The sequence below is a fragment of the Agrobacterium vitis genome (assembly GCF_013426735.1).
GTDB classification, from domain to species: Bacteria; Pseudomonadota; Alphaproteobacteria; order Rhizobiales; family Rhizobiaceae; genus Allorhizobium; species Allorhizobium vitis_D.
Map to the genome: position 1 here is coordinate 970,172 of NZ_AP023272.1, position 57,671 is coordinate 1,027,842.

Sequence of the window (57,671 nt, forward strand, 5' to 3'; positions counted from 1 at the left end):
CTGATCTCCAATCTCGTTTCGGGACAGTTCGATTTTGTGCTCGGGCGGATTCCGGTCGGGGTCGATGCCCGTCAATTCCATATTCGTCATGCCCGCACCGAGGAAGTGGACCTGATCGTCCACCAGAGCCACCCCCTGGCCAATGCGGCGGATCTGCGCATGACCGACCTGCTGCACTTTCCCTGGGTGATGCAGGGGCCGGGCGCGCCGGTGCGCCAGGCCGTTGAAAACGCCTTCATCGATGCGGGAACCACGCTGCCGGTGGATGTCGTCAACACCACCTCGCTGCTGGTGATGATTGCGATGATTGCCGCCTCCAATGCGATCACGCCGCTGTCACGGGAAGTGTCCGACCTGCTCTGTCGGCAGACGACCGGGGCGGGGCTGTGCTGCCTGAAGATCCGCAGACCGATTATCGTTTTGCCCTATCATTTGATCAGTATGAAAAACCGCCATATGTCAACGCTCGCCGCCCGCCTTCAGGATCTCGTCCTTCAGGAATTCATCACGCGCTGAGGCCTTGTGCTTTTCTGGTATCCGGTTGCCTGTGAGGAGGGTCGTTTTGGAGCAGCTCTCACGTTTGCACGGGTGGCGGTTGTACACAGGCCGGCCAAACACTGGTGGTTTTGCCAGTTTGTCGGCAAAGCCGTGTTTATCGATAGTCGAACGTACCGAAAGCGTTAACAAAGGCTTGTTTTGCAATCGCGACCTCCCTTAAATGCCGCAGGCATGAGGTCATCATGTCACGGGGACGGGGGTGCGCGGAGGCGATAAGCTGATGCGGTTCCCTCGTATCGAGGGTCAGGAGGTTTCCATGAGTTTGACAATAGGCTCACCAAAAGAATTATATGCTGGCGAAGCGCGCGTTGCGATGACGCCTGACAGCGCGCAACAATTGCAGAAACTTGGGTATGCATGCCTGATCGAGACGGGTGCTGGCAAGGCGGCGGGTTTTTCCGATGATGCCTACCGCAAGGCTGGCGTCACGGTCGCCGATAGCGCACAGGCGCTGTACGCGCAGGCGGATGTGATTGCCAAGGTTCGTCCGCCGGAATCCTCTGAGGTGGAAAAGCTCGCGCCAGGCAAAACCCTGATCTCCTTCTTTTATCCCGCGCAGAATGCCGCGCTTCTGGAAGAAGCCAAGACCAAGGGCGCCAACGTCATCGCCATGGATATGGTGCCGCGCATCTCGCGCGCGCAGAAAATGGACGCGCTGTCTTCCATGGCCAATATCGCCGGTTATCGCGCCGTGATCGAGGCGGGCAATAACTTTGGCCGTTTCTTCACCGGTCAGGTCACGGCTGCGGGCAAGGTTCCTCCTGCCAAGGTGCTGATCATCGGTGCCGGCGTCGCCGGTCTTGCCGCGATTGGTACGGCCACCTCGCTGGGCGCGATTGTCTATGCGTTCGACGTTCGCCCTGAAGTGGCCGAGCAGATCGAGAGCATGGGCGCGCAGTTCGTCTATCTCGAATTCGAAGCCAGCCAGGATGGGGCCGCGACCGGTGGTTATGCCGCGCCGTCCTCGCCGGAATTCCGCGAAAAGCAATTGGCGAAATTCCGCGAACTGGCTCCCGATATCGATATCGTCATCACCACGGCGCTGATCCCCGGTCGGGATGCGCCAAAGCTGTGGCTGGTCGATATGGTGGCTTCCATGAAGCCCGGCTCTGTCATTATCGATCTGGCGGCTGAACGCGGCGGCAATTGCGATCTGACGGTGGCCGACCAGCGGGTGGTGTCCGACAATGGCGTTATTGTCATCGGTTATACCGATTTCCCAAGCCGGATGGCGGCGCAGTCCTCGACGCTTTATTCCACCAATATCCGCCATATGATGACGGATCTGACACCGGCCAAGGATGGCAAGCTCGTCCATAACATGGAAGACGACGTTATCAGGGGCGCGACCGTGACCTTTGAAGGCGCGATCACCTATCCGCCACCGCCGCCCAAGGTGCAGGCGATTGCCGCCGCCAAGCCGAAGGAGAAGGTCAAGGAACTGACCCATGATGAAAAGCGGGCCAAGGAAGCTGCCGAGTTCAAGGCGCAGACTGCCAATCAGGTCAAGCTGCTGGCGATTGGCACGGCGGTGATGCTGTTGGTGGGTGCCTTTGCCCCCGTCAGCTTCATGAGCCATTTCATTGTGTTCGTTCTGGCCTGCTTCATTGGTTTCCAGGTGATCTGGGGTGTCAGCCATTCGCTGCACACGCCGCTGATGGCCCTGACCAATGCGATTTCCGGCATCGTTATTCTGGGTGCATTGCTCCAGATCGGCTCCGGCAATTGGTTGGTGGTGACGCTGGCTGCACTGTCCGTGCTGATTGCGACGATCAATATCGTCGGCGGCTTCCTTGTGACACGGCGTATGCTCGCCATGTTCCAGAAGTCCTGAGGGGGAAGACGTTATCATGGCTATTGGTATTGTTTCTGCGGCTTATATTGCAGCCGCTGTATTGTTTATCCTCTCGCTGGGTGGGCTTTCGGGCCAGGAAAGCGCCAAACGGGCCGTGTGGTACGGCATTGTCGGCATGGGCCTTGCAGTCATCGCCACCGTTTTCGGCCCCGGCATTGGCCATTGGTTCATCATTGTACTGATGATCGCTGGTGGCTCTGTGCTTGGCTATTACGTGGCAAACCGCGTGCAGATGACGGAAATGCCGCAGCTTGTGGCGGCACTTCATAGCTTTGTCGGTTTGGCCGCCGTGTTTATCGGCTATAACACCCATCTGGAAGAAGCCCATGTTGCCCGGCTGGACGAGACGGCGCGGGCCGCACTCACCGGCTTTGCCGCTATTCTCGCCCATAAACTGCCGGTGGAACTGTCGATCATGAAGGTCGAGGTGTTCCTCGGCGTGTTCATCGGTGCAGTCACCTTCACTGGCTCGGTCATTGCTTTCGGCAAGCTGGCTGGCAAGATCGATGGCAAGGCCAAGCAATTGCCCGGCGGGCATATGCTCAACGCCGGTGCCGCCGCTCTGTCCTTCCTGCTGTTGATTGCCTATTTCTACGGCGCTGGTGCCTGGGCGCTGGTGCTGATGACCCTGTTGGCCTTCTTCATCGGCTATCACATGATTATGGGGATTGGCGGTGCCGATATGCCGGTGGTGGTCTCGATGCTGAACAGCTATTCCGGCTGGGCTGCTGCGGCTATCGGCTTTACGCTCGGCAATGACCTGCTGATCGTGACCGGTGCGCTGGTTGGCTCGTCAGGCGCGATCCTGTCTTACATCATGTGCAAAGCGATGAACCGGTCCTTCATCTCGGTTATCCTCGGCGGTTTCGGCACCACCACCGGTCCGGCTATGGAAATTGAGGGCGAACAGATCGCTATTGATGCGGAAGGCGTGGCCAATGCGCTGAACGAGGCTGAAAGCGTGATCATCGTGCCGGGCTACGGCATGGCGGTGGCTCAAGCCCAGCAGGCGGTATCGGAACTCACCCGCAAACTGCGTGACGCTGGCAAAAACGTGCGTTTTGCCATTCATCCGGTGGCAGGCCGTTTGCCCGGCCATATGAACGTGTTGTTGGCCGAAGCCAAGGTGCCCTATGACATCGTCATGGAAATGGACGAAATCAACGACGATTTCCCAAGCACCGACGTCGTTATCGTCATCGGCTCCAACGACATCGTCAACCCGGCAGCCGAAGAAGATCCCAACAGTCCGATCGCCGGCATGCCTGTCTTGCAGGTGTGGAAAGCCAAGCAGGTGTTCGTGTCCAAACGCGGTCAGGGCACCGGCTATTCCGGCATCGAGAACCCGCTATTTTATAAGGAAAATACGCGGATGTTCTATGGCGACGCCAAGAAGTCGATCACTGAATTGCTGCCGATGATTAAGTAAGATTTGACAGGTTTGAGAGATGGAAAGCCGGGTGGAAACACCCGGCTTTTTGAATCCTCACATCACCGCCCCAACCTGCCAAGGCACAAATTCGTTATCCCCCAGCCCCAAAATCTCCGACTTGGTCTTCTGCCCCGACGCCGAGGCCAGCACGAGATCGAGAATCTCCCGGCCTTTCTGCTCCAGCGAAATCCCGGCGCTGATGATGTCGCCGCAGTTGAGGTCCATGTCGTCGGGCATGTCCTCGAACAATTTGCTGTTGGTGGCGAGCTTGATGGTGGGGGTGGGCTTGGAGCCGAAGGCGGAACCGCGCCCGGTGGTGAACACCAGCATTTGCGCGCCGCCAGCGATCTGGCCGGTGGCGGAGACCGGGTCGTAGCCGGGGGTGTCCATGAAGACGAAGCCGGGGGTTTCGATCCGTTCTGCGTAGTTCAACACGTCGGTCAGTGGCGTGCTGCCGGCTTTGGCGGAAGCGCCCAGCGATTTTTCCAGAATGGTGGTCAGCCCGCCCAGTTTGTTGCCGGGGCTGGGGTTGTTGTCCATCGAGCCCCGGTTCATTTTTGTATAGTCTTCCCACCAGCGAATGCGGGCGATCAGCTTCTCGCCGATTTCGCTTGATGCGGCGCGGCGCAACAGCAATTGTTCGGCACCGTAGATCTCAGGTGTTTCCGAGAGAACCACTGTGCCGCCCAGGCCGACCAGCAGGTCGGAGGCGATGCCGAGCGCCGGATTGGCGGTGATGCCGGAAAACCCATCCGAGCCGCCGCATTGCAGCGCCAGTTTTAGCTCCGAGGCCGGGATCGGCTGGCGCTTGATGGCATTGACCACGGGCAGGATGGATTTGATGTGGTCGATCAGATGCGCGATGGTCGCGGCGGTGCCGCCACTCTCCTGGATCGTCAGGCCAAAGAACCGGCTGTCGTCATTGCCACCATAAAGCATTTTCATCCGGGCAAGCTGCATGACTTCACAACCCAGACCGACAAAAACCGCAGCGCCGACATTGGGATGGGTGGCATAGCCCCATAGCACCCGTTGCAGAATATCCGCCCCTTCGCCGCCTGCATCCATGCCGCAGCCGGTGCCATGCGCAAAGGCGGCGACCCCGTCGATATTAGGGTAATCGTCGAGAATGCCGGAGCGGTTGATGGCATCGGCAGCGCGCCGGATGACGGTGGCGGAACAGTTGACGGTGGCGCAGATGGCGATGAAATTGCGCGTTCCCGTCTGTCCATTCGCCCGGCGATAGCCCATGAATCTCTCAGGATTAACAGTAGGAATGGCGGCCAGCGCCTTCTGGTAATCGGCCCCCACGTCATACTGCTGGTCGTGAGCGCCGAAGGAACAGTTGTCGGTATGCACATGCTCACCGGCCCGGATCGGGCGGCTGGCATAGCCGATCACCTGGCCGAACTTGATGATATTGCCTCCCTTCGCCATATCCTGCCGGGCAATCTTGTGGCCACGCGCCACCGGATGATCAAGGCTCACGCCAAACCCAAGCGGCTGCGTGCCTGCCGGGGCGGGATTGGTCAGGATGGCGACGGTGTCATCCGGGTGCAGCAACACTGTGCCTGTCCTTGGGGCTTCAGCCATAATGCACATGTCCGTGAGAGAGGGCGCGAATGACCCCGCGCAGTTCCGCCAGTCCGCGCAGACGCCCGACCAGCGGATAGCCGGGATGGGTGCCACGGCTGACATCGTCAAGCAATTCGTGGCCATGATCCGGCCGGAAGGGAATGTCGAAATCGGCGCGACCGTCTGCCTTGCGGCGGCGCTCTTCGGCAATCAGCACGGCGATCAGCGTCACCATATCGGTATCGCCATCGAGATGCGCGGCCTCCTGGAAGGAACCATCCGGCTCTTTGGCCACATTGCGCAGATGGGCAAAATGGATGCGCTCGGCAAAGCGGGCGGCAATGGCAGGCACATCGTTTTTCGGATTGGCCCCCAGCGAGCCCGCGCACAGCGTTAAGCCGTTGGCAAGGGCCGGTTGCTGTTCCATGATCCAGGCAATGTCGTCTTCGCAGGAGACGATGCGCGGCAGGCCGAGAATATCACGCGGTGGATCGTCGGGATGCACGCAAAACCGCATGCCAAGCTCTTCCGCCGTCGGGATGACCTCGGCCAGGAAGCGGGCATAGTTGGCGCGGATCTCATCGCGGCTGATGCCATGATAGCGCTTTAGCGCCTCACGCAACCCACGGATATCGTAGCGGTCGAAGGCACCGGGCAGACCGGACATGATGCTGTTCAACAGGTTTTGCCGCAGGCCTCTGGAGGCGTCGAACCAGGCCTTGGCGGCCTCGCGCACCTCTGGCGAATAGTCATTTTCAGCACCGTCGCGCTCCAGCATGTGGATTTCGAAGGCGGCCATATGCGGCTCGGAAAATCGCAGGGCTGTGCCACCGCGTGTCACTGGCGCATCCAGCTGAGTACGGGTCCAGTCGAGCAATGGCATGAAATTATAGCAGATCGTATAGATACCGGCATCGGCCAGGTTCTTCATCGATTGGCGGTAATTGGCAAACAGCCTTTCAAGATCACCTTCGCCGCGCTTGATATCCTCATGGATCGGCAGGCTTTCCACCACATTCCAGGTCAGGCCTAAGCCGCTATCGGCGATCTCGTCGCGGCGGGCGGCAATGGCATCGCTGCCCCAGACCTCGCCATAGGGTATTTCGTGCAGCGCGTTGACGATGCCGGAGGCACCCGTCTGGGCGACCTCGGTCAGGGTAATGCGGTCGAAGGGGCCGTACCAGCGCCAGCTCTCTTTCATCGGCTCAAATCCTCTATCGTCTGTCGCGCGCCCTTGGTCACAAGGCTTTGATAAGCTGTCGTCAGCGCATTGCGGAAAGTTGGGTTATCGGCCAGCGGTGCAGGGAAAATCTCGCGCACCGACAACAGCGCCGCTACCTTGTCGGCAGGCTCGGCAGCACCATCGCTCAGGCTTTTCAATCGTCCGGCCAACGGGTCGCGCACATCGATGGTGTCGCCCTTTTCATCGATACCGCCAACATAGCGCATCCAGGCGGCAACGGCCAAAGCCAGTCCCGTGATCGGCCGGTTGGCCGCGAGGTTCTCCGTCAGAGTGCCGAGAATTCGCTGCGGCAGCTTCTGTGATCCGTCCATGGCAATCTGCCAGGTGCGGTGGCGGATGGCGGGATTGGCGTAACGGTCAAACAGCGCAGCTGTATAATCGCCAAGGCTGATACCGGGTGGGGCTTTCAGGCCGGGGGTGATTTCTGTGTCCCACAGCATTTTGCAGAACCGGGCAAAGACCGGATCGGCCACCGTCTGGGCAATGGTTTCGTGACCGGCGAGATAGCCGAGATAGGCAAGCGACGAATGGGTGCCGTTCAGGCAACGCAGCTTCATATGCTCGAAGGGCGTCACATCCTCGACCAACTCGACGCCGACGGCCCCGAGATCCGGTCTTGCGCCATCAACGAAATGGTCTTCCACCACCCATTGTCGGAAGGGCTCGTGCATGACGGGGGAAAGATCCAGCACGCCGGTGATCTGCGCCAGCCGGTCGATATCCTCCGGCTTGGTAGCAGGCACGATCCGATCCACCATGGTCGAGGGAAAGGCACCTTCACTGGCAATCCAGCCTTGAAGATCGGCTGAGATCAGCCCGGCGAGTTCCAGCACGACGCCCCGCACCACCTTGCCGTTTTCCGGCAGGTTGTCGCAGCATAGCACCGTGAAGGGACGCAGGCCCGCCGCATGGCGCTTTTCCAACGCCCGCACCAGAAAGCCGAGGGCGGAGAGGGGAGCTTCGGGATGGGTCAGATCATGCTGGATGTCGGGATGGCCTTGGTTCAGCTTGCCGGTGGAGGGTTCGTGGCAATAGCCTTTTTCCGTTACCGTCAGGCTGACGATCTTGACAGCCGGATCGCTCATCGCGTCGATGACGGCTCTCGGGTTTTCCCGTGCGACCAGCACATCGTTGATCACGCCGATGACATTCGGCGTTTCGCCGTTTGGTCCAAGCTCAACGGCGGTATAGGCGAAATCCTGGGGGGCGAGCGCGTCGCGCTGGTCGGGCCGCATCAGGCTGACGCCGATAATGCCCCAGTCCCCGCCGGATTTCTCCATGGCCTGTTCGATATAGATCGCCCCATGGGCGCGGTAGAACGCGCCAAGCCCGAGATGGACGATACCCGTCTGCGGTCTGGTGCTATCGGGGCGGCGCAGCCGTTGCGGATTGGCGGATATATCAGCGGGCAAGCCAGCCTCCATCGACATTGAGAATGGCGCCATGGATATATTTGGCCGCCCTTGAGGAAAGAAACACCGCAGCCCCGCCAATGTCTTCGGCCTCGCCCCAGCGACCAGCCGGAATGCGCTCCAGGATTGCCTTGTTGCGGGCCGCGTCATTGCGCAGCGCCTCGGTATTGTTCGTTTCGATATAGCCGGGGGCAATGGCGTTGACATTGATGTCTTTTGCCGCCCACTCGTTGGCGAGCAGCTTGGTCAGCCCGGCGACACCGCTTTTCGACGCCGTATAGGATGGCACGCGTATACCGCCCTGGAAGGACAGCATCGAGGCAATATTGACGATCTTGCCGCCTGCGTCGCGGGCAAACAAGGCCTTGGCGAAGGCCTGGCAGAGGAAGAATACCGCCTTCAGGTTGACGTCCATTACCGCGTCCCAATCGGCCTCGGTGAAATCCACCGCATCGGCGCGGCGGATGATACCGGCATTGTTGACGAGAATATCGACCGGGCCGAGATCCTCGAAAATGCCGCTGCCCGCCATCGGGTCGGAGAGGTCGAGGGTGAGGCCGGAGGCCTTGCCGCCAGCATTGGTGATCTGCTCGACAGTTTCCGTCACCGGCGAACGGCCCGCACAAATCACGCTGGCGCCAGCCCCGGCAAGCGACAGGGCAATGGCCTGGCCAATGCCGGTATTGGCGCCTGTCACCAGCGCTGTCTTGCCCGAAAGAGAGAACAGATCGCTCACTTCAGCGTCTCCATCGAGACCACTTCGACATCCTTGTAATCGACATTGTCACCGGCCATCGCCCAGATGAAAGTGTAATTGGCGGTACCTGCACCCGAATGGATCGACCAAGGCGGCGAAATCGCGCCTTCCTCGTTTTTCAACACGAGGTGCCGGGTCTCGTCCGGCTCGCCCATCATATGGAAAGCGCGCTGGCCTTCCGGCAGGTCGAAATACAGATAGGCTTCCATGCGCCGGTCATGGACATGGGCGGGCATGGTGTTCCAGACGGAGCCGGGGGCAAGCTTGGTCATGCCGACCACCAGCTGGCAGGCCTTCATCACATCAGGATGCACGAACTGGTAGATGGTGCGCTCGTTGGAGGTCGCCTGCGAGCCAAGCGTCACATTGGCGGCTTCCTCAATCTTGATGAGGCGCGAGGGATAGGTGTGGTGGGCCGGGGCTGAGAGAATGTAGAACCGGCCAGCGCCTGAAAAGGTGATCTTGCCCGCGCCCATGCCGAGATAGAGCATGTCGCCCTTGCCCATTTCATAGGTGGCATCCGCCTCGACCGTGCCTGTGCCGCCGATGTTGACGACGACAAGTTCGCGCCGGTCGAGAATGGAGGCGGTGCCGCATTCCTTCACATGGTCCAGCACCAGTGAAGCACCTTCAGGCACTGCACCACCGACGATCATCCGGTCGTAATGGGTATAAATCAGCCGGATTTCACCATCCGCAAAAATACCGCCGACATGGAAATGCTTGCGCAGGGCCGTGGTGTCGAAGCTTTTGGCGGTCTGCGGGTCGATGGCGTGGCGGGTTTCAACGGTCAGCATGGCTTAACTCCTCAAATATCAAAGAAAATCGTCACGCCGGGGCGTGAATGTGTCGATCAGCACACCGGGCTCGATGGCCCGGCAGCCGTGAAAGGCAAGGGAGGGAATAACGAAACTGTCGCCCGGACCGACCGTGAACGTCTCGTCGCCGATGGAAAATTCGAACCGGCCGGACTGAACATAGGTGGATTGCACATGTGGATGATGGTGGCGCAGGCCCTCCGCACCCTTGGCGAAGGCGAATTTCACCACCATCAGTTCTGGGCTGTCGGAGAGAATCTGGCGGGTCACCCCGTGGCCGGTTTCGACCACCGGAAAGGTCCTGACGAAGTCTGTATCCATGACTGGCTTCTCCTCCATCGAGGCTGTCTGGTTCAGTCTGACGCCATACTACACGACGCAAAGGTCTTGCGGCTTTGCCGCCTCCTCATCCGGCTGCCGCTACCTTCTTCCCGATGAGGAGAAAAGACTTGCGGCGGCGTCCAGCGCTTTCTCTGGTGCTGTAAAGAGCGAGTAAAGCCCTTTTCCGACATCAGAATAAGGCTGAGTGCTATCGCCTTGGCCTCTTCTCCCCAGCGGGGAGAAGTCCCCGGCAGGGGGATGAGGGGGGCGAAGCCCATGAGTCCTTTGGGCGTGTACTGTGTTCTGAATCAGGCAACCTCTCGCTTTCCTTTGTTTTCGTTTGTCTTTTCGGGAAAATCAGTATCCGCTTTTCCCTGAAAAACGCCAGGACCCGCTGCTCCTCAGCTAGAGCCGATAGGCCTTTTTCGCCAGTCCGTAGGCGAGATCGCCTGCAAGTTCTTGGGCTTCGTCCTCCTCCAGACGGCCAGTCAGCATCAGTTCGGCTAGATAGGCGCAATCCACCCGCCTTGCCACATCATGGCGGGCCGGGATGGAGCAGAAGGCGCGGGTATCATCGTTGAAGCCGACGGTATTGTAGAAACCGGCGGTCTCGGTCGTTGTCTCGCGGAAGCGGCGCATACCATCAGGACTGTCGAAGAACCACCAGGCGGGGCCGAGCTTCAGGGCCGGATAGGCACCTGCCAGCGGTGCCAGTTCGCGCGAATAGCTGGTTTCGTCCAGCGTGAAGAGAATGACCGTCAGGTCCTTCTCCATACCGACTGCATCCAGCAGGGGTTTAAGCGCCCGGACGTAATCGGTGCGGGTCGGGATATCGAAGCCCTTGTCGCGGCCATGTTTCGCCATGATGCCAGCGGAATGGTTGCGGTAGGAACCGGGATGGATTTGCAGCACCAACCCGTCTTCCAGGCTCATCCGGGCCATTTCCGTCAGCATGTGGCCTCGGAAGGCATCAGCCTCATCTGGGGTAATCCGCCCGGTCAGCGCCTTGTCGAACAGCGCCTTGGCCTGATCCTGCGGCAGGTCCTCGGTGCGGGCCGTGGGATGGCCGTGGTCGGAACTGGTGGCACCGTAGGTTTTGAAGAAGGCGCGGCGGTTGCGATGCGCCTCCAGATAGCCGCTCCAGTTGGTGGCATCGACGCCAGCCAATTGCCCGAACCGCTCGATATTGGTGGCAAAGCCTTCAAACTGCGGATCGACCACCGGGTCAGGCCGGTAGGCGGTGACGACGCGGCCATTCCAGCCGGAGGCGCGGATCGTCTCATGCCATTTCAGCTCGTCCAGCGGGCTTTCCGTGGTGGCGATCACTTCGATATTGAAGCGCTCGAACAGGGCGCGGGGGCGAAACTCCGGTTTCGTCAGGCAATCGGCGATATGGTCATAGGTCTGGTCCGCCGTCTGCGCCGACAGCCGGGTCGTGAGGCCGAACACATCCTCAAAAGCATGGTCCAGCCACATGCGGCTGGGCGTGGCGCGAAACAGGTGGAAGTTTTCGGCAAACAGCCGCCAGATCTTGCGGCCATCAGTTTCTGTCATGCCGCCATCGACACGCGGCACGCCAAGCGCCGTGAGGTCGATGCCCTGGGAATAGAGCATGCGAAACACATAATGGTCCGGCACCACGAACAGCTGGGCCGGATCGGGAAAAGCTTCATTTTCCGCAAACCAGCGGGGGTCAGTGTGGCCATGCGGGCTGACGATGGGCAGGTCGCGGACCGTTTCATAAAGCGTGCGCGCCAGCGTGCGTGCTGTGGGGTCAAGGGGAAAAAGCCTATCTGGATGAAGCAATGCCGTGGTCTCCGCGTGCGCCCCGTAATTCTAATAGAGCATAATATCGCAAGCCGATTTCGGTCCGGCGTATTATGGCTTAAAACAACTGCCGCCCCTTGCGTTGGCCATCGTCTTTTGATCGATGGCCTGGGCAGTGACAGTGGTGGCGAAACGCAATTGCATTCCGCTGCCAATCTAATATGTTAGTATGCAAATTGTGTCAATGCGGTCTGGGGTATGATCCCCGGGACTTGGTCGGTCTGGGTTCGTCGTTGGGCGAAGACGTAATGGAGTGACGATGGCGGTGGTAATCGGAGGGTGGGATGATTGATACGGTCAATGTGCGCACGCTGGATGTTCAGCGGCAACCTTCGGTCACCGAGCAGGTCTTCGAGCTGTTATACCGGCAGGTGGTTGAACTGGAGCTGCCGCCCGGGGCAAAATTGTCGGAAGTGGATGTTGCCAAGCAGATGGGCGTGTCTCGCCAACCGGTGCGCGACGCCTTCTATCGCCTGTCCCAGCAGGGCTTCCTGATGATCCGCCCGCAACGGGCAACTGTGGTGACGCATATTTCCGAACGCGGGGTCTTGCAGGCCCGCTTCATCCGCACGGCACTGGAAATGGAAACCGTGCGGGCCGCCGCCGAGCGGTTGAGCGACGAGCAGATCGCGGCGCTTGACGACCTGGTACAGCGGCAGATCAAAGCCATGGACGCTGGCAACAAGATGCTGTTTCACGAGTTGGACGACGAGTTTCATCGGCAGATCTGTAAGATGTCGGGCCATGACTTCGCCTGGGCGCTGATCCGCGACAGCAAGGCGCATATGGACCGAATCCGTTATCTCAGCCTTGCTTTCGGTGCGCAAAGCGCCATTGACGACCATATCGAGATCATGGCCGCGTTGAAGGCACGCGATGGCGACCGGGCGGCAGCCAACATGCGGGTTCATCTGTCCCGCATCCTGTCGATCATCAGCCGGATCAGGGAAACCCAAGGCCAGTATTTCGCGACCGAATGAGGATGGCAGGATAAGATGAGCAATAGACGGATCTTGACCATCGGCGAATGCATGGTGGAAATGGCGCCCCGCGAAGATGGTGCCTATCAACGCAATTTCGCCGGCGATACATTCAACACGGCCTGGTATCTGCGCCGTCTTCTGGGTGCAGACGAAGGGGTGGATTATTGCTCGGCCATCGGTGTCGATGCTATTTCGCAAGCCATGCTCGCCTTCATGCAAGCGGCGGGAATAGGCACCGGGCATTTACGCCGTCTGGAGGATGCGACGGTCGGGCTTTATATGATTGAGCTTGTCAATGGCGAGCGCAGTTTCAGCTATTGGCGCGGCCAATCCGCCGCCAAGCGTCTGGCAGACGACCGTGCGTTTCTTTTAGAGGCCGTACGGGGCCGCGATCTCATTCTGTTTTCCGGCATTACCCTTGCCATCCTGTCCCCGGCGGGCCGTCAGCAATTGCTGGAGGTTCTGGCGCAGGCCCGCGATGCTGGCAGCCTGATCGCTTTCGATCCTAATATGCGCGCCCGGCTTTGGCCGGATCGTGATAGCATGTGCAATGCGGTGTCGCAGGCGGCCAAGGTTGCCGACATCGTCCTGCCGTCCTTTGACGAGGATGGGCCGAATTTCGACGATGTCACACCTGATGCCACGATTATCCGATACCGAAAAGCAGGTGCGGTAACCGTGGTGGTCAAGAATGGCGCGGGCCGTGTGCATGCCTTTGACGCAGCAGAAGGGCCAGTGACATTCGATCCCGTGCCGGTCGCCGATCTCGTCGATACGACAGCAGCTGGCGATAGTTTCAATGCCGGCTTCCTGTCGGCCCGCCTTTCGGGTGTCGCGATGGCTGAGGCATTGGCGCAAGGGGCTGCCGTTTCCGCTCAGGTGATCCGTAAGCGAGGCGCCTTGGTGAAGATCGAAAATATCCCCTGAAAACATTTCCTCAAAACACCCTTGGCCGACGAACGTGCGAAAAGCCGTGTCCGAAAACCAATGCCGCAAGAATGCTCGCTTCTTTGTGTTGTGATGTAAATTATTTTCGCTTGAACCGTTGCAGCTTTTGATTCTACTCTGCGCCTAAAACAGAGATTGGCAATATTTCCCTTTTTTGTCATAGGCTTGTGGCTTTTGTCAAAAAGGAATGGCCGTCGCAATGCGTCAAAAGGTGAGTGTTCATGCAATTGGTTTTCGACGGGCATAATGATGTCCTCCTGCGTTTGTGGAGGGCTCATGCAGCGGGCGTCGATCCGGTGCGGCAATTCATCGATGGTACACGGGAAGGTCATATCGATGCGCCACGCGCCCGCCGTGGCGGGCTTGGTGGCGGTCTCTGCGCGATTTATATTCCCTCCGACGGTGAGTTCGTGCTGACCGAGCCGGATGACAAGGGCCATTACAATACCCCTGTTGATAAGCCCCTGGCGCGCGCATCTTCACTCGACATTGCGTTGCAGATGGCCGCGATTGCGCTGCGGCTTGAGCGGGCTGGCGGCTGGGGGCTGTGCCGCTCAACGGCGGATATTCGCGCTGCCATGGCCGACGGCACCTTTGCCGCCGTGCTGCATATGGAAGGCTGCGAGGCCATCGATGCCGATCTGGCCGCCCTTGAAGTGTTTTACCAGGCGGGCCTGCGCACGCTCGGCCCGGTCTGGAGCCGCCCGAATATTTTCGGGCATGGCGTTCCCTTTGCCTTCCCGATGTCGCCGGATACCGGTCCGGGTCTGACGACACTCGGTTTTGAGCTGGTAAAAGCTTGCGACCGGCTGGGCATTGCCCTCGACCTTGCCCATATCACCGAAAAGGGCTTCTGGGACGTGGCGAAAACCTCCGACAAACCGCTGATCGCCAGCCATTCCAATGCGCACGCGCTGACACCGGTGGCCCGCAACCTGACGGATCGGCAGATGGACGCGATCCGCGAGCGCAAGGGCATCGCTGGTCTCAACTACGCCGTGACCATGCTGCGCGCTGATGCCCGCGATTTTGCCGAGACCCCGCTGTCAGACATGGTGCGCCATATCGACTATATGGTGGAGCGCATGGGTATCGATTGCGTCGGCCTCGGCTCCGATTTCGACGGTTGCACGGTGCCCGGTGCAATCGGCGATGCCAGTGGGAACCAGAGGTTGCTTGAAGCGTTGCAATCGGCTGGATACGGTGATGCAGATATTGCTAAGATTGCCCGTGAAAACTGGCTGCGGGTGCTTGGGACGGCCTGGGGCGAGTAATTCCGGCATCTGTTGGCGATCATTGACTTTAAAAAAGGGGACGGGACCATGACCATGACATTGACACGCCGCAGGCTGATGACGACGGCCAGTGCTGTTCTGGCGCTGGGCGTTACGGGCGTGCCGCGCGCTTTTGCCGCTACGCCGAAAGATACCCTGGTCGAGGCCTGGGCATTTGACGATATCATTACAATGGACCCGGGCGAGGCTTTCGAAATCTCCGCCGCCGAAGTCACCGGCAATACTTATGATACGCTGGTAAAGCTGAATATTGCCGATACCTCGACCGTGGCGCCCGGCATTGCGGAAAGCTGGAGTGCGTCTGAAGACGGCCTGACCTATACGTTCAAGATCAAGTCCGGCATCAAATTCGCCTCCGGCAACCCGATCACCGCGGAAGACGTGGCCTATTCTTTTGAACGGGCCGTCAAGCTCAACAAAAACCCGGCCTTCATCCTCCAGCAATTCGGCCTGAGTGGTGACAATGTCGCGGAAAATGCCAAGGCAGTCGATGCCGCGACCTTCCAGTTCAAGGTGGACAAGCCTTATGCGACCAGCTTCGTGCTGAACTGCCTGACCGCAACCGTCGGTGCCATCGTTGACAAGAAACTGGTGCAGAGCCATGCGGCAGCCGTGACGGTTTCCAAGGATTATCCTTATGATACCGATTTCGGCAACGGCTGGTTGAAGACCAACTACGCCGGCTCCGGTCCTTTCAAGCTGCGCGAATGGCGTGCCAATGAATTGGTCGTGATGGAGCGTAATGACAATTATTATGGTGAAAAGGCCAAGCTGAAGCGGGTCATCTACCGCTTCCTGAAGGAAAGCTCCGGCCAACGTCTGGCGCTGGAATCCGGTGACGTCGATGTGGCGCGTAATCTGTCGCCGACGGACTTTACCGCGATTGCCAATGCGAAAAATATCAAGACAAATTCTGCCCAGAAGGGAACGGTCTATTATCTCGGTCTCAACCAGAAGAACCAGTATCTCTCCAAGCCGGAAGTGCGCCAGGCCATCAAATATCTTGTCGATTACGATGCTATCGGCGCAACCCTCATCAAGGGTGTCGGCACCGTGCATGAATCCTTCCTGCCCAAGGGCATTCTGGGTTCCATCGATGATCAGCCCTACAAGTTGAATGTTGCGAAAGCCAAGGAATTGCTGGAAAAGGCAGGCCTCAAGGATGGCTTCAAAGTCACCATGGATGTGCGCTCCATCGAGCCGATGACCAGCATTGCCCAATCCATGCAGCAGACCTTCGCACAGGCGGGCATCACGCTGGAACTCATCCAGGGCGATGGTAAGCAGACGCTGACCAAATACCGCGCCCGCAACCATGACATCTATATCGGGGATTGGGGTGCTGATTATTGGGACCCGCATTCCAATGCCGAAACCTTTACCAGCAATCCTGACAATTCCGACACGCCAAAATCCAAGACACTCGCCTGGCGCAATGCCTGGGATGTGCCTGAGTTGACCAAGGAAACCAGCGAAGCGCTGTTGGAGCGGGACACGCCGAAGCGCAAGGCGATGTATGAAGACTTGCAGCGAAAGGTTCTGGCTGATGGTCCGTTTGTGATCATCTATCAAAAAACGGAAATTGCCGGCTATAGGGCCAATGTTCAAAATTATAAGCTTGGCCCCACCTTCGACAGCAACCTCAAAAACTTGATTTCCAAGGATTGATCAGGAGCAGGGCTCTTGGCTCTCACCACAACACAAGCATCTGCCGGTCGCAGGCGCGACCGGCAGTTAAGAGGTTTCAAGGCAGTTGCGGGATTTTTCGTGACTGTTGCGACGACTTATCTCGGTCTTCTGGCGGTCACGTTCTTCATTGGTCGGGTGATCCCGATTGATCCGGTTCTTGCTGTCCTGGGAGACCGTGCGCCGCAGGCGGTTGTCGAACAGACGCGCCGGGCAATGGGGCTGGATCAACCGCTCTATTACCAGTTCTTCGTCTATATAAAACAAGTGCTCTCGGGCGATTTTGGCACATCGGTTCTGACAACCAATCCGGTTATGACCGATATCGGCCGGTTTTTTCCGGCAACTGTTGAACTTGCCACGGTCGGCACGATCATCGGCGCGGTGATTGGCCTTCCCTTAGGCGTTCTGGCCGCTGTCAAGCGCGGCAGCCTTGCGGACCAGATTGTCCGGGTCATCGGTTTGATCGGCTATTCCGTGCCAATCTTCTGGCTCGGCCTTTTGGCGCTGCTGTTTTTCTATGCCAAGCTGCAATGGGTGGCCTATCCCGGGCGGATGGATGTGGTCTATGAATATGACCTGATACCCGTCACTGGCTTTTACCTGTTGGATGCCGCCATGGCGGGCCAATGGGAGATCCTCTGGGATCTGTTTCGCCATATCATCCTGCCCGGCGCACTGCTCGGCTATTTCTCACTTGCCTATATCAGCCGAATGACCCGCTCTTTCATGCTCAACGAACTGTCGCAGGAATATATCGTTGCGGCTCGCGCCAAGGGCCTGTCCGAAAGCCGGATCATCTGGTTCCACGCCTTGCGCAATGCCGCTGTGCCGCTGTTGACGGTGATTGCTCTGTCCTATGCAGGCCTGTTGGAAGGCTCGGTGCTAACAGAGACGATCTTCTCATGGCCGGGCATCGGTCTTTACATCACCAATTCGCTGCAAAATGCCGATATGAATGCGGTGCTGGGCGGAACCATCATTATCGGTTCGGTGTTCATCGCCATCAACATCCTGTCGGATCTCCTTTACAAGACCCTTGACCCGAGGACGCGCAGCCGATGATGACGCCCTCAGATAATATGTCCCTTCGTGAGTGGCTGCTGTCGGACCGGCCCCAATCGCGCCGGCAGGCCCGGCTTGGCCGCGCCTATGTGATCTGGCGGCAATTTTCCGCCAATCGGCTCGCGCTGCTGGGGCTTGGCATCATTATCGCGCTCATTCTGGTTGCTGCTTTTGCCAATCTGCTCGCCACCCACAATCCGGTGCAGGGCGATCTTGCCAATGCAAGGTTAATGGCGCCCGGTACCGGTGGTTTCTGGCTCGGCAGCGACGACCAGGGACGCGACATCTATTCCCGGCTGATCTACGGGTCGCGGCTGACATTGATGGTGGTGGTGCTGGTCGCAATCATTGCCGCACCCATCGGTCTGTTGGTCGGCACGGTGGCCGGTTATGCGGGCGGCTGGGTCGATGCGGTGCTGATGCGGTTGACCGATATTTTCCTGGCCTTTCCGAAGCTCGTTCTGGCTCTGGCGCTGGTCGCAGCCCTCGGCCCCGGCATCGAAAACGCCATTCTGGCCATCGCCGTCACCTCCTGGCCGCCTTATGCGCGCATCGCCCGGGCCGAAACGCTGACGGTTCGCAATTCCGATTATATCTCTGCCGTCAAGCTGATGGGGGCTTCGCCCTTTCGCATCGTCTTGCGCCATATCATGCCGCTCTGTCTGTCTTCGTTGATTGTCCGTGTCACGCTGGATATGGCGGGCATTATCCTGACGGCTGCCGGTCTCGGTTTCCTGGGCCTGGGCGCCCAGCCGCCCCTGCCGGAATGGGGGGCGATGATTGCCGATGGCCGTCGCTTCATTCTCGATCAATGGTGGGTTGCCGCCATGCCGGGCTTCGCCATCCTGATTGTCAGCCTCGGCTTCAACCTGTTGGGTGATGGCCTGCGCGATGCGCTGGACCCGAAGGAGGCCGGACAATGAGTGCCTTGTTGACGGTGGACAATCTCAAGGTCAGCTTTCCGACCCGCACGGGTCTGGTGGAAGCCGTGCGCGGCGTGTCTTTCACGCTGGGCAAGGAGCGGTTGGGGATCGTTGGCGAATCCGGCTCCGGCAAATCCCAGACCGGGCGGGCGATCATGGGGCTCACCCCCGCCCATGCGCGGATCACCGCCGATCACTTGCATTTCGGCGATACGGATCTGCTGGCGATTTCGACAGCGAAGCGTCGGGCGCTGCGCGGCAAGCGGATGGCGATGATCCTCCAGGACCCGAAATATTCGCTGAACCCTGTCATGCCGATTGGCAAACAGATCGTCGAGACGCTGTTGACCCATGAAAGAATGACGGGAAAGCAAGCCCGGCACAGGGCGCTGGCCATGCTGGAAGCGGTGCAGATCCGCGATCCGGAACGGGTGTTCAAGCTTTATCCGCATGAAGTTTCCGGCGGCATGGGCCAGCGGGTGATGATCGCCATGATGCTGGTCTGCGGGCCGGAACTGCTGATTGCCGATGAGCCGACCTCAGCCCTGGATGTGACGGTGCAGCTGGAAGTGCTCGATATTCTCGATATGTTGGTGCGGGAACGCGGCATGGGGCTGATTTTTGTCAGCCATGATTTGCGGCTGGTCTCCTCCTTCTGCGACCGGGTGCTGGTGATGTATGCGGGTCGGGTTGTCGAGGAACTGAATGCGGCCAACCTGTCCGAGGCGAAACATCCCTATACCCAGGGCCTGCTGAATTGCCTGCCGCGCCTGGAAGGCAACCAGCATCCGCTGCCGGTCTTGCAGCGTCAGGTGGAGTGGGCGCAATGAGCAAGGCCCTGATTGTTGAAGAAATGGGCGTGCGCTTCGACGAATTCCTGGCGCTGGACGGTGTCAGCATCGCCGTTGAACAGGGCGAGAGTTTCGGTCTGGTCGGGGAATCCGGCTCCGGAAAATCAACACTGTTGCGGGCGATTGCCGGGCTGAATGCTTTCGAAAGCGGCGTGCTGACTGTCGATGGCAAAAGCTATACCGGTCAGCAGCGCGACAAGACCTTCTATCGCACCGTGCAGATGGTGTTCCAGGACCCATACGGCTCGCTGCATCCGCGTCAGACTGTGGACCGGCTGCTGCTGGAGCCTTTGGCTGTACATGGATTTTCCGATGTCGATAGCCGGATTGCCCGCGCTCTGGATGAGGTTGGTCTCGGTTCCGGTTTCCGCTTCCGGTTTTCGCACCAGTTGTCCGGCGGCCAGCGCCAGCGCATCGCCATTGCCCGCGCCCTGATCGTCGAGCCGAAAATCCTGCTGCTGGATGAGCCGACCTCGGCGCTCGACGCCTCGATCCAGGCGGAAATCCTCAATCTCCTTGAACAGGCCCGCAAGGATCGCGGCCTGACCTTCCTGATGGTCAGCCACGATCTGGCTGTTATCAGCCATATGTGCGACCGGTTGGCGGTGATGCGCACCGGGCAGGTGGTGGAAGTCATGGATGTCGAAGCGCTACGCCGACGCGATGTGCAGGCGGATTATACACGGCAATTGATGGTGGCGAGTGAGGGGTTTCGGCGCAAAAGCTGACCTTCACCCAACCCGCAGCCCTTCGCGCCAGATCTGCTTGATGAATGGATGGCCGCCATGCTGGCCAATCTGCAAGAGATCGGCGCGTTTGCCTGGCGCGATCTCGCCGCGGTCGTTGAGACCGGCGGCTTCTGCCGGGGTCTTGCTGACCATGCGGATCGCGGCGGGCAGGTCGTAGGCGAGATCCGGATCGGCGGCGATGGCGAAGGGCGCGTCCAGCAAGGCGCGCGGTACATAATCGGAGGCCAGAATATCGCAAAGGCCTTCGAGCAGCAGGTCTCGCACTGCCACATTGCCGGATTGTGAGCCACCGCGCACGATATTCGGTGCGCCGCCGACGATTTGCATGCCACGTTTGCGGGCTTCGCGGGCGGCCTCCAGCGTGCAGGGAAATTCGCTGATCGATACGCCTTCGTCAGCGGCGAGATCGACATGCCCGATATCGGTATCGTCATGGCTGAGCAGCGGCTTGTTGTGGCGCTTGGCGATATCCACCACCTGTGGGCGGATGCGGTTGCCAATGGCCTGTTTGGCGGTGATCAGGTCCGCAACCCGTGCCGTGGTCACAGCAAGGGCTTCGCCACGCAATTTCGCGACCTTGGCCAGATAGGTGTCGAGATCTCGCGTCTGGCGGATACCGGGCAGATGCTCCATGACCGAGACGACGCGCACCAGAGCATGGCCAATATTGGCTTCCATCAGCGCAGGCGTTTGTTCATCGATCACTTCGCAACGCAGATGCACGAAATGCTCGGCCCGCAACATGCCGGCACCTTGTGCTTTTTCCAGCGCCTCGATCATTGGCCCGAGGATTTCCGCCCGCTCGCTGCCGTCTTCCGCTGCGCCGACGCAGAGACTGTCGAACACGGTGGTAATGCCGGCGCCGATGATTTGCGCGTCATGGGCAAGGGCCGCCGTCGTGTAGTTCCAGCGGACATGGTGGCGGGGAAAGACATGCTTTTCGAAATGGTCGGTGTGGATATCGACGAGGCCTGGGATCAGCATGTCGCCACCAAGGTCGATGGCGTCGCTGGCATGGGTTAACGGGCCGATGGCGATGATCTGGCCGTTTTCAATTTCCACCGTGCCGGTCTGTATGCGGTCGGCAAGGACAATGGCGGTATTGGTCAGGACCAGGCGTTTCGAAGGTGTCTTACCGCTCATGTCCATCCCGATCTCTCCGCTTTTTATTCCACATAGCATGGTTCAGCCGATTCGAGCCGTGCCGCAACAGGCGCGGTGTAAATCTCTGTGATGACCGTTCTATGTCAGCGATTGGAAATCAGACATGAAGATCACGCCACGCCGGTTGCGAACAGTTGTAAGGCAGGGCTTGCGCTTCATATACGCCACGGGCGATGGCGCGGGCCATGGTGAGGGTGGCGAGATGGCAAAGCTCCATGAAGCTGGCAAGGTCCGGCAACGGCTTGGCGCCGGTGGCGGCGGTAAATACCGTATCGCCATCGGCGGGCAGATGGGCAGGCAGCAGCGCCCGCGCCAATCCGTCATGAGCCATGATTGACAGGCGATGGCATTCCGCCTTGGTCAAAACTGCATCGGTGACAATGACGCCAATGGTGGTGGCGATCGGGTCGCGACCCTTGAGGCGTAGTGCAATATCATCAGGGTTGACGGAAGAGGGCATGCCGAGACCGCCGAATTCACCATCCTGCTCGAAAGGTGCGGCCCAGAATTGCCGCGAGCGGCCAATGGTGGCCGTGCCAAGCGCATTGACAGCAACCAAGGCTGCCACGGTATGGCCGCTGGCGGAGATGGCGCTGGCCGAACCAAGGCCACCCTTGACCGTCGCGGTGGTGGCCCCTGTTCCAGCCCCGATTGTTCCTAATGCGAAGCGGCCTGTGCTGCGGGCCTGAAAGGCCTCATAGCCCATTTCGCGATAGGGGGAATGGAGGCCCCAATCCTTGTTGCCGCCATTCAGCAGATCCATCAGGATTGCCTGCGGCACGATGGGGACGTTCATATCACCGACCGGAAAACCCTGACCAAGCTGGCGCAGACCCGCCTGCACGCCGCCCGCTGCATCCAGCCCAAAGGCGGAACCGCCCGACAGGACCAGCGCATTGACCTGGGTGACCAGGGACAGCGCTGGATCGAGCAAGCCCGTCTCACGCCCACCCGGCGCACCGCCCAGCACCGAGCCGGATGCGGTGGCCGGTTGATCGAAGACGATGACAGTCACCCCGGAACCGAGCGCCAGATCGGTGGCATGACCGACCGAAAGACCGGTAACATCCGTCAGCAGGTTGAGAGGGCCGGGCTTCATGCGGGATGCTCCTTCGGACTGTGTTGCGGACGACTTGATTTCAATCAAGGACGCACCGGTAAAGGCCAGTAAGTTTGACGCATAAGCGTTATACCCTGAAAGCGCTCGTAACAAGTTTATACAGTGAATTTAGTGCCTTACGGTTTGACCGATCGTTGGATTCCCGTGCTGTCGGCCCCTTTTTCGAGATTTGAGCTGTCCATGCAGAAGCCCCAGAAATTCGCCCTTGCCTTCGTTGTCGTTCTGCTTGCCGCATCCGGCGGCACCTATGCCTATCTGAAATTCGGGCGAGCCGATACGCTGCCGTCAGGCATCGTCACGGGCAATGGCCGGATCGAGGCGACCGAGGTCGATATTGCCAGCAAAAGCGCAGGCCGGCTGGTATCCGTCGAAGTCGGCGAGGGCGATTTGGTCACCAAGGGCCAAGTGCTGGCGCATATGGATACGGTGGAACTGCAAAGCCAGTTGCGCGCCGCAAAGGCCAAGATCGCCGAAGCCGAACAGAGCCGCGATGCTTCGGCTTTCAAATTGTCTCAGGCACAAAGCCAGCTCGATCTGGCCGAAAAGGATCTGGAGCGCAAGCTGGTCCTGCTCGGCAAGGGTTTCGTTTCCGATCAGGCGGTTGACAGTCAGCGGCTGACACGTGACAGCGACAAGGCGGCGGTCTCGGCGGCCGAGAGCACGTTAAACAGCGTGCAGGCGACCATCGACAATGCCAAGGCGGAGGCCGACCGCATTGCCCAGACCGTCGCCGATGCGACGCTGACGGCGCCGAAGGACGGCCGGGTGCTTTACCGGCTGGCGGAGCCGGGCGAGGTGCTGGCGGCGGGCGGCAAGGTGTTGACGGTTCTCGATCTGTCGGATGTTTATATGACGATCTATCTTCCGTCTGCCGACGCCGCGAAAACCGCAATCGGTGCGGAGGGCCGTATCCTGCTCGATATTCTGCCGGACCGGGCCATTCCCGGAACGGTATCCTTCGTCTCGCCGCAGGCGCAATATACGCCGAAACAGGTTGAAATCCGCAGCGAGCGCGACCGATTGATGTTCCGCGTCAAGATCAGCGCACCGAAGGAACTGGTGAAGCAATATCTGCCGCTCGTGAAAACCGGGATCACCGGTCTTGGCTATGTGAAGACCGATGCGGCCGCGGTCTGGCCGGACCGGCTGCAATCCGATCTGACGACAGCGCCTCTCGACCCTTCGGCTTCGAATACCCAACCTTCCGCCAATAAGCCGTAAGCGGGGCCGCTATGGAAAACGCTGTCGAACTGGCAGGCCTGTCCCATTCCTATGGTAAACGCCAGGCCTTAAGCGCCATCGACCTCGCCATCGAGGCCGGATCGCGGGTTGCCCTGGTCGGGCCGGACGGGGTGGGCAAGTCCACGCTTCTGGCGCTGCTGGCGGGCGCAAAAAAAATCCAACAAGGCCGGATCACGGCGCTTGGGGCGGATATGGCGAGAGCCGGTGCGCGCAATGCCGTGCAGCCGCGCATTGCCTATATGCCGCAGGGCCTGGGCCGCAATCTTTACTCCAACCTGACCGTCTGCGAAAATATCGACTTCTTCGGTCGGCTGTTCGGGCAGGACGCGACGGAACGGGCCGGGCGCATCGACCGGCTGCTGAAGGCGACCGGGCTTGATCCGTTCGGTGACCGGCTGATGGGCAAGCTGTCGGGCGGCATGAAGCAGAAGCTCGGCCTGTGCTGCGCCCTGGTGCACGATCCCGATCTCCTGCTGCTCGATGAGCCGACGACCGGTGTCGATCCCTTGTCGCGACGGCAGTTCTGGGATCTGGTGGAGAGCATCCAGGCGTCGCGGCCCGGCCTGACCATTATCACCGCCACGTCCGATATGGAGGAGGCGAGCCGTTTCCAGCGCGTGGTTCTGGTGCACGATGGCCGTATCCTGGCGGATGGCACCTGCGAGATCCTGCTGCAACAAACCGGGCGGCAAACCCTGGAACAGGCTTTCATTGCGCTTCTGCCGGATGCGGCAAAACAGGGCTATGGCGATCCGCCGCCCAGGCTTGCCTTCGTTGATCGGGGTGAAGTTGCCATCGAGGCCAAGGAGCTGACCCGGTCATTCGGGGCTTTTACCGCTGTCGATCATGTCAGCTTCCGCATTCCCAAGGGCGAAATTTTCGGCTTCCTCGGTTCGAATGGCTGTGGGAAATCCACCACCATGAAAATGCTGACCGGGCTTTTGCCAGCCAGCAGTGGCGAGGCACGGCTGTTTGGCCAATCGGTCGATGCCAAGACGGGTGCCGGCGATGTCGATGCCCGCCGTCGGGTCGGTTACATGTCGCAGGGCTTTTCGTTGTATGCCGAATTGACGGTGCAGCAGAATCTCAACCTGCATGCGGCGATTTTCGACCTGACCGGGGAGGCGGCCAAGGCGCGGATCGAGACTTTGGCGCAGCAGTTCGGCCTTCAGCCCTATTTGCAGTTCCTGTCGAGCGATCTGCTGCTCGGGGTGCGCCAGCGCCTGCAACTGGCCGTGGCGCTGATCCACCAGCCGGATATCCTGATCCTCGACGAACCGACATCCGGCGTCGATCCGCTGGCGCGTGACGGCTTCTGGAACGATCTGGTGGAGCAATCGCGGCAAAACGGCGTGACGATTTTCGTCTCCACCCATTTCATGGCCGAAGCCGAGCGTTGCGACCGCATCGCCTTCATGCATGCAGGCAAGGTGATTGCCAGCGGCACCCCGCAGGAGTTGAAAGAGCAGACCGGCAGCGCCAGCCTCGACGATGCCTTCGTCGCCTTTATGAAGGCGGGAGGACGACAGGAAAACCTGACTGATGCAGCAACCCAGCCGCAGGCCGGTGCCGCAACGGTGGTGGAGAACGCTGCCGGGGCCTTGGTGCGCAAGGGGTTTTCTCCGGCCCGGCTCATGGCCTATGCGCGGCGCGAGGCGATGGAGCTGATGCGCGACAAGATCCGGCTTGGTTTCGCCCTGGCTGGCACAGCGCTGCTGATGCTGATTTTCGGTTACGGCCTGACACTGGATGTCGATCACCTGCGGTTCGCCGTGCTCGACCGCGACCAGAGTGCCGAGAGCCGGGCCTATATCGATGCCTATTCGGCTTCCACCGCCTTCACCCTGCAACCTGCGATTTCAGATGAAGCCGGGATGCTGTCGCGATTGAAGGCCAACGACATTATGCTGGCGCTTGATATACCCGAGAAATTCGGTGCCGATCTGCGGGCCGGCAAGCGGCCGAACGTGCTGGCCATGTTGGACGGCGCCATGCCTTTCCGTGGTGAGACGGCGCTCGGCTATGTCTCCGGTGCCCATCAGCGGTTCTTGCAGGAAATTGTCCGTCAGTCGGGTGGAACGATCCGGTCGGTCGCTGGCGTGGAAATGCGCTATCGCTACAACCAGGCTTTTCTCAGCCTGAATGCCATGGTGCCAGCGGTGATTGCCCTGCTGCTGGTGTTCATTCCCTCGATCCTGACGGCGCTTGGCGTCGTGTCGGAAAAGGAAATGGGATCGATCAGCAATCTCTACGTGACGCCGGTGACCAAGCTGGAATTTCTACTGGGCAAGCAATTGCCCTATGTGGCCATCGGCTTCATCAACTTCCTGATGATGTTCCTGCTGTCCGTCTGGCTGTTCGGCGTGCCGTTGAAAGGCTCTCTTGCCGGTCTATCGGTGGCTGCTTTTGTCTATGTGCTGGCGACAACCTCGATCGGTATTTTAAGCTCAACCTTCACCTCAACCCAGGTGGCGGCCCTGTTCGTCACCGCCATCGGCACGATGATGCCCGGTACGCAGTTTTCCGGCCTGTTGCAGCCGGTGTCGTCGCTACAGGGCATGGGCCACGCCATCGGCCTGGTGTTTCCCACCACCTATTTCATGCGCGCCAGCGTCGGAGCTTTCACCAAGGGGTTGGGCTTTATCGAGCTAATGGGCTTCGTCTGGCCGCTGGCCCTGTTCTGGATTGGCGCTATCGGGCTTGGCTGGTCGCTGCTGCGCAAGCAGGAAAGGTAAGGGATATGGATCTTCGCACGGTATTTGCCCTGTTTCGTAAGGAGTTGATCGGGCTTTTGCGCGACAAGGTACTGATGGCCATGGTCATCTATGCCTTCAGCCTGGCGATCTATACTCAGGCGACCGGTCTTTCCCACGATCTGCGCAATGCGACGCTGGCCGTGGTGGACCGGGACATGTCGCAATTGTCATCTTCCATTCTCGACGGATTGATGCCGCCGCGCTTTCAAAAGCCGGTGGCCATCGCGCCCCAGGATATCGACCGCGCCATGGATCAGGCGCGCTACACCTTTGTGCTGGATATTCCCGAACGGTTCGAGGCTGATGTTTTGGCCGGGCGTAGCCCCTCGGTGCAGTTGCTGATCGACGCGACCGCGCTGATGCAGGCGGGGGTGGGCTCCAGCACCATCCAGCAGATCGTCAGCCAGCAGGTCGGGCTTTATGCCCAGCGTGTCGGCGTCTCAAGCAGTCAGGCGGTGACGGTGGAAACGCGGCTCGCCTTCAATCAGTCGCTGAATTCGGAGTGGTTTTCCGGCACGATGGCGCTGATCAACAATATTACCATGCTGGCCATCCTGCTGGCAGGCGCCGCTCTGGTGCGCGAGCGCGAACACGGAACGCTTGAACATCTGCTGGTCATGCCGGTCAGGCCTGTCGAAATCATGGTCAGCAAGCTTGCCGCCAATGGTCTGGTCATCCTGGTCATGACGCTGTTTGCCATCGTCACCGTGTTGGTCAAGGTGCTCGGCATGCACATTACCGGCTCACTGACGCTCTACATGGCGGGCGTGGCGCTCTACCTGTTCTTCGTCACCTCTTTCGGGCTGTTTTTAGGCACGCTGGCCCGCAGCATGCCGCAACTGGCGCTGTTGTTCATCCTCACCGCTTTGCCGATGAATATCCTGTCAGGTGGGTTTACGCCGCTGGAAAGCCAGCCGCAATGGCTGCAAAACGCCATGCAGGTCTCACCTTCCACCCATTTCGTCGGTTTTTCGCAGGCCATTCTCTATCGCGGCGCGGGCTTCGAGGTGGTCTGGCCGCAATTTGCCGCGACGCTTAGCATCGGGCTGGTATTTTTCCTGTTCAGCCTTAGCCGGTTCCGGACGTTCATCGCCGCGCAGCAGTGAATGAACGTCCGGACCGGATAAAAGATCAGCGTTTCATCGAGCGCGGATCGAGCGCATCACGAATACCATCGCCGATATAGTTGACGCTGAGGACGGTGAGCGAAATCGCCAGACCCGGCCAGATGGCGCGGGCCGGGGTGATTTGCAGGAAGTTCACACCGTCGTAGAGCAACCGGCCCCAGGTCGGGAAGTCGGAGGGGAAGCCGAGGCCGAGAAAGCTCAGGGCCGATTCCGTGATGATCGCCGAGGCAATGCCGAGTGTGGCCGAGACCATGACGGAGCTGAGCACATTGGGAACGATATGCTTGAGGATCACCCGGTATTCGCGCATGCCGCTGGCTTTGGCGGCCAGCACGAATTCCTGGTTTTTCACCGTCAGCACATCGCCGCGCACGATCCGGGCCGTGTGCATCCAGCTGGTAATGCCGATGACGAAGACGATCAGGATGAAAATCCCGGCTTCCGGGCCGAAAGCGGCGCGCAGCACATCGCGAAACAGCATGGTGATGACCAGCAGCAGCGGCAGGATCGGTAGAGCCAGGAACAGATCGGTGATGCGCATCAACGGCCCGTCGATCCGCTTGAAATAGCCGGAGAGCACACCGACCAACGTGCCGACGAACAGCGAAATCAGCATGGCCACCATGCCGACCGCCAGCGAGATTTGCCCGCCAGCCAGAACCTGCGCAAACAGATCATGGCCGAGATTGTCGGTGCCGAACGGATGGACCCAGGACGGTCCCTGGTTCTTGTCGCGGATATTCAGCTTGTTGGGATCGACGCGGTGGATCAAAGGCCCGACATAGACGGCCAGCACGATCAGCACGAAGACGACAAGGCCGATAACCCCACCGGTATGGCGGCGGAACTGGCCCCAGAGCTGGGCGCTGAAGGATTGCGAGCGGTCGGCTTTGGCCTGGGTGGTGAGGGTGGGCGCATCAGTCATAGCGGATCCTCGGATCGAGAATGCCGTACAACACGTCGGCAATAAGATTGAAGAGTACGATCAGCACGGCGAAGATGAAGGTCAGCGTCTGCACCAGCGGCAAGTCGCCGCTCTGGATGGCGGTGATCAGCAATTGGCCAAGACCGTTGACCCGGAAAATCTGCTCGGTGATGATCGCGCCGGAAAAGATTGTCGGCACGCCGAGCGCAATCACGGTCACTACAGGGATTAGGCTGTTGCGCAGCACATGCACCAGCAACACAGTCTTTTCCTTGACGCCTTTGGCTCGTGCGGTACGCACATAGTCCTGATGCAGGTTATCAAGCATGGAGGCGCGCACGAACCGGCTGATCTGCGAAGTATTATAGAGCGTTAGCACCATGACCGGCAGCACCATCTGCTTGACCTGGGCGACGAAGCTTGTCCAATCCACAACCTGGAGATTGGTATCGTAGACCGAAGGAAACCAGTGCAGGGTCGAGGAGAAAATCACGATCAGCAGCACGCCGGTAAAGAAGGTCGGCACGGAGTAACCAACCATAGAGACGAAGGTGCCGATCTGGTCGAAGATCGAATATTGCTTGTAGGCGGAGATGACGCCAAGCGGGATGGCCAGCAGCACGCCGAACACATAGGACAGGCCGACAACCCAGAGCGTCTGCGGCATGCGCTGGACAATCAGGTCAACGACGGGGCTGCGGGTGGTCCAGGACAGGACCCGCAGGCGCTGGCCGGAGCCGACGGTCAGGCCGGTGATCTGCTCGAAAATATTCAGCGGCTCATTGATGAAGAACTGCTTCAGCCACAGGAAAAAGCGCACGATCATCGGTTGGTCGAGGCCAAGCGCGGCACGCATCTGTTCACGCACTTCCGGCGGGATCGTTAGCGGCAAATCGCCGAGCGGATTGTTGGGCGCCATCGCCAGCAGCGCGAAAATGATGAAGCTGATGATCAGCAGGGTCGGGATGGCAAACAGCAATCGCCGGATCGTATAGGTAAACATTATTTTTTATATCTCCGGGCGCGCCAGGGAGGAGAGATGAAGCTGGAACGGGGCGTCGGCGCATAGTGGGGGCCGACAACCGCCAGCTCACCGGACCCGCGTCATGCGGGTCCGGCAAGGCGCTTGTTATTTGGCGCGCGACCAGTCGGCGATGTTCCACAACTCACTGTCCCAGCCGGTCATCTTGATGCCCTTGAGACTTGCGGCGAAGGCCGAAGGCTGGCCACGATAGACGAGCGGCAGATGCGCGCCGGCTTCCGTCAGCATGTCATTGAGCTTCTTGACGATCTCGACGCGCTCTTCGATCTTGGCGGTCTGGGAAAGCTTGGTGACGAGTGCATCATAGGCTGGATCGCAATAGCGCGGCATGTTCTGGCCCTGCCAGCCGTTTGCCGGGCTTGGGATCTTGTCGCACATCCATTCGGCCATATAGGCTTCCGGGTCGGTGCCGTCGAAATTGTTGGTGTACATTTCAACGTCGGCGTAGAATTTCTGGAACGTGTCCGGGCTGGACGGGTCGCCACCGAAGAACACCGAGGCAGACACATTGCGCAGTTCAGCGCCAACGCCGATCTGTGACCACATATCCTTGACCAGCGCCTGGGTGCCCTGTCGGACGGAATTGGTCGAGGTCAGGTAGAGGAAGTTCAGCTTGACGCCGTTCTTGGCGCGGATGCCGTCAGAGCCCTTTTTCCAGCCGGCATCGTCCAGCAGCTTGTTGGCGCCGTCGATATCCTGCTTCAGGCACCAGTCATTGGTGGTGGAGACATAGATATCCGGGCCGGGGACGATGTTGCAGGTCGGCTTGCCAGCGAGGCCGTAACCCGCCTCGATAATCACGTCGCGGTCGATGGCCATGGAGAGCGCCTTGCGCACAGCCGGGTCGGACAGGGATGGATGCGGGCCGCCTTCCTTGGTCGAGCGCTTGTCGCCCAAAGCCGGATCGGCATTGGTGAGGTTGATGTTGATACGCTCGACCTGGCTGCCGAAAGCGGTGATGATCTTGCCTTTGCCGGCAGCTTCCATGGTTGCCAGCACTTCAGGCTCGACCTGCATGTTCCAGGCATAGTCGTATTCGCCGGTTTCCATCACGGCGCGGGCCGCTGACAGCGCATCGCCGCCACCCTTCAGCGTGGCGGTGGCAAAAGCGGGCTTGGCCGGATCGCGGTAGTTTTCATTGGCGGTGAAGGTAATCACGTCGTTCGGCTTGAATTCCTTGACCTTGAAGGGGCCGGTGCCGATAGGGGCAAAGTTGGCCGCCGTGCATTCCGGGGCCTTGGGGCCAAGGCAATCCTTGAACTGGGCCTTCTGGATGATCGGTGCCTGCGAGCCGACAAAAGCCGAATAGGGATAGGGCTTTGGCGAGGCGAACGTCACCTTGATGGTCTGCGGATCAAGCGCTTCGACGCTCTTTACGCCATCATATTTCTGCTTCTGGGCGCAGCCGCCGCCGTCTGCCGTGCAATATTGCCAGGTGAAGATCACGTCATCGGCGGTAACGGGCGTGCCATCCGACCATTTGATGCCGTTCGACAGTTTCCAGGTAATGCTGGTCAGATCCTTGGAGACGCCGCCGTTTTCAACGGTCGGGATGGTATCGACCAGCTTGGGAACCAGTTCGCCTTTTTCGTCGAAGCCGGCCAGCGGCTCAATGACCATGGAGGATGCATATTGCTCCTTGGTGCCACCGGACAGATAGATGTTCATGGTGGAGACGGCTTGCCAGAAAAGCAGTTTCAGGTCGCCGTCACTGCCGCGCTGGGCCATGGCCGGCGCGCCCGTCATCATCAATGACGCGACGGATGCCGCCAGAATCAACCGGATGTTACGCATGGTTTGCTGTTCCCTTGTTAATCTCGTGAACGAGAGTTTTCTTCTGGCAGCGCATGCAAGGACGCTGCCAATTTTCCCCATTGCCTTAATGGCATTGAATTTAAAGAGTATATGGCCCTGATCCCCTCTGGGCCTGGTCGGATTGCCTGTCCTGATGATTGGTTTGCCCAAATTTTGGGCTATAAAATCACAAGCTTATTTTTCATTCAAGATGGAAAATGCGGGACCGTGTATCAACTGTGGATAGGGCGTGGGCCAAAGTGCCATTCAGCGGCAAGGGCCTTCAGACATGCTGGCGTCAATGACGCCAGCATGCTGCGTATCAATATGCGGTTCTTATAATGGATCTTACTTGCTACGGGTCCAATCCGCAACATTCCACAACTGTGAATCCCAGGGATTGAGTTTTGCACCCTTCAGCGTGTTCGAGATGGCCGAGGGCTCGCCGCGATTGACCAGCGGAATGACCAGGCCGTCATTGACGATCATGTCATTCAATGTGCGGACCAGTTCGGCGCGTTTTTCGGTGCCGGAGGTCCTGCGCAGCTCGCCCAGCAGCTTGTCATAGGCGGGATCGCAGTAGCGGGCGATGTTCTCACCCTGCCAGTTATTGGCGGGAGTGGGGATTTTTTCGCAGGTGAAGCCACCCATGAATTTCTCAGGATCGGTGCTTTCAAAGCCGCTGGCATACATTTGCACGTCGGCATAGAACTTCTGGTAGGTGTCGGGACTGGCCGGATCGCCGCCAAAGAACACCGAAGCGGAGACATTGCGCAATTCGGTTTCGACGCCGATCTGAGACCACATGTCCTTGACCAGAACCTGCGTGCCCTGGCGCACCGAATTGGTGGTCGTCAGGAACAGGAAGGACAGTTTTCTGCCGTCCTTTACGCGGATGCCATCGGGGCCTTTTTTCCAGCCTGCTTCGTCCAATAGCGTGTTGGCCCCGTCCAGGTCCTGCTTTCCGCACCAGGTCTTGGCCTTGGAGGCGAAAATATCCGGTGCCGGAATGATGTTGCAGGTCGGCTGGCCGGCAGCGCCATAGCCTGCCTCAACGATCACATCGCGGTCGATGGCGAGCGCCAGCGCCCGGCGCACTCTAGGGTCTGACAGGGCCGGATGGGGACCTGCCTCCTTGGTGGAGCGCTTGGCGCCGAGAGCCGCATCGACGGCGTAGGGGTTGAGTTGGATACGCTCGACCGTGGAGCTGAAGGCCGAGGTCATGGTGCCCTTGCCGGCTTTCAGCATGGATTCCGTCACTTCAGGTTCCACCACCGTATTCCAGGCGAAGTCATATTCGCCGGTTTCCAGCACGGCGCGGGCCGCCGACATCGCATCGCCGCCGCCTTTCAGGGTGACGGACGCAAAAGCCGGCTTGGCCGGGTCGCGGTAGCGCGGATTGGCGTCAAACAGCACGACGTCATTGGGTTTGAAATCCCGGACGATGAAGGGACCGGTGCCATGCGGCTTGAAATTGGCCTCGGTGCATTGTGGGGCTTTTTCACCCAGGCAATCCTTGAATTGGGACTGCTGGATAACAGGGGAAAGCTGCCCGACGAAGGCGCTATAGGGAAAGGGCTTGGGGGCGTCGAACGTCACTTTCACGGTCAGCGGGTCGATGGCCTCCACCGATTTCACCCCGTCGAATTTGGCCGCCTGGGCGCAGCCGCCGCCGGGCGCCATGCAATATTTCCAGGTGAACACCACGTCATCGGCGCTGACAGTGCCGCCGTCCGACCAGGTCAGGCCCGGTTTCAATTTCCAGGTGATCGAGGTCATGTCCTTGGCGATGCCACCGTTGTCAACGGTGGGGATCTCGGCGGCGAGCCGGGTGAACAGATTGCCCTGCTCGTCGAAACCGGCCAGCGGCTCGATCACCATCGAGGCGGCATAGACTTCCTTGCTGCCGCCTGACAGATAGGGATTGAGATTGGAAACGGCCTGCCAGAATAGGATTTTCACATCGCCATCTGTGCCGCGTGCGGCTATTGCAGGGGTGCTGACAAATGCGCCAGTCGCTGCGAAAATGGCGGCTGCCGATAGCGCCCTTAAGGGCCTGTTATACGTCATGGTTGCCGTGTCCTGCTTTGGTTGAGATGATCGCATTGCTTCGCAGCACGGCGCCCAGAGTCAAGAACGCAGAGGTTTAATCTACTAAAATAACAGACAAGATGACGGAGCGCTTCGGCATTCGAACGTGGCCTGAAGCAATGGTATGGCTAAGTTTTGGGCCGCTGCCATTTCAGGCTATTTTTTGTTCATTTATTGCATTTGCGACTTGCAAAACGCCAGAGTTGATGAACAGTATGCCATCGAAAACCGGATGGGAACAGCAAAAAGAGGTCATTCATGCCCATTTTGAACCGTGCCAGCGCCTTGCAGGAAGAGGTCGCAGGCTGGCGGCGCCATTTGCATCAGACACCGGAGCTGTTGTTCGACGTGCATCAGACAGCAGCTTTCGTGACGCAGAAGCTGAAGGAATTCGGCTGCGACGTGGTGGAAACCGGCATTGGCAGAACGGGTGTCGTTGGCATCATCAAGGGCAATCGCGGCGAGGGTACCACCATTGGCATGCGTGCCGACATGGATGCCTTGCCGATCACCGAAATAACAGGCGCCCCATGGGCTTCGACGGTGCCGGGCAAGATGCATGCCTGCGGCCATGATGGCCACACCGCCATGTTGCTGGGGGCGGCGAAGCACCTGGCCGAAACCCGCAATTTCGCGGGCTCGGTTGCGGTGATCTTCCAACCGGCGGAAGAAGGCGGCGGCGGTGGTCTTGCCATGGTGCAGGACGGAATGATGGACAGGTTCGGGATTTCCCAGGTGTTCGGCATGCACAATGCGCCGGGCGTGCCGCTCGGCGATTTCGCCATTCGCAAGGGCTCGCTGATGGCGGCGTCCGATACGTTCGAAATTGTTATCAAGGGCAAGGGCAGCCATGCCGCCCAGCCGCATATGTCGGTCGATCCGGTGCTGGTTTCGGCGCATGTGATCATTGCCTTGCAATCGATCGTGTCGCGCGGCGTCGATCCGCTGGAATCCTTGGTCATCAGCGTCACCACCACTCATGGTGGCGATGCCTACAACGTCATTCCGATGGATGTGACCCTGACTGGCACCGTGCGCACCCTGCTGCCGCAGATCCGCGATTTTGCCGAAAAGCGCGTGCAGGAAGTGGCGAGTGCAACGGCTATGGCGCATGGTGCTATCGCCGAAGTGCATTATCACCGGGGCTATCCGGTCACTTTCAATCACGCCGAAGAGACGGAGTTTGCCGCCTCGGTTGCTGCCAAGATCTCTGGTGAAAACCGGGTGAAGACCGATATGGCGCCGAAAATGGGCGCCGAGGACTTTTCCTATATGCTGGAAAGCCGTCCGGGCGCCTTCATTTTCTTAGGGGTCGGCGATACCGCCAATCTGCACCACCCGGCCTATGACTTCAATGACGAGGCCATTCCCTATGGCATCAGCTATTGGGTGGAATTGGCCGAAACCGGTTTGGCAGCCTGACTCCGTGTTTGTCGCGGTGGATCAATAATAAAGTGCCTCGGTCGTGAAATCGAGGCCGAAAACAGGGGAAAATGGGCCTATGGCTGAAGATCTCACCACACAGATCGAGCTTGTCCAGCCGGTTCTGTCCGTGCGTAATCTGACCACCTCGTTTCGGATCGGCGACCAGTGGTCTTCCGTGGTGCGCAACATGAGCTTCGATGTCGCGCCGCGTGAGACCGTCGCCATTGTCGGCGAATCCGGTTCGGGCAAGAGTGTGACATCCCTGTCGATCATGCAATTACTGCCGAAGAATTTCAGCCGGATCGAGGGCAGCATCAAGCTGAACGGTCGCGAATTGCTGACGCTTGCGCCGGAAGAGATGCGCCGGGTGCGCGGCAACGATATTTCGATGATCTTCCAGGAGCCGATGACCAGCCTCAACCCGATCTTCCCGATCGGTAAGCAGATCGCCGAGGCCATTCTATGCCACCGCGATATTTCCAGAGCAGAGGCGAAATCCGAAGTGATCCGGCTGTTGGAAAAGGTCCGTATTCCCAATGCCAAAAGTCGGTTCGATGAATTCCCTCACCAGTTTTCCGGTGGCATGCGCCAGCGCGTGATGATCGCCATGGCACTGGCCACCCGCCCGAAACTGCTGATTGCCGACGAGCCGACCACGGCGCTGGATGTGACCATCCAGGGCCAGATCCTCGACCTTATCAAGGTCCTGCAGGAAGAAGAGGGCATGTCGGTGCTGTTCATCACCCATGACATGGGAGTTGTGGCAGAGGTGTCTGACCGCACCATCGTGATGTTCCGGGGAGAAATGGTCGAAGGCGGCACGACGGATAATATTTTCAACCGCGGCCAGCATCCCTATACGCGGGCATTGTTGTCGGCGGTGCCGAAACTCGGTTCGATGAATGGCCATGCCTTGCCGATGCGGTTTCCGGTGATCGACATCAAGACGGGTGACACCCTGGTCGAGGAGGCGGAAGTCGGCGCCCTCGACATGGTGCCGCGCCCGATCCTCGAAGTGAAAAACCTGACGACACGCTTTGCTATCCGTTCCGGCCTGCTTGGGCGTAAATCTGGCGCCGTGCATGCGGTGGAAAATGTCAGCTTCGATCTCAGGCCCGGCGAGACCCTGTCGCTTGTCGGTGAATCCGGTTGCGGCAAGTCGACCACGGGCCGCTCGATCACCCGGTTGATCGAGCCGAGCAGCGGCACGATTGCGCTCGATGGTTATAATGTCATGTCTCTCGACAGTGGCACCCTGCGCAAGATGCGCCGCAGCATCCAGATGGTTTTTCAGGACCCCTTTGCCAGCCTTGATCCGCGCATGTCGGTTGGCACCGCTGTGATGGAGCCGTTTCTGGAGCATAATCTCGGCACCAAGGCACAGGCGCGCGAAAAGGCTGCCGATCTGTTGCAGCGTGTGGGCCTCAGCGCCGATATGATGCGCCGCTACCCGCATGAATTTTCCGGCGGCCAGCGCCAGCGTGTCGCCATTGCCCGCTCGCTGATGCTCGATCCGAAAGTGATCGTCGCCGACGAGGCGGTCTCGGCGCTCGACGTATCGATCAAGGCGCAGGTCTGCAATCTCCTGCTCGATCTGCAGGAAAGCTTCAATCTCGCCTATCTGTTTATTTCCCACGACATGGCGGTGGTGGAGCGGGTCAGCCACCGGGTGGCGGTAATGTATCTGGGTGAAATCGTTGAAATCGGACCGCGCCAGGCGGTGTTCGACAATCCGCAGCATCCCTATACCAAAAAGCTGATCGCCGCGGTGCCTGTACCCGATCCGGCGCGTCGCAATATCACCCGGCAAATGTCCACCGATGAAATCAAGAGCCCGGTGCGGCCTCTGGGCTATGAACCTCCGGCGCGCCATTACCGGGAGGTCTCGGCGGGACATCTGGTGCAGGAAACGGTGTAAGCGCCGCTGGTCCTTTCTCTATCGACCCTTGCGCTCGTCGCGGGGACTTTCCATATGCCGCTCGCGGCGGAGCGTTTTTCGGGTTCCGCATCGACCTTTGAGGAGCGGCAATGGATCAGAGAGTGGGCGGTGAAGCGGAGCAGACGGAGGCCCTGCCGCTTTCGCAGATCCTGTTTCGGATTGCTGAGGATGAAACGCGGGCGCGGGTCTCTATTGGTGATATTTTCGAGGCGCTCGGCGACCGGGCTTTTGGCGCGTTGATCCTGATCTTCGCGCTTCCCAATATCGTGCCGACGCCGCCTGGCACGTCGGCCATAACAGGCGCACCGCTGGTCTTTCTGGCGGCACAGTTGATGCTGGGCTGGCAGCCCTGGCTGCCGGGCTGGATCACCAAACGCTCGCTGGCGCGGGCCGATTTTTCCGCCATCGCCACCCGGATCGCGCCATGGCTTGCGCGCGGAGAACGGCTGCTGAAGCCGCGCTTTGGCTTGCTGGTACGGGGTCCAGCGGAAAACCTTTTGGGGATCATGGCCTTCATTCTGGCCATCATTCTCGCATTGCCCATTCCGCTCGGCAATATCCTGCCGGCCATTGCCCTGTCGCTGTTTGCCTTCGCGCTTCTGGAGAAGGACGGGCTTTACGCTCTCGCGGGCAGTATGGTGTTTCTTCTGTCGATTGTGGTCGTCGCGGGCGTTATCGTGGCGCTCGGCAAGGCGGCCTTATTGCTGTTCAGCATATCCTTTGGCTAAGCCGAATTGCTTTGTATTGAGCCTTGCGCTGCCGGAATGGCCGTAACGTTTACCGGGGCGTGTCTCGCCATTCGTTTACGGCTTTTGGGTTGCTAATCGACCATATGGCAAGTTTCGCGACAGCTTCGCTTCCTATCTTTCCCCATGATCGCCGGTCGAGCGTATGTCGACTAAACGCTTTGTTGCTGACCTGCGTCGGCAATTACCACAATGGGGATTTGCCGTGGCAACGTCTAATAAGACAACGACTGTAAGCAGTCTTGATGGTTTGACTGGAACGAGTGCAACGGACATTATTCTCCTGACCGATCAGGTTTCGGGTGCTAACCTTGATCTTGGCGGTGGCAACGACAAGCTGATCCTTGGCAATTTCGACAATGATGTGACATTGTCCAATGTCGAATCCGTTTTGGGCGGCACCGGTGCGGATTCGATTTTCTACGATACCAAGGCTACCTCAGGTTACATCGACTTGGGCGCCGGCATCGACAGCCTGACCTTTTCGGACCTTGGCGTCACCGCAACCATCCTCAATGTGGAAACGATCGTCGCTGGCCAGGGCAATGATTATTTGACGATGAGCGCCCAGGCGCTCGGGACCTATATCGATCTCGGAACCGGTTCGGACCGGGTGATCCTCGGCAAATTCGATAATTCGCTCACCCTGATCGATGTTGAGACGGTTACCGGCAGTACCAAGTCCGATATCGTGATTATGGAGAATAAAAGCGGCGACCAGACGCGCCGCGTGGATCTCGGTTCCGGCAACGACTCTGTTAGTCTCGGCGATGGCGGCGGCACGGTCTATGTCTCCAATACCGAAACAATCGTGGCTGGCAGCGGCGACGACCGCATTCAGCTGAACAGCAAGGCTTCCAATTTCAGTATCGATGCCGGTGAAGGCGATGATACTGTCGTTCTCAGCAATTATACCAATAAGCTGACAATCTCAGGTGCCGAAAGCATCGTCGGATCGAGCGGAAGCGATCACGTCACGATCGGGAGTGCGTTCACTGGCGGATATGTTTCTTTGAATGGCGGCAATGATACGCTCGTTCTGGGAAATTACACCAATTCCGTCAGTGTCTACGGTGTCGAGACCATTTATGGTGGCTCGGGCAGCGATTTTATCTACATGCAGGAGGCCAAGTCCGGCGGCTTGATCGATCTCGGAGCCGGCGAAGATACACTGGTCTTCAATGAGGATGGCGGCACTGTCACCTTGAAAAATGTCGAGAATATCATCGGCAGTGAAACCAAAGACTATATTATTTTCAAAACGCAGATAACCGGCGGCCTGATCGATCTGGACGACGATGGCGACCGCGTAACCCTGGGCAAGTACAACAACAATGTCACGTTCGCCAATGTCGAAACCATCACTGGCGACAGTTCCAGCGACATCATTACGCTGACCACCGAACTGACCAAGGGCACGATCAATCTCAGCACTGGCATGGACTCGCTGACGCTGGCCGATGGTTCCAACACCATCAACATTTCCGGTGTCGAAACCCTGATCGGCGGCGATGGTGAAGACACGATCAGCTTTTCGGTCGCCTCGACGGGTGGCGAAATCGATCTCAAGGGCGGCGATGATACATTGACGCTTACCGGCTCTGGACGAACCTTGACCATTTCCAACGTCGAGACAATTCTGGGCAGTTCCGCCAGCGAGCAGATCCTCTACAAGACCCTGTTGACCGGCAATCTGATCTCGCTCGGCTCCGGCTCCGACAAGCTCACGATGGGTGATTTTGATAATACCGTTTCCATCGCCGGGATTGAAACCATCGTCGGCGGCATCAAGACCGATGAAGTGTATATCACCAGCGCCATTACCGGCTCGCTGATCGATCTGGGTACCGGCATCGATACGGTGACCATCATGAAAGGTGGCACGATCACGGCCCGCAATATCGAGTCCATCATCGGCGATGACGGCATCGACGTCGTCAAGTTTGATCGCGCCGCACAGGACGTCTATCTCGACCTCGGTGCTGGCAATGACAGCGTCACCTTCGGCAATTTCAACAATACCGCGATGATTTTGAACGTCGAGACCATCAATGCCGGCACGTCCAGCGACGTCATCACGCTCGGGACCGACATTTCTGCCGGTACGATTGACCTCGGCAAGGGTCTCGATCAGCTGACGCTGAGTGACGAGGGCGGCACCCTGACGGCGGCCAATATCGAAACGATCTTCGGCGGTGCGGCGGACGACGTCGTGACGGTTTCAGGAACCGTGACCATTGGCACGATCGACCTCAAAGCGGGTGACGATACGTTGACCATCGGTGGCAGCGCGACCGTGACCGTGCAGAATGTCGAAACGCTGGTCGGCGGAGCCGGAACCCAGAAAATCATCCTTGCCAGTGGGTTCAAGGGCAGTATCGATCTCGCTGACGGTGTCGATACCATCATCATGGCCGATGTCGACGACGCCGACACGACTGCCACGAAGAACCTCATCACGGTTTCCAATGTCGAAACCATCACCGGCGGTTCCGGTTCGGATACGGTCGTCATCGGCACGGTCGGCGGCGCGACCATGATCGATCTGGGCGATGGCATCGATACCTTGAAATTCCAGGATAATGGTGGATCGGTCACGGCTGCCAATGTGGAGACGATCATCGGCGGGACCGGCGATGAAGTCATCCGGTTCAACGCGACGGTCACCGGCGTCAATATCGACCTCGGCGATGGCAATGACACCGTCATCTTCGGCAATTATGCCAATACGGCGATACTTGCCAATGTGGAAAGCATCTCGGGAGGCACCGGCAGCGACGACATCACGCTGGCCTCCGGCACGACTGGCATGAGCCTCAATCTCGGCAACGGCCTCGACAGCCTGACACTGGCGGCTGAAGGCGGTACGCTGACGGTCTCCAGCATCGAAACGATTATCGGGTCCAAAGTCGACGACATCATTTCCCTTTCCGCCTATATGACTGGTGGGGAGATTTCGCTTGGCGCTGGCAATGACCAGTTCATCATTGGCGATGTCGGCGGCACGGCAACAGTCTCCGGCGTCGAAACGGTGACGGGCGGGGTAGCCGCCGACGTTATAACGCTTGCCAAAGACGCATCGGGCTATATCAATCTGGGCGCAGGTCAGGATGGTGTGATCTTCTCGGCATCCGGCAACACGGTGACGCTATCGGGCGTCGAAACTGTGACCGGGGGTGCGGGAGATGATACGGTCGAGTTTTCCGACGCGATAACGGCAACCACGATCAAGCTTGGAGCCGGCAACGATGTTCTGCAAATGTCGGAACTGGGTGGCACCGTCACCGTTACCGGCGCGGAAGCCATCCTTGGCGATGTCGGCAGCGACGTCATCACCATTGGTGAACAGATTACGGATGGCTTTATCAATCTCAATGCTGGCAGTGACCGCCTGATCCTGTCTTCCGCCAACAATACGGTGACGGTGGAAAATATCGAAACGGTGACTGGCGGCTCGATGATCGATGACATCACCTTGTCTGGCGTCTATACCGGCGGCACTCTGGATCTGGGCAGCGGCAATGACCTGCTGACGTTCGGCGAATCCGGAACCGTGACGATCGCCAATGTCGAAACGGTGGTCGGGTCAACCGGCGACGATGTCCTGACTGTCAGCGGTTCGATCGGCGGGGCAACTCTTGATCTGGGGGATGGCCAGGATACCCTGAGCTGGAGCGCGGGCCTGACGGCAACGGTTTCCAACGTTGAGACGGTCAATGGCGGCTCCAATGCCGACATCATCACGCTGGCCACGCAATGGACCGGTGGATTTATCGATCTGGGCGATGGTTCCGACAAGCTGACGCTGGCCGACACAACCAATACGGTGACGGTGGCGAATGCGGAAACCATCATCGGTCAGTCCCTGGCGGACTATATCGCCATCAACAGCAGCACCTATAGCGGCTATATTTCGCTGGGCGGCGGCACGGACGAAGTAAAGCTGGCGTCCTCGACAAGCACGGTAACAATCGTCGGTGTGGAGACGGTCACGGGTGGATCCGGCGACGACAAGGTGACATTGGGTGCTCAGGTGTCGGGCATCGAACTCAACCTGGCCGACGGCAACGACGTGGTCACGCTCGGCAATTATTCCAATATGATCAGCCTCTATAATGTCGAATCCGTCACCGGCGGCAGCAATACCGATGTGGTCTATATCAGGGACACGGAAATCTCCAACGGCCAGTATTTCTTGGGTACAGGCGCGGATTACCTGAACTTTGAGAAAGCCGCGACCGCGACCGTTTCCAGTGTCGAAACCCTGGTCGGTTCTGCCTATGACGATACGATCACCATTTCCGGCCAGTATACCGGCGTGACGATTGATCTGAGCGCGGGCTCGGACACGTTGACGCTCGGTTCCGCCTCGACGCTGACCACGGCCAATATCGAGTATATCACCGGCAGCACGGGGGCCGATTTGATCGTGCTGTCGGGCAGCACCAATACGACGGTGGACCTGGGGTCTGGCAATGACACGATCTATATGAGCAGCGGCTCCGATACGGTAACGGGTGGGGCCGGTTCCGACCTCTTCACCTTCACCTCCACGGACAAATCGAGCACGTCGAGCCCGGACAAGATCACCGACTTCGTCAACGGTGAAGACAAGCTGGTGTTCAACGGTCTGCTGCAGGGCACCTTCACTTATCTGGGGGCAGAGAAATTTTCGGTGACAGACCATACCCAGGCCTATTTCGTCAATGATACCGCAACACTCTATATCGACTTCGATGGTGACGCGGTGGCAGATATGCAGATGACCTTGTCCGGCAAGACCGCCGACAACATGTCGGCCAGCGACTTCCGCTGGAACTCATAAGGCAGTGCTCCCGGCCCTGGGTTTCTTGACCTGGGCCGGGCAACTGTCTGTGTACGAGCACTGCACGGCATCGAAAACCGGTTCCCTGTTTTCGGTTCGGTGTTGTATCGTGGCATTTCCACGAATCGGAGACCTGCAATGATTGAAGTTCCGGTGTCCTGGGGTGAGCTGATCGACAAGATCACCATTCTCCAGATCAAGGCAGAGCGGATCACGGATGAGGCCAAGCGCACCAATGTCGAGCGCGAGTTGTCCCTGCTCAATGAACGGCTGAAGCCGGTGGCCGGTCATCAGGGTGTCATCGCCATCAGCCGTGATCTTCTTGCTGTCAATACGGCGCTCTGGGAGATTGAGGACGATATTCGCGATTGCGAGCGCGACGGTGATTTCGGTCCGCGTTTCGTGTCTCTCGCTCGTTCGGTCTATGTCACCAATGACCGGCGCGCCGAGTTGAAGCGGCAGATCAACATTGAACTTGGCTCTGACATCATCGAGGAAAAGTCCTACAAGCCCTATGCTGCGGCCTGATTGATGGTGGCATGGGTCTTTGATTCATGTTTGGGACTCTTTGACCTTTAGGCGAGGATGCATGAGCATGTTTTCGCCTTGATATGAAATGGCCGACGCGCCGATTTTGGGTAAACAGGGCCATGATGGTTCGGTGTTCCTGGCCTTGGATCTGGCCCATGGATGAAAGAAGAGCGCGTTATGACGACGCATGAGGTTTCGCAGTGCCGTTCGCTGTTGGCGCAGGGGCGCGTGGCTGAGGCCTTGCAGGGCTTGACGGCGCTTTTCGAGGCCCATCCAGATCATGCCGAGACCGCTCATTACTATGCGCTCGCCCTTCATCTTTCCGGCCGTTCTCGTGAGGCCATTCCCGCTTTCGAACATGCTTTGCAACTTGCGCCGGACCAGTCCGGCCTGCTGCAAAATATGGTTCTTCCGTTGGTTGCAGTGGGTGACCACCAGCGCGCCATCGATATCGGCGCTCGCGCTGTGACGCTTGACGGTAAAGCCGTTGGCGCATGGTCCAATCTGGTTCTGGCCCTGACATCGGCAAAACGATGGGATGAAGCCCTGAATGCGGCTCGGCAGGGTCTGGCGCTTGACAACAATGAGCCGTCTCTGCTGGCTCAGATGGGTGTCATCCTGCTGGAGCTTGGCGACAGTGCGGGAGCCGAAATCCATTTGCGCCGGGCGCTGGAGCTGAAGCCGGATGCCGAAGCTTTCTATAATCTCGGCGTACTGCTGCATGGATTGCAACGCGATCCCGAGGCCTGTGACAGCTATACAAAGGCGCTGACGCTTGATCCCTCGCATCGACGCGCCGCCAATAATCTGGCGGCAAGCCTGCGCATTCTGGGCAATTTGAAGGGCGCGGACCGGATTCTCAAGCAATTGATCGGCAGCGGCGATGCCCCCGTTCACCGCTTCAACCGCGCCTGCCTGCAATTGCTGGACGGCCAGTGGAGCGAGGCCTGGGCCGATTACGAGTTGCGCGATCAGGCCACCGGGAGTTCCACCTCGCCCTTGCTGATGCAGGGGCCGCGCTGGCAGGGCGAAGCGCTGCAAGACCAGACGCTGCTGGTGTTTCATGAGCAGGGATTGGGCGACACAATCCAGTTTATCCGGTTTTTGCCGCGCATTGCGGACCGGGTCGGGCATGTGGTTTTCGTCTGCCAACCGCAACTCTACCGTCTGCTAAGCCTTTCCGAATTTTTCGCGATTCCGTCCATCACGCTCTTGCCTGATGGTGCGGATCTGCCCGCTTACGCGGCCTGGGTGCCGCTATTGTCGCTACCGGGTCTCATCAACCTCGTGCCAGAGGCGACAGGCCAGCGCGTTCCCTATCTCACACTGGAAAAACAGCTTTTCGAGCGCTGGCGCGACTGGCTTGGCGAGTTTTCTCCAAGCCAGGGGCAAGAGCAGGCGACGAAACGGTTTCGCATCGGTCTGTCCTGGCAGGGCAATCCAAAGGCCTATGGTGAGCCGGGCCGCTCACTGCCGCTGGAACTCTTCCAGCCGCTTGCCGAATTCTCAGATGAAATTGACATCATTTCCCTGCAAAAGGGGGTAGGAGCCGATCAGCAAGCGCCGGAGGGATTGGCGCTGCACCCCGCTCCGGGTCTGGATGACGGTCCCGATGCCTTTGTCGATACCGCAGCTTTGATGGCGTCGCTGGATCTGGTCATCACCTCAGATACGGCCCTTGCCCATCTTGCGGGCGCATTGGGCAGGCCGGTCTGGCTGTTGCTGAAGAAAGCCCCGGACTGGCGCTGGGGCATGGATGGCATTCTGACCGACTGGTACCCGACCATGCGGCTGTTTCGCCAGATGGAGGCGGGGCAATGGCAACCGGTTCTTCAGGACGTGGCGCATGAGTTGAAAGTGCTGCTGTTTGCTGGCCGCGCCACGGATGATGCGCCGGCTGAGGCCGCTGACGGATTGAACGAGGCGATCAAGCGCCATCAGGGCCGCGATTATGGCCGGGCCGTGCAGCTTTACCGGCATGTGCTGACGCAGGATTTTCAAAGAGAGCGGGTGCTCAATCTGCTTGGCATGGCGTGCCTGGAAGCAGGGGAACGCTCATCGGTGGCAGGGCGGCAGGCCATTCCCTTTTGCGCCCGCGCGGTGGCGATCCGCCCCTCGCTTGGCGATCACTGGAGCAATTTCGCCATTGCGCTCGATGCTGCGGGGCTTGTGACCGATGGGATGCGGGCGCTGCGCCACGGGCTGCTCTACGATACCGGTCACGCAGCGTGCCTTTTGGCGCTGGCCCGGCGCGAAACCGCATTGGGCGAAGCCGAAACTGCCTTGCGTCGTGCAGGCGAGGTGCTGAAGGCCCAGCCGCGCTCAGGCCATGCCCTGTCGGTTTATGCGGCGGCGGCGCTGGCGCTTGGCCGGTTCAACGTGGCGGAGGAGGCTCTGCGACGCGCCTGCCGGATCGAGCCGGAACTGGCCTCGCATCACGTACAACTGGGTGCGGTTCTGCTGAAAGCCAAGCAGCCGCAGGCAGCCGCCCGCGCCTGGGAAAAGGCTTTGACGCTTGACCCCGCCAATGCCGATGCCTGGAGCAATCTGGGTGTGGCGGAGCGCAACCACGGCTATGCCGATCTGGCCTGCTGGATCCAGAGACAGGGCGCGATTGCCAAGCCCGGCCATGCCGAATCCTGGAGCAATCTTGGCATCAGCCTGATGGATACCGGCCGCGAGGACGAGGCGATACTGGCTTTTGGCAAGGCGATCGAGGCCCGTCCCGGCTATGCCGATGCGGAAATGGCGCTGGGCATGTGTTTGCTGAACGAGGGCGATTATGCCCGTGGCCTGCCGCTTTACGAGCGTCGCTTCCTGGTGGAAATCCTCGGCATAGACCGCACCCGCGTCCGGCTACCGGTCTGGCAGGGGGAGGATCTGGCGGGCAAGTCCATTCTGGTTCTCGCCGAACAGGGCTTTGGCGATGCTTTCCAGTTCGTCCGCTATGTGGCGCTGTTGAAGGAAAAAGGCGCGGCCAAGGTGATGATTGGCTGCCGTCGCAAGATTGCCACGCTGCTGCAAACCGTGCCGGGAGTGGATGGCGTTGTCTGCGAAAGCGATCCTGTCCCGCCGCTCGATTACCACGTATTCATGATGAGCTTGCCGCTGCTTTGCGGCACAGTCGTCGAGACGATCCCGGCTTTTCCCGCCTATCTGTTTGCCGATCCGCTTCGCGTGCGACGTTGGGCAGGCTGGCTTGCGGCAAAGCCGGGCTTGCGGGTTGGCCTTGTCTGGCAGGGCAATCCTGATCCGCAGGTCGATAAGGGCCGCAGCTTTCCCTTGCAGGTGTTGGCGCCGCTTGCCGCCATTGACGGTGTGCGCCTGATCGCCTTGCAAAAGGGGACGGGCGAAGAACAGCTGGATATGGTGGATTTTGCTGTCGAGCGCCCCCCAGAGGATTTCGACAGCGGGGCCGATGCCTTTGCCGATACGGCAGCGATGATCATGAATCTCGATCTCGTCATCACCTCCGATACCGCTGTTGCGCATCTGGCTGGCGCGCTTGGCCGCCCGACCTGGGTGATCCTCAAATCCCATGCCGAGTGGCGCTGGCTGCGCGGTCGTAGCGATAGCCCCTGGTATCCGACAAGCCGCGTGTTTCGCCGGGTGGCCGATGAGGTCGAAGCGGAACCCTTTGCCGGTGTCGTCTCTCGCGTAGCCGAGGCGCTTGGCAGGCTGGTCGAGGGTGACAGGGCGCAACTGTTTGAAGCCGCCGAGCCTGTGGTTGCCGTTCCGGCCCAGCCGGGTCCGCAGCAACGATTGGCCGCCGCCATCCGCACCCATATGGCCGGAAATGTCACTGCCGCCGAGGCGACCTATGCGGCGCTGCTGCATGAGGACGAAACACGGGCCGAGGCGCTGCATATGCTGGGCGGGCTGGCGGTAGAGCGCCTGCATTATCATCGCGGCTATGTCCTGCTGCGGGGGGCGGCGGCACTTGGCCTTGCAACGCCGACCTTCCAGACCAATTATGCCATAGCCCTTCGCCACGTCGGCAAGCAGGATGAGGCCGAGGCCTGCCTGCGCCAAAGCCTGGAGACCAGCCCCAGCGCCGAAGCCTATATGACCCTCGGCAATCTTTTGCGCGACACGGACCGCTATGGGCAGGCGCTGGAGGCTTACCGCGCCTCCATCCAGCTTCGCCCGGATCTGTCCAAGGCCCATCGCGGGCTTGGCAATGCATTGCGCGAAATGGGCCGGGTTGAGGAGGCAATCGCCAGTCTGGATCGGGCACTGGATCTCCTGCCTGGTGATGTCGAAACCCTGATCGACCGGGCGCATGCGCATCTGATGGCGGGCAATCTGCCGCAGGGTTTTCGCGATTATGAGACGCGCTGGCAGGGTGCCGAAATGGTGGCGCGCTCGCTGCCCATGCCGCGCTGGACTGGCGAGGCCCTGCCGGACAAGGTACTGCTGATCCACGGCGAACAGGGGTTGGGCGACCAGATCCAGTTTGCCCGTTTCGTGCGCCAAGCCGCTCTCAAGGTCGGTCATGTCATTCTGGAATTGCGTGAACCGCTGATCGGCCTGTTTTCAACGCTGGTGGTGGAAAGGCACAACATTACTCTGCGCCGCCAGGGTGTCGATGCCATTGACGATGCCGATGTCGAGGCACCGATCATGAGCCTGCCGCTGATTTTTGCAACCACGCTGGAAACTTTGCCTGGTCCTGCCAATTTCCGGCCCGATCCTCGCCGGGTGGCAGACTGGGAAGCGCGGTTTGCGCATCGTGACGCTTTGCGGGTCGGGCTGGTCTGGCAGGGCAATCCGGTCGCCCGCGCCGACAAGGGCCGCTCGCCGCCTCTGAAAGAGCTGGAGCCGCTGTTTGCTGTCGAGGGCGCGCATTTCATCAGCCTGCAATTCAAGGACGGGCTGGAACAGATGGCAGGTCTGGACTTTGCCAAGGCCATGCAGGCACCGGGGGCGGAGCTTGGCGATTTCGGCGAGACGGCGGCAGCGATTGCTGCGCTTGATCTGGTGATTTCCTCCTGCACCTCCACGCTGCATCTGGCAGCATCGCTGGGCGTGCCGTGTTTTGCGCTGCTGAAATACGGTGCGGATTGGCGCTGGATGACCGGTCGAGACGATAGCCCCTGGTATCCGGGCCTGAAACTGTTTCGCCAACCGCAACCAGGCGATTGGGCAAGTGTGGCCAAGGCGGTGACTGACGACCTCAAGCGGCTGGTGGAGCGTAAGCCATGACGAACCAAACTGCGTCGGGCGAAAAGCTGATCCAGGCCTTTCAGCTGCACAAGGCCGGCATGCTGGACGAGGCGATTGCCCATTACCGTGCCATTATCGAGGAAGAACCTGACCAGGTCGATGCGCTCAGACTGCTGGCCTCAGCGGAGCGCTCGCGTGGCGATCTGGCGCAATCACTGTCGCTTTATGCCAGGGCGCTCAGACTTGCGCCTGAGGAAAGCGATATCTGGTACAATCTCGGCAATGCGCTTGGTGAGGCCGGGCGCAAGCCGGATGCACTGGAAGCTTATCAACGCGCCGCGCAATTGGCACCTGACAATGCCGCCTGTCACGCCAATATCGGCGTAACGCATGCCGATCTCGATGATTATCCGGCAGCGATTACCGCTTATCGGCAAGCGCTGGCACTCGATCCGCAAAACCGCATAGCGCTCCACAATCTCGGCAATGCGCTGTCCGAATTGGGCGAGGCGGAAGCGGCGATGGCGCTGCTGTCCAAGGCGCTGGAAATCTATCCCACCTCGGCCGAGGCTCATTACAACCTTGGCCTCAACCTGCTGCGGCTTTTCGATTATACCACTGGTTTTGCCGAGTATGAATGGCGCTGGCAGGCCGAAGGCTTTCCGGGAGAGGCACGTCATACTGAGATCGCCGATTGGAACGGGCGACCGTTTCAAGGCAAACGCCTGCTGGTCCATGCGGAACAGGGACTTGGCGACACGATCCAGTTCGTCAAGCTGTTACCCCTGGTCAAATCGCTTGGCGGCGAGGTGATCCTGCAAGTGCCAAACAAGCTGGTCGGGCTTCTGGCGGATGTTCCAGGTGCTGATCGGGTACAGGCAGAGAACCCGCCAGCAGGGACCATCGATTTTCAGGTGCCGTTGCTTGGTCTGCCGCATCGGCTGAAATTGACGCTGGGCAGCGTGCCGAAAGCCCGTGCCTATTTGCAGCCACAGGCGGAGCGGGTTTCGCTGTGGCGTGAACGGCTGAATTTGAAGCAAGGCGAGAAAGCCCTGGGCTTTGTCTGGCGCGGCAATCCGCTGTCACCAGCGGAAAAAGGTCGCAGCCTTGCCGGTCCCGAACAGCTGTCGCGCTTTGCGAGCCTTGGCGGTACACGGCTGATCGCCCTGCAAAAACTTGACGATGCAGCATTGGAACCCGCCGATACGCCGTCAGGTTATAAAGTGGCGGGCCTGTCCTTCACGCTGGAACACCCAGGCCCGGATTTTGATGCCGGAGCGGATGCTTTTCTCGACACGGCGGCCATCCTCACCCAGCTTTCGGCCTTCATTTCGGTCTGCACCGCGCCGTTGCATCTGGCCGGTAGCCTTGGCGTACCGACCATCGGCCTTTTGAAGAAAGTGCCGGACTGGCGTTGGGGTTCTGAGGGCGCCACCACGCCCTGGTATCCGTCCTTGCAGCTTTGCCGCCAAACCGAGGCGGGGGATTTTACCGCCCCGATTGCACAGGCGGTGTCGCTTGCTGACGCGATTACTGATAGGTCCTAATGATCTTTTTCATCGCATCTGCCGTGCGCGACCAGGTATAGCCAGCAAGCTTGGCTGCGCCGCGCTCGCCACGGCGGCGGGCTTCGTTGCGGTCGCGCCAGACCCGCTCCAGCATCTCTTCGATTTCATCGACGCTGCTTTCTCCCCACCCGGCCACGGAGCCGACGCCAGCGCCTTCGCCAGCAACAGGGGTCTGATGTTCCAGCGCATAGCAATTGCCGCCGTCGATCAGGTCGAGATGACCGGTATTGGCCGACAGAATTGTCGGCACGCCACAGGCCATGCATTCCATCGCCACCAGATTGGTGCCGCCTTCGGAGCGGTTGGGGAAGACCGCCACGTCCATTTCGCGCAGGATCGGTGCCATCAGCGCATTGGGGACAGAACCGAGATCAAGAAACTGATGGGCAGCGATATCGTTGGCGGCAATCCAGGCGGATTGGTCGATGGCGCCCTTGTCATTGGTGGTGATGGCGGTGGCCTTGCCGGACCGGTTGAGCGTCAGGGCAAATTGCGGCCAGGGACTGTGCCAGGCGGAAACCAAGAGGGCTTCGGGATGGCGTTTGGCAAACCTTGCGAAGGCGGCGACCACCAGATCCTGCCCCTTGCGCAATTCCAGCTTGCCGCCTGAAAACACCAGGAACCTGTCGGCCAGAACGCCTTGGCGCGGGCCGGGGTGAAACAGCGTCTGATCGATGCCTTGGATGACGGTGGTGACATTGTTGAGGCCATGGGCGCGCATGATCTCTTCGTTCCAGCTCGATCCGGCAATCACCAGCGGCAATGCTTTCGCTCTGGCTTTCGTGGCCTCCGACAGTTGCGGCAGTTCAAAGAACACCACGCCCACCGTCGGGCTGCCGGAAAGCGCCACGCCTTTGGGGCCGGGCGACATGGTAAAATCATTGCCGAGCCCGGCGAGAAGCGGGGTATTGACCGTCAGGGACTTTTCGCTCTGGGCGGCGATGCGGTTCGAAAGGTCGGCGCTGGCCCGGAAAAATCCGCCAAGTGCGCGTTGCCGCAACGGATCGACGACGATCTGGTCGGATTGCAACGGAAAGGACGTCACCGGCTCCAGCACCGGATCGTTGGACCAGTTGAGCGCCAGGTTAAGGCCATAAATGCCCCAGCCGAAAAAGCTGGATATGCCCCAATGAATGATCACGGGCCGTCTGGGCGTCTGGGTCACGGGCAGCATATCTCCAAGCCTGGCGGTTTTCAGGGCGATTCGCCCCGGTTGCAAAAGCTTAACCTGCTTTTCTGGGCGCTGGAACAGTGTGGGCCGCGTTATCAACGACGGTAAGGGAACTGTTTCTGTTTGCGACACGGATTCACGAAAATCCAGCATGGCGAAAGCTTCGGCTTCTACGGTCGGGTTGAATGGGTCCGTTCCCGGCTTGTGGGGCAGGGCGGATCCTCACGAAAAACTCGCCATGTGTGCTTTCGGCGATGGATGATGAGGTGTGTCGATGAATGCTGAAGACAGAGATCTGGCGGATGAGGGGCAGGCCAGATCCGCTCTTGCTGCATTGGCTCTTGCCACGCAAAAATTGGGCTTATCCCTCTCGGTCGAGCAATTGTGCCGCGATTACGGTGATGAGGAATGCTTTTCTCTGCCGCAACTGGCCGAAATCATTCGCGATCATGGGGTAAAGGCCAAGCCGATCCGCATGAACTGGAAGCTGTTGAGCCAGATGGAAGGCGCTGTCGCCGCCGTCATTCAGCTCAATGATGGGTCGCTCCTTGTCTTTGAAAACTTTGTCGATGATCCGCAGACGCCGCGCATGGTGTTTCGCGATCCCGCCGATTCGAAAGCCACCCGGTTTGTGATTGACGAATTGCGGCTGACGGAAAACTGGAGCGGCCATGTCCTGCTGATGAAGCGGGAGATGACCGAGGCAAGTGCGCGCGAGGAGTTTGGCTTTCACTGGCTGCTGGCCCAGGTGATGCAGGACCGCCGCATGGTGCGCGACGTGTTCATTTCGGCCATTTCGCTCGGCGTTCTGGCGCTGGTACCCTCGCTGTTCTACATGGTGGTGATCGACAAGGTCATGGTGCATCACCGTTTGTCGACGCTGACGCTGATGGCTGCGGCCATTTTGGTCGTGCTGCTGTTCGATATGTTGCTTGGCTATATGCGCCGGACTGTGACAGCCATCGTCACCGCCAAGATCGATGTGCGGCTGAACCTGATGATCTTTGACCGGCTGTCACGTCTTCCCATCGAATTCTTCGAGCAGAATGCCACCGGTGGCATCGTCCATCGGCTGGGAGAGGCCCGTCGGTTGAGGGCCTTCGTCACCGGCCAATTGTTCGGTTCGGTGCTGGATATGCTGTCGCTGTTCGTGCTCATTCCTGTCATGTTCCTGCTCAGTCCCGGTCTGACCTTCTGGGTCCTGGGCCTCGGCGCGATGATGAGCCTGATACTGTTCATCTATATGAAGCCGATCCGCCGTGCCTATGCGCAGGTGATGGGCAGCGAACACCGCCGCACCGCCATGCTGATCGAGATGATCAACGGCATTCGCACGGTGAAATCTCTGGCGCTTGAAGGCCGCAAGCGGCGCGAATGGGACCAGAAAGTCGCCGAAGCGGTCAATAATCAGACCAACCTGCTGTTTTTGGCCAATCAGCCGCAGACCTTGCTGGCCCCTCTGGAAAAGCTGATCTATGCCGGTTCTTTGCTGATTGGCGCCTATCTTGTTATCGTCAACGAGCATACGGTCATGACCGGAACGCTGGTGGCCTTTACCATGATTGCCATGCGCGCCACCCAGCCGCTGGTGCAGATGGCTGGCATGATGCAGCAGATGGAAGAGGCGCGCGGTGCATTGCGCCAGGTCGCATCCGTCATCAATGCCGAGCCGGAACCGCGCCGTGAACACGGGGTACGCCCGGAATTTTCCGGCCGGATCAGCTTCGAGGATGTGCGTTTTGCCTATGCAGGTACCGCAGTGCCGGCGCTCAACGCCATCAATTTTCACGTCAAGCCGGGCAATATCGTCGGGCTGATGGGCCGTAGCGGCTCGGGCAAGACCACGGTGACGCGGCTGTTGCAGGGCCTGCATCAAAGCTATTCCGGGCTGATCCGTCTCGATGGCGTCGAGTTGAAGGAAGTCGATCTCTATCATCTGCGCACCAATGTCGGTGTCGTGCTTCAGGAAAGCTTCCTGTTTCGCGGCACGATCCGCGACAACATCCTGATCGCCAAGCCGGATGCCTCGCCTGAGGACATGATCGAGGCGGCACAACTGGCCGGTGCTGATGAATTCATCGAACGTCTGCCGCGCGGCTATGACACGATGCTGGAAGAACATGCCAGCAATCTCTCCGGCGGTCAGAAGCAGCGGTTGGCAATTGCCCGGGCGTTGATCGTCAACCCGCCGATCCTGATCTTCGACGAGGCCACCAGCGCGCTCGATCCGGAAAGCGAAGCGATCATTCTGCGCAACCTGAAGCGCATTGCCGAAGGCCGCACCGTGTTGATGATTTCGCACCGCCTGTCCTCGCTTGTCGATTGCGACCAGATCCTGGTTCTGGATCGCGGCCAGCTGAAGGACAGCGGCACCCATCACGACCTGCTGCGCCGCTCCGGCGACTACCGCCACCTTTGGAACCAGCAGAACCGCCACCTGACGACGGGAAAAGACCATGACGAAAACCTTGACGCTGTCGCCTGACGAGCATCGTTACGCGGTCCGCACGACAGCGGAATTCCTGTCCGAAAGCGCCAGCATCCTGCATCGCACCCCGCCCAAATCGGCGCGGATGACGATTGCCACGGTGGCGGCCCTGATCACCAGCGCGATCCTGCTGTCGGTGTTCATGCCGGTCGAGCGGGTGGTGAGCGCGCGGGGTCGCGTGGCGTCCGAGGCGCCCAATACCGTGGTGCAGCCGTTGGAAACCTCGATCGTTCGGGAAATCCTGGTGCGCGAAGGCCAGGACGTGAAGGCGGGGCAATTGCTGGCCACGCTCGATCCGACCTTTTCGCGTGCCGACCAGACCACGGCCAGCCGGCAGATGGCCAGCCTTTCGGCGGAAGTCGAGCGGCTGAAGGCGGAAATCGATGGGCGTGATTACCAGCCGCGCGACGGCGATAGTTTCGGCAAATTGCAGCGGCGGTTCTTTGAAGCCCGCCGGTCGCAATATGAAGCATCGATGTCAACCTTCAAGGCCAAGATCTCCTCCCTGCAAACCACGCAGGCCCAATTGCAGCAGGAACTCACGGTCAATCGCCAGCGCCTCTCACTCAGCGAGGAAAGCGAGGCGATGAAAAGCGCGCTGGTCGAGAAGAAATATGCATCGAGAGCCGATGGCCTGAAGGCCAAGGACTGGGTGTTGGAAGTCACCGGCACGATCCGCGAAGTTGAGGGCAAGCTGGAAAGCGGTGCCCATGATATTCAATCGGTGCAATCGCAGATGGAAGATCAGGCCCAGCAATGGCGCTCCGACGCCATGGGTCAGCTTGTCAAGCAGCAGGTGGCGTTGAATGCGGCCATCGAGGAGTTGAACAAGGCCGATAAGCGTTCCGACCTGATCGAATTGAAAGCGCCGGAAGACGCAACCGTGCTTCAGATCGGCGATATTTCCATCGGTTCGGTGGCGCAGACAGCGCAGAAAATGTTCGTGCTGGTACCGAAGGCCGCCCGGCTTGAAGTGGAAACGGAAATCTCCACTCAGGATCAGGGCTTTATCAAGGTCGGCCAGCCGGTCGATATCAAGCTCGATGCCTGGCCTTTTGCCCGCTATGGCGGCTTGCGTGGCACGGTCCGGGCCGTCAGCCCCGACAGTCTGAAAGTTTCTCGCGGCGATGGCGCGGCAACGCAAGGCGCATCCGAGCGGACATTCTATATTGCCAAGATCACCATTGACGACCCGCATCTGAAAAGCAATCCGGCCGATTTCAGCCTGATTGCCGGGATGACGCTGGTGACCGATGTCGTCGTCGGTGACCAGACCGTGGCTGCCTATCTGTTTGACCGGGTTGTACCTGTTGTGAGCGAGGGAATGCGCGAACCATGAAGCAATTGCTGTCTTTTGTGCCCTTTTTTGTCCGAGGCGCGGCAATCCGGCAGGCGTATCGCCATGGCATGAAAAAGCTTGGGGCGGGCCGGATGCCGCTGGCCGCAAGCGCCCTGCGCAAGGCGGCCAAGGGCGGCCATGTCGGGGCATCCTATGAACTGGCCCGGCTTTATGAAACGGGGCGCGGGGTGATTTCCGATCTGGCTGAAGCCCGCAGGTTGGCGCGTTATGCCGCCGATGCGGGGCATGTCGGTGCCATGGCGCTGACGGCCCGGCTCTATCTGATTTCACCGCGTCAGGACATGCCGTCGTCTCCGGCGGCTTTGCGACTTTATGGCGATGTCATGCAACTGGTTTGCGAGCCCGAACTGGCCCGTGACTATGCGCTTCGCGCCCATGAGCACGGCAATGTCGATGGGTCGGCACTGGCCGGTTATCTTCTGGCGTCCGGCATTGGCGGCGAGGCCGATCCGCATACGGCGCTGATCTGCTATGAGCCAGCGGTGACAGCTGGCAATGTGCGGGCGCATCTGGGCATGGGAACGCTGCTGGCCGGGGGGCATTTGGGCGAAGTGGATTATGCCCGCGCCCTGCCTTACTTCAAATATGCGGCAGCAGCGGGCAATAGTACGGCGCGCCATTACCTCGCCATGCAATATCTGAACGGCCTTGGCACCACACCCGATGAGGAGAAGGCGCTGCGCCTGCTCAGCGCTGCTGCCGCCAAAGGCTACCGCTCCTCCATCGAGGAACTGGCGAAATATTATCTGCACGAAGCCTATCCCGAGCGGGATCGCGCCCGGGGCGTGCGCTGGCTGACGGCGCTTGGCCGCATGGGCGACCGGCGCGCCTGCCGTGACCTCGAGCGGCGTTATCGCCATGGCATCGACGTCAAGGCCAGTTCGGTGGAAGCGGTGATGTGGCTGGAAAAGGCAGCGCTGAAGGGCGATGTCGCCGCGCAGTTCCAGATGGCGGTGGTTGCCGCGACCGGTGCAGGCGAAGGTGAGGGCGATCTCAACCAGGCGCGGATCTGGTTTGAAATGGCGGCTGAAAACGGTCATGCCCTCGCCATGGTCAATCTGGGACGGTTCCGAATGAAGGGCATTGGTGGCATCGTCGATCTCGATGGCGCGCAAAATATGCTGGAACTGGCTGTCGAGGCTGGCGAAATGGCGGCCTATGCGGTGCTGGGCGAATTCCACGCCTATTACGCCGATCCCTCGGATGTCGAGGCCGCCCGCGAGATCCTGATGCACGGCGTCGAAAAAGAAGATGCCGTCTGCAAGGATATTTTGGCGCGGCTGGAAGAAAAGCTGTTGGCCAAGGTTGCCTGAAGGCCAAGGTAACCTAACGGCTGTAGACTTGATTATCATGCTCGAATTATGAAATGTCACAGTTGCGTTGATGCCGTCGTTTCGTGTGCATGCTACTCTCAGAGAGTGCATGGTGGCAGAGCGACGGCGCAACGGTAAGGAACAAACCGGCACTTCAAGCCTTTTGAGCCCAACTCTGACCGATCCGGACATGCATGACGACTCAACAGATTTTGGCTTTCGCCGTCATCGGCCTGATGATGGTTGCCTTCATGTGGGACCGTATCCGCTACGATGTGGTGGCGGGGCTGACCCTTCTGGCAGCCGTTGCCCTTGGCCTTGTGCCAGCCGATAAGGCTTTTTCCGGGTTCAGTGACGATATCGTTATCATCGTCGGCAGTGCTCTGGTGGTTAGCGCCGGGGTGGCGCGGTCGGGTCTGGTCGATGCTGCGATCAAACGCTTCTTTCCCAACCTGACATCGATGCGCGCCCAGATCCTGCTTCTGGTGCTGACGGTGACAGTGCTGTCGGCCTTCATCAAGAATATCGGCGCATTGGCCATCATGATGCCGGTCGCTTTCCAGTTCTCGAAGAAGTCAGGGACGCCGGTCTCCGCCTTCCTGATGCCGATGGCGTTTGGCGCGCTTTTGGGCGGGTTAATGACCCAGATCGGCACTTCGCCCAATATTGTCGTGTCCAAGCTGCGAGGCGAACTGACCGGCACGCCTTTCACCATGTTCGACTTCACCCCTGTCGGCGCGATCCTGGCCGTTGCCGGGGTGATTTTCCTGATGCTGTTCTATTGGCTGGTGCCCAAGCGCCAAAACCAGAACCCGACTTTGCAGGAAGCGCTCGGCAATTCCAATTTCTCTACTGAGGCGACCCTACCCGAAGGCTCTGCGTTATCAGGCAAGCCGCTGCGCGATCTGTTGAAAACCACCGCCGGCGAAGTGATCGCCACCGCCATCCTGCGCGGCCACAGCCGTATTTCGCCTTTCCCGGATATGGTGTTGAAAGAGCAGGACACATTGCTGCTGGAGGGACCATCCGATGCGCTTGACCGGCTGGTCAGCCAATCCGGCTTGAAACTGTCGGGCCGGGAGATCGGTTCGGGCGGTGAAATCACTGCCATCGAGGCGGTGGTCGGGCCGGGGTCGCCGCTGGAAGGCCTGACGGCCCGCGATGTTTCTCTGTTCAATACCTATGGCATCAACCTCCTGGCCGTCAGCCGCCGCGGCAAGCGGCTGAAGGAGCGGCTGGCGCATGTGGCCTTGCGCGCTGGTGATGTCGTCGTGCTCCAGGGCCGGCGCACCGCCCTGCCAGCCGTATTGCAGACTCTGGATTGTCTGCCGCTGGCAGAGCGCGAAATCCTGCTCGGCACCAGCCGCAGCGCGCTTATCCCGGTGCTGATCCTGATTGCCGCGATGGGATCAACCGCAGTCGGTCTGGCACCGGTGCCGGTTGCCTTCTTTGCCGCTGCCCTGGCGATGGTGGTGTTCCGGGTCATCCCGCTCAACGATTTCTATCAGGCTGTCGATGGTCCGATCCTCGTCATGCTGGCGGCACTGATCCCGGTCAGCGATACTCTGCGCAGTACGGGT

40 protein-coding genes (2 of these 40 running past the window's edge) are annotated in these 57,671 nt (G+C 59.6%); 26 read left to right on the forward strand and 14 right to left on the reverse strand.

What is annotated here, in order from left to right; translation table 11 throughout:
* The 3 genes from H1Y61_RS04340 to H1Y61_RS04350 all read left to right on the forward strand — a co-directional run.
* Positions 1 to 516 carry the 3' portion of a LysR family transcriptional regulator gene (locus H1Y61_RS04340; RefSeq protein ID WP_180573810.1) on the forward strand. The gene continues 417 nt to the left of window position 1, outside the view, so 516 of the gene's 933 nt are visible here — the last part of the coding sequence; its start codon lies beyond the left edge, outside the window; its stop codon occupies positions 514 to 516.
* A gap of 304 nt (positions 517 to 820) precedes the next feature.
* Positions 821 to 2,392 carry a Re/Si-specific NAD(P)(+) transhydrogenase subunit alpha gene (locus H1Y61_RS04345; protein WP_180574407.1) on the forward strand — a complete coding sequence of 524 codons (1,572 nt, stop codon included), beginning with the start codon at positions 821 to 823 and terminating at the stop codon, positions 2,390 to 2,392.
* A 16-nt stretch (positions 2,393 to 2,408) separates the two neighbouring features.
* Positions 2,409 to 3,842, forward strand: a complete 1,434-nt coding sequence (locus H1Y61_RS04350) for an NAD(P)(+) transhydrogenase (Re/Si-specific) subunit beta (protein WP_156557207.1) — start codon at positions 2,409 to 2,411, stop codon at positions 3,840 to 3,842.
* A 57-nt stretch (positions 3,843 to 3,899) separates the two neighbouring features.
* Here H1Y61_RS04350 and H1Y61_RS04355 read toward each other — a convergent pair whose 3' ends face one another.
* From H1Y61_RS04355 to H1Y61_RS04380, 6 genes are read right to left on the reverse strand one after another with little or no spacing between them, the layout of a single operon-like run.
* Positions 3,900 to 5,438 carry an altronate dehydratase family protein gene (locus H1Y61_RS04355; protein ID WP_180573811.1) on the reverse strand — a complete coding sequence of 513 codons (1,539 nt, stop codon included), beginning with the start codon at positions 5,436 to 5,438 and terminating at the stop codon, positions 3,900 to 3,902.
* Entirely contained in the window at positions 5,431 to 6,621 is a 1,191-nt protein-coding gene (gene uxuA / locus H1Y61_RS04360) for a mannonate dehydratase (protein ID WP_180573812.1), read from the reverse strand. The genes H1Y61_RS04355 and uxuA overlap by 8 nt, the downstream gene beginning before the upstream one ends.
* A complete protein-coding gene (locus H1Y61_RS04365) occupies positions 6,618 to 8,087 on the reverse strand; it encodes a mannitol dehydrogenase family protein (protein ID WP_197971650.1) in 1,470 nt (489 codons plus the stop codon). Before H1Y61_RS04365 ends, uxuA begins: the two co-directional genes overlap by 4 nt.
* Positions 8,065 to 8,811, reverse strand: a complete 747-nt coding sequence (kduD, locus tag H1Y61_RS04370; protein WP_180573813.1) for a 2-dehydro-3-deoxy-D-gluconate 5-dehydrogenase KduD — start codon at positions 8,809 to 8,811, stop codon at positions 8,065 to 8,067. Before kduD ends, H1Y61_RS04365 begins: the two co-directional genes overlap by 23 nt.
* Positions 8,808 to 9,629 carry a 5-dehydro-4-deoxy-D-glucuronate isomerase gene (gene kduI, locus H1Y61_RS04375; protein ID WP_180573814.1) on the reverse strand — a complete coding sequence of 274 codons (822 nt, stop codon included), beginning with the start codon at positions 9,627 to 9,629 and terminating at the stop codon, positions 8,808 to 8,810. Before kduI ends, kduD begins: the two co-directional genes overlap by 4 nt.
* 18 nt (positions 9,630 to 9,647) lie before the next feature.
* The gene (locus H1Y61_RS04380; RefSeq protein WP_197971645.1) at positions 9,648 to 9,971 is read right to left on the reverse strand and encodes a cupin domain-containing protein; all 324 of its coding nucleotides are present in this window, start codon (positions 9,969 to 9,971) and stop codon (positions 9,648 to 9,650) included.
* Here H1Y61_RS04380 and H1Y61_RS04385 point away from each other — a divergent pair.
* On the forward strand, positions 9,970 to 10,146 hold the full coding sequence (locus tag H1Y61_RS04385; RefSeq protein WP_180572328.1) for a hypothetical protein: 177 nt from the start codon (positions 9,970 to 9,972) through the stop codon (positions 10,144 to 10,146). The two genes, H1Y61_RS04380 and H1Y61_RS04385, sit on opposite strands and share 2 nt — an antisense overlap.
* 230 nt (positions 10,147 to 10,376) lie before the next feature.
* Here the strand turns inward: H1Y61_RS04385 and uxaC are convergent, their stop codons facing one another.
* Positions 10,377 to 11,777, reverse strand: a complete 1,401-nt coding sequence (uxaC, locus tag H1Y61_RS04390; RefSeq protein ID WP_180573816.1) for a glucuronate isomerase — start codon at positions 11,775 to 11,777, stop codon at positions 10,377 to 10,379.
* A gap of 305 nt (positions 11,778 to 12,082) precedes the next feature.
* Between uxaC and H1Y61_RS04395 the strand changes: the two genes are divergently transcribed.
* The 8 genes from H1Y61_RS04395 (at position 12,083) to H1Y61_RS04430 (ending at position 20,277) form a co-directional block, all read left to right on the forward strand.
* Positions 12,083 to 12,778, forward strand: a complete 696-nt coding sequence (locus tag H1Y61_RS04395) for a GntR family transcriptional regulator (protein ID WP_180573817.1) — start codon at positions 12,083 to 12,085, stop codon at positions 12,776 to 12,778.
* A gap of 15 nt (positions 12,779 to 12,793) precedes the next feature.
* On the forward strand, positions 12,794 to 13,708 hold the full coding sequence (locus H1Y61_RS04400) for a sugar kinase (RefSeq protein ID WP_180573818.1): 915 nt from the start codon (positions 12,794 to 12,796) through the stop codon (positions 13,706 to 13,708).
* Positions 13,709 to 13,950: 242 nt separating this feature from the next.
* Positions 13,951 to 15,003, forward strand: coding sequence for a dipeptidase (locus H1Y61_RS04405; RefSeq protein ID WP_174111811.1), 1,053 nt, complete (start codon positions 13,951 to 13,953; stop codon positions 15,001 to 15,003).
* Positions 15,004 to 15,051: 48 nt separating this feature from the next.
* Positions 15,052 to 16,692 (forward strand): ABC transporter substrate-binding protein, encoded by a 1,641-nt coding sequence (locus H1Y61_RS04410; RefSeq protein WP_180573819.1) that lies wholly within the window; start codon positions 15,052 to 15,054, stop codon positions 16,690 to 16,692.
* Positions 16,693 to 16,707: 15 nt separating this feature from the next.
* The gene (locus H1Y61_RS04415) at positions 16,708 to 17,775 is read left to right on the forward strand and encodes an ABC transporter permease (RefSeq protein ID WP_180573820.1); all 1,068 of its coding nucleotides are present in this window, start codon (positions 16,708 to 16,710) and stop codon (positions 17,773 to 17,775) included.
* Positions 17,772 to 18,698, forward strand: a complete 927-nt coding sequence (locus H1Y61_RS04420) for an ABC transporter permease (protein ID WP_409065462.1) — start codon at positions 17,772 to 17,774, stop codon at positions 18,696 to 18,698. Before H1Y61_RS04415 ends, H1Y61_RS04420 begins: the two co-directional genes overlap by 4 nt.
* Positions 18,695 to 19,528 (forward strand): ABC transporter ATP-binding protein, encoded by an 834-nt coding sequence (locus tag H1Y61_RS04425; protein ID WP_180573821.1) that lies wholly within the window; start codon positions 18,695 to 18,697, stop codon positions 19,526 to 19,528. Before H1Y61_RS04420 ends, H1Y61_RS04425 begins: the two co-directional genes overlap by 4 nt.
* Positions 19,525 to 20,277 carry an ABC transporter ATP-binding protein gene (locus H1Y61_RS04430; RefSeq protein WP_180573822.1) on the forward strand — a complete coding sequence of 251 codons (753 nt, stop codon included), beginning with the start codon at positions 19,525 to 19,527 and terminating at the stop codon, positions 20,275 to 20,277. Before H1Y61_RS04425 ends, H1Y61_RS04430 begins: the two co-directional genes overlap by 4 nt.
* Positions 20,278 to 20,280: 3 nt before the next feature.
* Here the strand turns inward: H1Y61_RS04430 and H1Y61_RS04435 are convergent, their stop codons facing one another.
* Positions 20,281 to 21,441 (reverse strand): alpha-D-ribose 1-methylphosphonate 5-triphosphate diphosphatase, encoded by a 1,161-nt coding sequence (locus H1Y61_RS04435; protein ID WP_235680829.1) that lies wholly within the window; start codon positions 21,439 to 21,441, stop codon positions 20,281 to 20,283.
* Between the two features lie 118 nt (positions 21,442 to 21,559).
* Entirely contained in the window at positions 21,560 to 22,561 is a 1,002-nt protein-coding gene (locus tag H1Y61_RS04440) for a P1 family peptidase (RefSeq protein ID WP_180573824.1), read from the reverse strand.
* Between the two features lie 201 nt (positions 22,562 to 22,762).
* Between H1Y61_RS04440 and H1Y61_RS04445 the strand changes: the two genes are divergently transcribed.
* From H1Y61_RS04445 to H1Y61_RS04455, 3 genes are read left to right on the forward strand one after another with little or no spacing between them, the layout of a single operon-like run.
* Positions 22,763 to 23,803 carry an HlyD family secretion protein gene (locus H1Y61_RS04445; protein ID WP_015917209.1) on the forward strand — a complete coding sequence of 347 codons (1,041 nt, stop codon included), beginning with the start codon at positions 22,763 to 22,765 and terminating at the stop codon, positions 23,801 to 23,803.
* An 11-nt stretch (positions 23,804 to 23,814) separates the two neighbouring features.
* Positions 23,815 to 26,559, forward strand: coding sequence for a ribosome-associated ATPase/putative transporter RbbA (gene rbbA / locus H1Y61_RS04450; RefSeq protein WP_180573825.1), 2,745 nt, complete (start codon positions 23,815 to 23,817; stop codon positions 26,557 to 26,559).
* 5 nt (positions 26,560 to 26,564) lie between these two features.
* Positions 26,565 to 27,686 carry an ABC transporter permease gene (locus H1Y61_RS04455; RefSeq protein ID WP_180573826.1) on the forward strand — a complete coding sequence of 374 codons (1,122 nt, stop codon included), beginning with the start codon at positions 26,565 to 26,567 and terminating at the stop codon, positions 27,684 to 27,686.
* Positions 27,687 to 27,711: 25 nt separating this feature from the next.
* Here the strand turns inward: H1Y61_RS04455 and H1Y61_RS04460 are convergent, their stop codons facing one another.
* The 4 genes from H1Y61_RS04460 to H1Y61_RS04475 all read right to left on the reverse strand — a co-directional run bounded on the left by H1Y61_RS04460 (position 27,712) and on the right by H1Y61_RS04475 (position 33,538).
* A complete protein-coding gene (locus H1Y61_RS04460) occupies positions 27,712 to 28,632 on the reverse strand; it encodes an ABC transporter permease (RefSeq protein WP_174111803.1) in 921 nt (306 codons plus the stop codon).
* Positions 28,625 to 29,635: an ABC transporter permease gene (locus H1Y61_RS04465; protein ID WP_015917205.1), complete on the reverse strand. Its 1,011-nt coding sequence runs from the start codon at positions 29,633 to 29,635 to the stop codon at positions 28,625 to 28,627. The genes H1Y61_RS04460 and H1Y61_RS04465 overlap by 8 nt, the downstream gene beginning before the upstream one ends.
* 126 nt (positions 29,636 to 29,761) lie before the next feature.
* Positions 29,762 to 31,468: a peptide ABC transporter substrate-binding protein gene (locus H1Y61_RS04470; RefSeq protein ID WP_180573827.1), complete on the reverse strand. Its 1,707-nt coding sequence runs from the start codon at positions 31,466 to 31,468 to the stop codon at positions 29,762 to 29,764.
* A 348-nt stretch (positions 31,469 to 31,816) separates the two neighbouring features.
* Positions 31,817 to 33,538, reverse strand: coding sequence for a peptide ABC transporter substrate-binding protein (locus tag H1Y61_RS04475; protein ID WP_235680830.1), 1,722 nt, complete (start codon positions 33,536 to 33,538; stop codon positions 31,817 to 31,819).
* Positions 33,539 to 33,817: 279 nt separating this feature from the next.
* Between H1Y61_RS04475 and H1Y61_RS04480 the strand changes: the two genes are divergently transcribed.
* From H1Y61_RS04480 to H1Y61_RS04510, 7 genes are all read left to right on the forward strand, one after another.
* Positions 33,818 to 34,981: a M20 aminoacylase family protein gene (locus H1Y61_RS04480; protein ID WP_180573829.1), complete on the forward strand. Its 1,164-nt coding sequence runs from the start codon at positions 33,818 to 33,820 to the stop codon at positions 34,979 to 34,981.
* 79 nt (positions 34,982 to 35,060) lie between these two features.
* Positions 35,061 to 36,902: an ABC transporter ATP-binding protein gene (locus H1Y61_RS04485; RefSeq protein WP_180573830.1), complete on the forward strand. Its 1,842-nt coding sequence runs from the start codon at positions 35,061 to 35,063 to the stop codon at positions 36,900 to 36,902.
* A gap of 110 nt (positions 36,903 to 37,012) precedes the next feature.
* Positions 37,013 to 37,651, forward strand: coding sequence for an exopolysaccharide biosynthesis protein (locus H1Y61_RS04490; RefSeq protein WP_174111799.1), 639 nt, complete (start codon positions 37,013 to 37,015; stop codon positions 37,649 to 37,651).
* A 223-nt stretch (positions 37,652 to 37,874) separates the two neighbouring features.
* Positions 37,875 to 42,494, forward strand: a complete 4,620-nt coding sequence (locus H1Y61_RS04495) for a beta strand repeat-containing protein (RefSeq protein WP_174111798.1) — start codon at positions 37,875 to 37,877, stop codon at positions 42,492 to 42,494.
* Between the two features lie 138 nt (positions 42,495 to 42,632).
* The gene (locus H1Y61_RS04500; RefSeq protein WP_087729248.1) at positions 42,633 to 43,022 is read left to right on the forward strand and encodes a DUF6165 family protein; all 390 of its coding nucleotides are present in this window, start codon (positions 42,633 to 42,635) and stop codon (positions 43,020 to 43,022) included.
* Positions 43,023 to 43,202: 180 nt separating this feature from the next.
* A complete protein-coding gene (locus H1Y61_RS04505) occupies positions 43,203 to 48,230 on the forward strand; it encodes a tetratricopeptide repeat protein (protein WP_180573831.1) in 5,028 nt (1,675 codons plus the stop codon).
* Complete coding sequence (locus H1Y61_RS04510; RefSeq protein WP_180573832.1) at positions 48,227 to 49,738, forward strand: tetratricopeptide repeat protein; 1,512 nt, start codon at positions 48,227 to 48,229, stop codon at positions 49,736 to 49,738. The genes H1Y61_RS04505 and H1Y61_RS04510 overlap by 4 nt, the downstream gene beginning before the upstream one ends.
* On the opposite strand, the gene H1Y61_RS04515 is transcribed toward H1Y61_RS04510, so the two are convergent.
* Entirely contained in the window at positions 49,722 to 50,924 is a 1,203-nt protein-coding gene (locus tag H1Y61_RS04515) for a glycosyltransferase family 4 protein (protein ID WP_180573833.1), read from the reverse strand. The genes H1Y61_RS04510 and H1Y61_RS04515 overlap by 17 nt on opposite strands.
* Positions 50,925 to 51,204: 280 nt before the next feature.
* Here H1Y61_RS04515 and H1Y61_RS04520 point away from each other — a divergent pair, with 280 nt between their 5' ends.
* The 4 genes from H1Y61_RS04520 to H1Y61_RS04535 all read left to right on the forward strand — a co-directional run.
* Positions 51,205 to 53,415: a peptidase domain-containing ABC transporter gene (locus H1Y61_RS04520; protein WP_180573834.1), complete on the forward strand. Its 2,211-nt coding sequence runs from the start codon at positions 51,205 to 51,207 to the stop codon at positions 53,413 to 53,415.
* On the forward strand, positions 53,387 to 54,757 hold the full coding sequence (locus H1Y61_RS04525) for an HlyD family type I secretion periplasmic adaptor subunit (protein WP_156592595.1): 1,371 nt from the start codon (positions 53,387 to 53,389) through the stop codon (positions 54,755 to 54,757). The genes H1Y61_RS04520 and H1Y61_RS04525 overlap by 29 nt, the downstream gene beginning before the upstream one ends.
* Positions 54,754 to 56,091, forward strand: coding sequence for a tetratricopeptide repeat protein (locus H1Y61_RS04530; protein ID WP_180573835.1), 1,338 nt, complete (start codon positions 54,754 to 54,756; stop codon positions 56,089 to 56,091). The genes H1Y61_RS04525 and H1Y61_RS04530 overlap by 4 nt, the downstream gene beginning before the upstream one ends.
* A 194-nt stretch (positions 56,092 to 56,285) precedes the next feature.
* Positions 56,286 to 57,671, forward strand: the 5' portion of a protein-coding gene (locus tag H1Y61_RS04535) for an SLC13 family permease (protein ID WP_174111791.1). 375 nt of this gene lie beyond the right edge of the window; 1,386 of the gene's 1,761 nt are visible here — the first part of the coding sequence; its start codon is at positions 56,286 to 56,288; the stop codon falls past the right edge of the window.

Coding starts and splice junctions, on each gene's coding strand:
- H1Y61_RS04485 (WP_180573830.1), top strand. CDS start 35,061: ATGGCTGAAGATCTCACCACACAGATCGAGCTTGTCCAGCCGGTTCTG.
- uxuA (WP_180573812.1), bottom strand. CDS start 6,621: ATGAAAGAGAGCTGGCGCTGGTACGGCCCCTTCGACCGCATTACCCTG.
- H1Y61_RS04455 (WP_180573826.1), top strand. CDS start 26,565: ATGGATCTTCGCACGGTATTTGCCCTGTTTCGTAAGGAGTTGATCGGG.
- H1Y61_RS04490 (WP_174111799.1), top strand. CDS start 37,013: ATGGATCAGAGAGTGGGCGGTGAAGCGGAGCAGACGGAGGCCCTGCCG.
- H1Y61_RS04410 (WP_180573819.1), top strand. CDS start 15,052: ATGACCATGACATTGACACGCCGCAGGCTGATGACGACGGCCAGTGCT.
- H1Y61_RS04525 (WP_156592595.1), top strand. CDS start 53,387: ATGACGAAAACCTTGACGCTGTCGCCTGACGAGCATCGTTACGCGGTC.
- H1Y61_RS04420 (WP_409065462.1), top strand. CDS start 17,772: ATGATGACGCCCTCAGATAATATGTCCCTTCGTGAGTGGCTGCTGTCG.
- H1Y61_RS04355 (WP_180573811.1), bottom strand. CDS start 5,438: ATGGCTGAAGCCCCAAGGACAGGCACAGTGTTGCTGCACCCGGATGAC.
- H1Y61_RS04505 (WP_180573831.1), top strand. CDS start 43,203: ATGACGACGCATGAGGTTTCGCAGTGCCGTTCGCTGTTGGCGCAGGGG.
- H1Y61_RS04460 (WP_174111803.1), bottom strand. CDS start 28,632: ATGACTGATGCGCCCACCCTCACCACCCAGGCCAAAGCCGACCGCTCG.
- H1Y61_RS04470 (WP_180573827.1), bottom strand. CDS start 31,468: ATGCGTAACATCCGGTTGATTCTGGCGGCATCCGTCGCGTCATTGATG.
- H1Y61_RS04475 (WP_235680830.1), bottom strand. CDS start 33,538: ATGACGTATAACAGGCCCTTAAGGGCGCTATCGGCAGCCGCCATTTTC.
- H1Y61_RS04440 (WP_180573824.1), bottom strand. CDS start 22,561: ATGAAGCCCGGCCCTCTCAACCTGCTGACGGATGTTACCGGTCTTTCG.
- H1Y61_RS04395 (WP_180573817.1), top strand. CDS start 12,083: ATGATTGATACGGTCAATGTGCGCACGCTGGATGTTCAGCGGCAACCT.
- H1Y61_RS04530 (WP_180573835.1), top strand. CDS start 54,754: ATGAAGCAATTGCTGTCTTTTGTGCCCTTTTTTGTCCGAGGCGCGGCA.
- H1Y61_RS04500 (WP_087729248.1), top strand. CDS start 42,633: ATGATTGAAGTTCCGGTGTCCTGGGGTGAGCTGATCGACAAGATCACC.
- H1Y61_RS04405 (WP_174111811.1), top strand. CDS start 13,951: ATGCAATTGGTTTTCGACGGGCATAATGATGTCCTCCTGCGTTTGTGG.
- H1Y61_RS04350 (WP_156557207.1), top strand. CDS start 2,409: ATGGCTATTGGTATTGTTTCTGCGGCTTATATTGCAGCCGCTGTATTG.
- H1Y61_RS04510 (WP_180573832.1), top strand. CDS start 48,227: ATGACGAACCAAACTGCGTCGGGCGAAAAGCTGATCCAGGCCTTTCAG.
- H1Y61_RS04435 (WP_235680829.1), bottom strand. CDS start 21,441: ATGAGCGGTAAGACACCTTCGAAACGCCTGGTCCTGACCAATACCGCC.
- H1Y61_RS04380 (WP_197971645.1), bottom strand. CDS start 9,971: ATGGATACAGACTTCGTCAGGACCTTTCCGGTGGTCGAAACCGGCCAC.
- H1Y61_RS04445 (WP_015917209.1), top strand. CDS start 22,763: ATGCAGAAGCCCCAGAAATTCGCCCTTGCCTTCGTTGTCGTTCTGCTT.
- H1Y61_RS04465 (WP_015917205.1), bottom strand. CDS start 29,635: ATGTTTACCTATACGATCCGGCGATTGCTGTTTGCCATCCCGACCCTG.
- kduI (WP_180573814.1), bottom strand. CDS start 9,629: ATGCTGACCGTTGAAACCCGCCACGCCATCGACCCGCAGACCGCCAAA.
- H1Y61_RS04480 (WP_180573829.1), top strand. CDS start 33,818: ATGCCCATTTTGAACCGTGCCAGCGCCTTGCAGGAAGAGGTCGCAGGC.
- rbbA (WP_180573825.1), top strand. CDS start 23,815: ATGGAAAACGCTGTCGAACTGGCAGGCCTGTCCCATTCCTATGGTAAA.
- H1Y61_RS04385 (WP_180572328.1), top strand. CDS start 9,970: ATGACTGGCTTCTCCTCCATCGAGGCTGTCTGGTTCAGTCTGACGCCA.
- H1Y61_RS04430 (WP_180573822.1), top strand. CDS start 19,525: ATGAGCAAGGCCCTGATTGTTGAAGAAATGGGCGTGCGCTTCGACGAA.
- H1Y61_RS04400 (WP_180573818.1), top strand. CDS start 12,794: ATGAGCAATAGACGGATCTTGACCATCGGCGAATGCATGGTGGAAATG.
- H1Y61_RS04520 (WP_180573834.1), top strand. CDS start 51,205: ATGAATGCTGAAGACAGAGATCTGGCGGATGAGGGGCAGGCCAGATCC.
- H1Y61_RS04365 (WP_197971650.1), bottom strand. CDS start 8,087: ATGGAGGCTGGCTTGCCCGCTGATATATCCGCCAATCCGCAACGGCTG.
- H1Y61_RS04425 (WP_180573821.1), top strand. CDS start 18,695: ATGAGTGCCTTGTTGACGGTGGACAATCTCAAGGTCAGCTTTCCGACC.